This is a genomic window from Streptomyces sp. NPDC050548 (assembly GCF_044457385.1).
Lineage (GTDB): Bacteria > Actinomycetota > Actinomycetes > Streptomycetales > Streptomycetaceae > Streptomyces.
Genome location: NZ_JBITGV010000031.1, coordinates 1 through 56321, shown reverse-complemented (window position 1 = coordinate 56321; position 56321 = coordinate 1). Strand labels below are relative to the sequence as shown.

At 71.4% G+C, this 56321-nt stretch carries 54 protein-coding genes and 1 rRNA gene; 18 read left to right on the top strand and 37 right to left on the bottom strand.

Annotated elements, in window-relative coordinates:
* Positions 1–27 precede the first annotated feature (27 nt).
* Positions 28–1629, bottom strand: a complete 1602-nt coding sequence (locus ACIBJH_RS46530) for an MFS transporter (RefSeq protein ID WP_399123090.1) — start codon at positions 1627–1629, stop codon at positions 28–30.
* A gap of 259 nt (positions 1630–1888) precedes the next feature.
* Here ACIBJH_RS46530 and ACIBJH_RS46525 point away from each other — a divergent pair, with 259 nt between their 5' ends.
* Entirely contained in the window at positions 1889–3055 is a 1167-nt protein-coding gene (locus tag ACIBJH_RS46525; protein ID WP_399123089.1) for a hypothetical protein, read from the top strand.
* Between the two features lie 237 nt (positions 3056–3292).
* Entirely contained in the window at positions 3293–4330 is a 1038-nt protein-coding gene (locus ACIBJH_RS46520; protein WP_399123088.1) for a phosphatase PAP2 family protein, read from the top strand.
* A gap of 95 nt (positions 4331–4425) precedes the next feature.
* Here the strand turns inward: ACIBJH_RS46520 and ACIBJH_RS46515 are convergent, their stop codons facing one another.
* The 4 genes from ACIBJH_RS46515 to ACIBJH_RS46500 form a co-directional block, all read right to left on the bottom strand.
* Positions 4426–4641 carry an I78 family peptidase inhibitor gene (locus tag ACIBJH_RS46515; protein ID WP_399123087.1) on the bottom strand — a complete coding sequence of 72 codons (216 nt, stop codon included), beginning with the start codon at positions 4639–4641 and terminating at the stop codon, positions 4426–4428.
* Between the two features lie 262 nt (positions 4642–4903).
* Positions 4904–5905: a helix-turn-helix transcriptional regulator gene (locus ACIBJH_RS46510; RefSeq protein WP_399123086.1), complete on the bottom strand. Its 1002-nt coding sequence runs from the start codon at positions 5903–5905 to the stop codon at positions 4904–4906.
* Between the two features lie 35 nt (positions 5906–5940).
* Positions 5941–7254 carry an ABC transporter substrate-binding protein gene (locus ACIBJH_RS46505; RefSeq protein ID WP_399123085.1) on the bottom strand — a complete coding sequence of 438 codons (1314 nt, stop codon included), beginning with the start codon at positions 7252–7254 and terminating at the stop codon, positions 5941–5943.
* Positions 7223–7795, bottom strand: coding sequence for a hypothetical protein (locus ACIBJH_RS46500; RefSeq protein ID WP_399123084.1), 573 nt, complete (start codon positions 7793–7795; stop codon positions 7223–7225). Before ACIBJH_RS46500 ends, ACIBJH_RS46505 begins: the two co-directional genes overlap by 32 nt.
* Positions 7796–7917: 122 nt before the next feature.
* On the opposite strand from ACIBJH_RS46500, the gene ACIBJH_RS46495 reads away from it, so the two are divergent.
* From ACIBJH_RS46495 to ACIBJH_RS46485, 3 genes are read left to right on the top strand one after another with little or no spacing between them, the layout of a single operon-like run.
* Entirely contained in the window at positions 7918–8394 is a 477-nt protein-coding gene (locus ACIBJH_RS46495) for a hypothetical protein (RefSeq protein WP_399123083.1), read from the top strand.
* The gene (locus ACIBJH_RS46490) at positions 8394–11705 is read left to right on the top strand and encodes an ATP-binding cassette domain-containing protein (RefSeq protein WP_399123082.1); all 3312 of its coding nucleotides are present in this window, start codon (positions 8394–8396) and stop codon (positions 11703–11705) included. The genes ACIBJH_RS46495 and ACIBJH_RS46490 overlap by 1 nt, the downstream gene beginning before the upstream one ends.
* Positions 11702–12337, top strand: coding sequence for an ATP-binding cassette domain-containing protein (locus tag ACIBJH_RS46485; RefSeq protein WP_399123081.1), 636 nt, complete (start codon positions 11702–11704; stop codon positions 12335–12337). The genes ACIBJH_RS46490 and ACIBJH_RS46485 overlap by 4 nt, the downstream gene beginning before the upstream one ends.
* Before the next feature lie 67 nt (positions 12338–12404).
* Here ACIBJH_RS46485 and ACIBJH_RS46480 read toward each other — a convergent pair whose 3' ends face one another.
* Positions 12405–13127: a transglycosylase family protein gene (locus tag ACIBJH_RS46480; protein ID WP_399123080.1), complete on the bottom strand. Its 723-nt coding sequence runs from the start codon at positions 13125–13127 to the stop codon at positions 12405–12407.
* 504 nt (positions 13128–13631) lie between these two features.
* Here ACIBJH_RS46480 and ACIBJH_RS46475 point away from each other — a divergent pair.
* Together ACIBJH_RS46475 and ACIBJH_RS46470 are read left to right on the top strand one after the other, a co-directional pair.
* Positions 13632–14420, top strand: coding sequence for a hypothetical protein (locus ACIBJH_RS46475; RefSeq protein WP_399123079.1), 789 nt, complete (start codon positions 13632–13634; stop codon positions 14418–14420).
* 37 nt (positions 14421–14457) lie between these two features.
* Positions 14458–14865 carry a hypothetical protein gene (locus ACIBJH_RS46470; RefSeq protein ID WP_399123078.1) on the top strand — a complete coding sequence of 136 codons (408 nt, stop codon included), beginning with the start codon at positions 14458–14460 and terminating at the stop codon, positions 14863–14865.
* An 81-nt stretch (positions 14866–14946) separates the two neighbouring features.
* Here the strand turns inward: ACIBJH_RS46470 and der are convergent, their stop codons facing one another.
* The 5 genes from der to aroH form a co-directional block, all read right to left on the bottom strand.
* Positions 14947–16422 (bottom strand): ribosome biogenesis GTPase Der, encoded by a 1476-nt coding sequence (der, locus tag ACIBJH_RS46465; RefSeq protein ID WP_399123118.1) that lies wholly within the window; start codon positions 16420–16422, stop codon positions 14947–14949.
* Between the two features lie 83 nt (positions 16423–16505).
* The gene (locus tag ACIBJH_RS46460) at positions 16506–17207 is read right to left on the bottom strand and encodes a lysophospholipid acyltransferase family protein (RefSeq protein WP_399123077.1); all 702 of its coding nucleotides are present in this window, start codon (positions 17205–17207) and stop codon (positions 16506–16508) included.
* A complete protein-coding gene (gene cmk / locus ACIBJH_RS46455; RefSeq protein WP_399123076.1) occupies positions 17165–17860 on the bottom strand; it encodes a (d)CMP kinase in 696 nt (231 codons plus the stop codon). Before cmk ends, ACIBJH_RS46460 begins: the two co-directional genes overlap by 43 nt.
* A 269-nt stretch (positions 17861–18129) precedes the next feature.
* Positions 18130–19215, bottom strand: a complete 1086-nt coding sequence (locus tag ACIBJH_RS46450; RefSeq protein WP_399123075.1) for a prephenate dehydrogenase — start codon at positions 19213–19215, stop codon at positions 18130–18132.
* Entirely contained in the window at positions 19212–19580 is a 369-nt protein-coding gene (aroH, locus tag ACIBJH_RS46445; RefSeq protein WP_399123074.1) for a chorismate mutase, read from the bottom strand. The genes ACIBJH_RS46450 and aroH overlap by 4 nt, the downstream gene beginning before the upstream one ends.
* Before the next feature lie 251 nt (positions 19581–19831).
* Between aroH and ACIBJH_RS46440 the strand changes: the two genes are divergently transcribed.
* The 4 genes from ACIBJH_RS46440 to ACIBJH_RS46425 are packed head-to-tail and all read left to right on the top strand — an operon-like array spanning position 19832 to position 22230.
* On the top strand, positions 19832–20512 hold the full coding sequence (locus ACIBJH_RS46440) for a hypothetical protein (RefSeq protein ID WP_399123073.1): 681 nt from the start codon (positions 19832–19834) through the stop codon (positions 20510–20512).
* A 27-nt stretch (positions 20513–20539) separates the two neighbouring features.
* Positions 20540–21118 (top strand): DUF6529 family protein, encoded by a 579-nt coding sequence (locus tag ACIBJH_RS46435; RefSeq protein ID WP_093625072.1) that lies wholly within the window; start codon positions 20540–20542, stop codon positions 21116–21118.
* Positions 21115–21528 carry a Rieske (2Fe-2S) protein gene (locus ACIBJH_RS46430; protein WP_399123072.1) on the top strand — a complete coding sequence of 138 codons (414 nt, stop codon included), beginning with the start codon at positions 21115–21117 and terminating at the stop codon, positions 21526–21528. Before ACIBJH_RS46435 ends, ACIBJH_RS46430 begins: the two co-directional genes overlap by 4 nt.
* A 21-nt stretch (positions 21529–21549) precedes the next feature.
* Entirely contained in the window at positions 21550–22230 is a 681-nt protein-coding gene (locus ACIBJH_RS46425; RefSeq protein ID WP_399123071.1) for a DNA polymerase beta superfamily protein, read from the top strand.
* Here ACIBJH_RS46425 and ACIBJH_RS46420 read toward each other — a convergent pair.
* The 13 genes from ACIBJH_RS46420 to ACIBJH_RS46360 all read right to left on the bottom strand — a co-directional run bounded on the left by ACIBJH_RS46420 (position 22219) and on the right by ACIBJH_RS46360 (position 35682).
* Positions 22219–22629 carry a type II toxin-antitoxin system VapC family toxin gene (locus tag ACIBJH_RS46420; RefSeq protein ID WP_399123070.1) on the bottom strand — a complete coding sequence of 137 codons (411 nt, stop codon included), beginning with the start codon at positions 22627–22629 and terminating at the stop codon, positions 22219–22221. The two genes, ACIBJH_RS46425 and ACIBJH_RS46420, sit on opposite strands and share 12 nt — an antisense overlap.
* Entirely contained in the window at positions 22626–22949 is a 324-nt protein-coding gene (locus tag ACIBJH_RS46415) for a type II toxin-antitoxin system Phd/YefM family antitoxin (protein WP_399123069.1), read from the bottom strand. Before ACIBJH_RS46415 ends, ACIBJH_RS46420 begins: the two co-directional genes overlap by 4 nt.
* 62 nt (positions 22950–23011) lie before the next feature.
* Positions 23012–24034, bottom strand: coding sequence for an ADP-ribosylglycohydrolase family protein (locus ACIBJH_RS46410; protein WP_399123068.1), 1023 nt, complete (start codon positions 24032–24034; stop codon positions 23012–23014).
* Complete coding sequence (locus tag ACIBJH_RS46405) at positions 24031–24759, bottom strand: NUDIX hydrolase (protein WP_399123067.1); 729 nt, start codon at positions 24757–24759, stop codon at positions 24031–24033. Before ACIBJH_RS46405 ends, ACIBJH_RS46410 begins: the two co-directional genes overlap by 4 nt.
* Before the next feature lie 145 nt (positions 24760–24904).
* Complete coding sequence (locus ACIBJH_RS46400) at positions 24905–26086, bottom strand: pseudouridine synthase (protein ID WP_399123066.1); 1182 nt, start codon at positions 26084–26086, stop codon at positions 24905–24907.
* On the bottom strand, positions 26086–26742 hold the full coding sequence (gene scpB / locus ACIBJH_RS46395; RefSeq protein ID WP_399123065.1) for an SMC-Scp complex subunit ScpB: 657 nt from the start codon (positions 26740–26742) through the stop codon (positions 26086–26088). Before scpB ends, ACIBJH_RS46400 begins: the two co-directional genes overlap by 1 nt.
* On the bottom strand, positions 26739–27722 hold the full coding sequence (locus tag ACIBJH_RS46390; RefSeq protein WP_399123064.1) for a segregation and condensation protein A: 984 nt from the start codon (positions 27720–27722) through the stop codon (positions 26739–26741). Before ACIBJH_RS46390 ends, scpB begins: the two co-directional genes overlap by 4 nt.
* An 18-nt stretch (positions 27723–27740) precedes the next feature.
* Positions 27741–28295 (bottom strand): hypothetical protein, encoded by a 555-nt coding sequence (locus tag ACIBJH_RS46385; protein ID WP_201048570.1) that lies wholly within the window; start codon positions 28293–28295, stop codon positions 27741–27743.
* Positions 28280–29416 carry a ParA family protein gene (locus ACIBJH_RS46380; RefSeq protein ID WP_200712102.1) on the bottom strand — a complete coding sequence of 379 codons (1137 nt, stop codon included), beginning with the start codon at positions 29414–29416 and terminating at the stop codon, positions 28280–28282. Before ACIBJH_RS46380 ends, ACIBJH_RS46385 begins: the two co-directional genes overlap by 16 nt.
* A gap of 402 nt (positions 29417–29818) precedes the next feature.
* Entirely contained in the window at positions 29819–30934 is a 1116-nt protein-coding gene (ald, locus tag ACIBJH_RS46375; protein ID WP_399123116.1) for an alanine dehydrogenase, read from the bottom strand.
* A gap of 142 nt (positions 30935–31076) precedes the next feature.
* Positions 31077–33143, bottom strand: a complete 2067-nt coding sequence (locus tag ACIBJH_RS46370; RefSeq protein ID WP_399123063.1) for a tetratricopeptide repeat protein — start codon at positions 33141–33143, stop codon at positions 31077–31079.
* Positions 33144–33290: 147 nt separating this feature from the next.
* On the bottom strand, positions 33291–33917 hold the full coding sequence (locus tag ACIBJH_RS46365; protein WP_399123062.1) for an NUDIX domain-containing protein: 627 nt from the start codon (positions 33915–33917) through the stop codon (positions 33291–33293).
* 97 nt (positions 33918–34014) lie between these two features.
* A complete protein-coding gene (locus ACIBJH_RS46360) occupies positions 34015–35682 on the bottom strand; it encodes a CTP synthase (protein ID WP_399123115.1) in 1668 nt (555 codons plus the stop codon).
* Between the two features lie 461 nt (positions 35683–36143).
* On the opposite strand from ACIBJH_RS46360, the gene ACIBJH_RS46355 reads away from it, so the two are divergent.
* The 4 genes from ACIBJH_RS46355 to ACIBJH_RS46340 all read left to right on the top strand — a co-directional run bounded on the left by ACIBJH_RS46355 (position 36144) and on the right by ACIBJH_RS46340 (position 41398).
* A complete protein-coding gene (locus ACIBJH_RS46355) occupies positions 36144–37946 on the top strand; it encodes a glycoside hydrolase family 15 protein (protein ID WP_399123061.1) in 1803 nt (600 codons plus the stop codon).
* 56 nt (positions 37947–38002) lie between these two features.
* Positions 38003–38212, top strand: coding sequence for a DUF6243 family protein (locus ACIBJH_RS46350; protein ID WP_399123060.1), 210 nt, complete (start codon positions 38003–38005; stop codon positions 38210–38212).
* 113 nt (positions 38213–38325) lie between these two features.
* Positions 38326–39708, top strand: a complete 1383-nt coding sequence (locus ACIBJH_RS46345; RefSeq protein ID WP_399123059.1) for an FAD-binding protein — start codon at positions 38326–38328, stop codon at positions 39706–39708.
* Between the two features lie 43 nt (positions 39709–39751).
* Positions 39752–41398, top strand: coding sequence for a PucR family transcriptional regulator (locus ACIBJH_RS46340; protein WP_399123058.1), 1647 nt, complete (start codon positions 39752–39754; stop codon positions 41396–41398).
* A gap of 12 nt (positions 41399–41410) precedes the next feature.
* Here the strand turns inward: ACIBJH_RS46340 and ACIBJH_RS46335 are convergent, their stop codons facing one another.
* Positions 41411–41896 (bottom strand): CGNR zinc finger domain-containing protein, encoded by a 486-nt coding sequence (locus tag ACIBJH_RS46335; RefSeq protein WP_399123057.1) that lies wholly within the window; start codon positions 41894–41896, stop codon positions 41411–41413.
* A 64-nt stretch (positions 41897–41960) separates the two neighbouring features.
* Between ACIBJH_RS46335 and ACIBJH_RS46330 the strand changes: the two genes are divergently transcribed.
* On the top strand, positions 41961–42641 hold the full coding sequence (locus tag ACIBJH_RS46330; RefSeq protein ID WP_399123056.1) for a hypothetical protein: 681 nt from the start codon (positions 41961–41963) through the stop codon (positions 42639–42641).
* 14 nt (positions 42642–42655) lie between these two features.
* On the opposite strand, the gene ACIBJH_RS46325 is transcribed toward ACIBJH_RS46330, so the two are convergent.
* The 5 genes from ACIBJH_RS46325 to ACIBJH_RS46305 form a co-directional block, all read right to left on the bottom strand.
* Positions 42656–43792 (bottom strand): glycosyltransferase family 4 protein, encoded by a 1137-nt coding sequence (locus tag ACIBJH_RS46325; RefSeq protein WP_399123055.1) that lies wholly within the window; start codon positions 43790–43792, stop codon positions 42656–42658.
* Between the two features lie 228 nt (positions 43793–44020).
* Positions 44021–45739 (bottom strand): DNA repair protein RecN, encoded by a 1719-nt coding sequence (gene recN / locus ACIBJH_RS46320; protein ID WP_399123114.1) that lies wholly within the window; start codon positions 45737–45739, stop codon positions 44021–44023.
* A 128-nt stretch (positions 45740–45867) separates the two neighbouring features.
* Positions 45868–46773, bottom strand: coding sequence for an NAD kinase (locus ACIBJH_RS46315; protein ID WP_026179466.1), 906 nt, complete (start codon positions 46771–46773; stop codon positions 45868–45870).
* Complete coding sequence (locus ACIBJH_RS46310) at positions 46770–47585, bottom strand: TlyA family RNA methyltransferase (protein WP_399123054.1); 816 nt, start codon at positions 47583–47585, stop codon at positions 46770–46772. Before ACIBJH_RS46310 ends, ACIBJH_RS46315 begins: the two co-directional genes overlap by 4 nt.
* A 7-nt stretch (positions 47586–47592) precedes the next feature.
* Positions 47593–47874, bottom strand: a complete 282-nt coding sequence (locus tag ACIBJH_RS46305) for a hypothetical protein (RefSeq protein ID WP_399123053.1) — start codon at positions 47872–47874, stop codon at positions 47593–47595.
* Positions 47875–47916: 42 nt separating this feature from the next.
* Between ACIBJH_RS46305 and ACIBJH_RS46300 the strand changes: the two genes are divergently transcribed.
* The gene (locus ACIBJH_RS46300) at positions 47917–48264 is read left to right on the top strand and encodes an SCP2 sterol-binding domain-containing protein (protein ID WP_399123052.1); all 348 of its coding nucleotides are present in this window, start codon (positions 47917–47919) and stop codon (positions 48262–48264) included.
* A 4-nt stretch (positions 48265–48268) separates the two neighbouring features.
* Here the strand turns inward: ACIBJH_RS46300 and ACIBJH_RS46295 are convergent, their stop codons facing one another.
* From ACIBJH_RS46295 to ACIBJH_RS46280, 4 genes are read right to left on the bottom strand one after another with little or no spacing between them, the layout of a single operon-like run.
* Positions 48269–49144 (bottom strand): ABC transporter ATP-binding protein, encoded by an 876-nt coding sequence (locus ACIBJH_RS46295; RefSeq protein WP_399123051.1) that lies wholly within the window; start codon positions 49142–49144, stop codon positions 48269–48271.
* Positions 49141–50196, bottom strand: coding sequence for a FecCD family ABC transporter permease (locus tag ACIBJH_RS46290; protein ID WP_399123050.1), 1056 nt, complete (start codon positions 50194–50196; stop codon positions 49141–49143). Before ACIBJH_RS46290 ends, ACIBJH_RS46295 begins: the two co-directional genes overlap by 4 nt.
* Entirely contained in the window at positions 50193–51236 is a 1044-nt protein-coding gene (locus tag ACIBJH_RS46285; protein WP_399123049.1) for a FecCD family ABC transporter permease, read from the bottom strand. Before ACIBJH_RS46285 ends, ACIBJH_RS46290 begins: the two co-directional genes overlap by 4 nt.
* A gap of 49 nt (positions 51237–51285) precedes the next feature.
* Positions 51286–52314 (bottom strand): HAD hydrolase-like protein, encoded by a 1029-nt coding sequence (locus ACIBJH_RS46280; RefSeq protein ID WP_399123048.1) that lies wholly within the window; start codon positions 52312–52314, stop codon positions 51286–51288.
* Between the two features lie 72 nt (positions 52315–52386).
* Here ACIBJH_RS46280 and ACIBJH_RS46275 point away from each other — a divergent pair, with 72 nt between their 5' ends.
* Entirely contained in the window at positions 52387–53679 is a 1293-nt protein-coding gene (locus ACIBJH_RS46275) for a DUF1015 domain-containing protein (RefSeq protein ID WP_399123047.1), read from the top strand.
* A 77-nt stretch (positions 53680–53756) separates the two neighbouring features.
* Here the strand turns inward: ACIBJH_RS46275 and ACIBJH_RS46270 are convergent, their stop codons facing one another.
* The 3 genes from ACIBJH_RS46270 to rrf all read right to left on the bottom strand — a co-directional run.
* Complete coding sequence (locus tag ACIBJH_RS46270) at positions 53757–54653, bottom strand: hypothetical protein (protein ID WP_399123113.1); 897 nt, start codon at positions 54651–54653, stop codon at positions 53757–53759.
* Positions 54590–56023, bottom strand: coding sequence for a hypothetical protein (locus ACIBJH_RS46265; protein WP_399123122.1), 1434 nt, complete (start codon positions 56021–56023; stop codon positions 54590–54592). The genes ACIBJH_RS46270 and ACIBJH_RS46265 overlap by 64 nt, the downstream gene beginning before the upstream one ends.
* Positions 56024–56228: 205 nt before the next feature.
* A 5S ribosomal RNA gene (gene rrf / locus ACIBJH_RS46260) occupies positions 56229–56321 on the bottom strand; the annotation flags it as partial.

The following is a 56321-nucleotide window of genomic DNA, read 5'->3' as shown; positions in this document are numbered from 1 at the left end:
GGGCGGTGCGTGGGTGGGAGAGGTTGTTCAGGCGGAGACGCGGGACTCTGCAACTTCCCTGGGGGCAGGCACCGTAGCCAGTGGCAGCTCGCAGTGCATGACTCGCGGCAACCGCAACGCCATCACCGCGCCCAGCAACAGCAGGCCCGCGCTGACAAGGAGCGTGACGTGCAGCCCGTGCACGAAGGCGTGCCGTGCCGCGTCGCGCAGGGCGGCACCACGGACCCCACCGAGACGCGACGCGACGTCGTACGCCTCGCCCAGTGAATGGCCCGCCGAGGCCGACGCGGAGGTCGGCACGCCGGGCACGGACCGCAGACCTGGCGCGTACGCCGCGTTCATCACGCTGCCGAGGAGCGCGATGCCGATCCCGGCGCCGAGTTGGTAGGAGGTCTCGCCGATCGCCGCCGCGCCGCCCGCCTGGGCCGGCGGAGCCTCGCTCAGCATCGACTCGTACGCCCCGAAGAGCGTCATCTCCAGGCCGAACCCGAGCAGCAGGAACCCGAAGAGCAGCAGCCCGGTGTTGTCCCGGCCGCCCATCGCGGTGAGCGTCAGCACCGAGAACGCGGTCAGGCAGAAGCCGAAGCACACCATCCGGCGCGGGCCGAAACGCCGGAGCATCCGCGCCCCGAACAACCCCGCCGCCATCGCCGCGAACGTCAGCGGCAGGAGTCGTAGACCCGTCTGGAGGGGCGACAGCCCCAGCACCAGTTGCAGGTACTGGGCCGCGATCAGTTCCAGGCCCACCAGGGCCAGCATCGCCAGCACGATGCAGCCGACGGAGGTGCTGAAGGCCGGCCTGCGGAACATGCTCAGGTCCACCAGCGGATGCGTACGGCGCCGTTGCCGTCGTACGAAAAGGACCATCAGCACAGCGCCCACGAGCAGCGGGGCCACGGTCCACGCGCTGTCCACGGGCTCTCCGCCGCCGAGCCGTTTCACGCCCAGGACGACTCCGAAGAGGCCGCCGGCGGCCATCAGGGCGCCGACGACGTCCCACGGGCCGTTGCGGTCGCCGCGGGACTCGGGGAGCAGGAGGCGGCCGATCGGCAGGCTGATCAGCATCAAGGGGATGTTGACCAGGAAGACCGAGCCCCACCAGAAGTGCTCCAGCAGGAACCCGCCGAGCAGGGGCCCGACCGCCGCACCGACCGCCGCCACCGCGCTCCACACGCCGATCGCGACCGCGCGCTCGCGCCGGTCGGGGAAGACCTGGCGGAGGATCGACAGCGTGGCGGGCATGATCATCGCGCCGCCGACGCCGAGCAGCGCCCGCGCGAGGATCAGGACCTGGGCGTCATGGGCGCAGGCGGCCAGGCCGGAGGCGATGCCGAAGAGGCCGTAGCCGAGGAGCAGGATGCGTCTGCGGCCGACGCGGTCGCCGAGCGTGCCGAAGAGGATGAGCAGCGAGGCGCAGACCAGCGGATAGACGTCGACGATCCAGAGCAGCTCTATCGCGCCGGGTTTGAGGTCCTCGGTGACGGCGGGCACCGCGACATGGAGCACGGTGGCGTCGAGCGCGACGAGGAGCAGGCTCACGCAGAGGACGACGAGGACGACCCAGCGGTTGGCACCGGCCCCGGCCGCCCGACGGCGCAGCGCTGCGGCGGCCGTGGTCGTCCCGGACATGTACTACCTCCCAGATGTTCCCTCGCGTTCGGCGGGTTCACGGGGTGGGGACTCCCCGTGACTGCGGCCGGAGAGGAGCGGTGTCTCCGGCCCGCGCAACGAAGGCGAGTGAGCCGTCAGAGTACGCGAGTTCACGCCAATGCCACGTGGCGGACCTCTCACACTCCCCGGACAACACGTGTGGCGTACACCACTCCCCCTCCTGTGGACCACGCCCCGGCGGGTCGGTCGGTTCCGCACCCCGTCGATAATCGAGCCCGTGACCGATCTTGAAGCACCCCTGCGCCGGGCGGCCCCGGCCCTCCTCGGGTACGCCGCCGTCCGCGCCCTGGGCCTGGTGGTGCTCGCGGTGTGGAGCGCGGCGCGCGGCAAGAGCGCCCACACCTTGCTGACCGCGCGGTGGGACGCCCTCTGGTACACCCGGGTCGCCGACCTCGGTTACGGCTACGAGGTGCGGCTCCCGAACGGCGATGTCCACTCGAACCTCGCCTTCTTCCCGCTGCTGCCCTGGCTGGAAAGGTTCATGCACGCGGTCTCCCCGCTGTCGTACGCCGACGGCGGTCTCGTGGTGAGCCTGCTCGCGTCGCTCGCGGCGGCCTGGGGGATCTTCGCGGTCGCCGAGCATGTGTACGGCCGTAGGGCCGCCGTGTGTGCCGTGCTGCTGTGGGCCGTGCTGCCGGTGGGGATCGTGCAGTCGATGGCGTACAGCGAGTCGCTGTTCACGGCGCTCGCGGCCTGGTCGCTGTACGCCGCGTTGACCGGTCGCTGGCTCACGGCGGGCACTCTGGCGCTGCTGGCGGGGCTGACCCGGCCCGTGGGGCTCGCCGTGGTGGCCGCGGTGTGGGTCGCCGGCATCACGTCTTTCGTGATCCCTTCGGTGACTTCTTTCGTGCGGGACCGCAGCACGGCGCTCGCGCCCGGCGCGCGGAACTGGCGGTGCGCCCTCGGTCTGGCGCTCGCGCCCCTGGGCGCCGCCGGGTACGTCCTGTGGGTCGGCCATCGCACCGGCAAGGGTCCGCTGGGCTATCTCGACGTGCAGGCGGGCTGGCGCAACGGTTTCGACGGCGGCGCCGCCTTCGCCCGTTTCGTCGGCGAGAAGTTCACCTCGTTCCCGTCCGCCCTGGCCGGGGTCGGGCTGATCGTCGGGGTCGGGCTGGTCGTCTGGCTGTACGTGGTCGGGGTCCGGCAGGGGCAGCCGTTGCCCCTCCTGGTGTACACGGGGGTCGTCACCGCGCTCGCGCTGTGCGCGTCGAGCTACTTCGGCTCGAAACCGCGCCTGCTGATGCCCGCATTCCCCTTGTTGTTCCCCCTCGCGCTCGCCCTGGCGCGACTGCGTACCTCCAGGTCAACGTGGGTGGTGGGCGGTGTCGCGGTGGCGTCGGCCGTGTACGGGGCGTTCTGGCTGAACGGCTCCGGCCCGCCATGATCCACGCCGGGGACCGGTGAGCGTCCGGCTAATTTCACCCCAGCGTTTGGTGAACTAATTCATAAGTGCCATAAAACTCGGGCCCGGCATGATCAAAGGAATTGAAGGACGGAGGCATCGGGGATTGCGGAATCCTCGGAAATAAACCTGTCTCTGAGAGCTTTCCCACATCACATCGTCATCACAAAGCCGCTGTTTCGACGGGCATCCACACTCACTCGCTGTAACGTCGATTGGGTGCGTACCGAACGAAACCTCACCCGTCTGGACCGGGTGTTCGCGAGGCTGGACCGGGAACCGGAACGGCCGACCAACATCGATGTGCCGAAGATGAGCCGGCACAGGGTCGTGCTGTTCGCGGCGACCCTGGCCTTCTATCTGGCCATCGTGTGGCTTGTCGTGACCACTTCCTGGCTGGTCCGGTTCGACTGGCAGGTCATGTTCTTCCGGCCGTACCAGCAGTGGGCCGGCATCCACTGGTTCGTCGACTACTACGTGGTGCTGGGCCAGCGCGGCCCCACCGCGGTGATGGTCGCGGCCTGGCTGGGCTGGCGCTCGTGGCGGCAGCACACGCTGCGTCCGCTGCTGACCCTGGGCACCCTGCTGCTGTTGCTGAACATCACGGTCGGCGCCGCCAAGCTCGGCATGGGCCGCCTCGGCCCGCACTACGCGACCGTCATCGGCTCGAACGAGATGGGCCTGGGCGGCGATATATTCCCCAGCGGCCACACCGCCAACGCGGTCGTGACCTGGGGGATTCTGGCGTATCTGGCCTCCACTCCGAGAGCCCGCCGCTGGTTGTCCGCCGCGTCCGCCGTGACCTCGCTCGGCGTCGGTCTCGCCACGGTCTACCTCGGTACGCACTGGCTGAGCGACGTCCTGCTCGGCTGGGCCGCCGGTCTGCTGGTGCTGCTCGCCCTCCCGTGGTGCGAGCCGCTGATCGCACTGGCCGAGACCCGCATCTTCGACTACCGCGACCGCTGGCGTGCCCGCCGCGGCGGTACGGCGCCGGCGCCGGTGCCGACGTCCCCGGTCACCGCGCCCGTGCTGCTCAAGCCGCGCACCACCGCCTCGGGCGACGAGGTCCCGGCGGCCCGCGAGACGGTCACCGCGAGCCGTGCGGCGCGGCCCCCCGCCCATCTCGCGCCGAGCCCGCACACGACCCGCTCGGAGCGCACCCCGGTCACCCCGATCGGCAGCCGCCGCCCGCCCCATCCGGAGCGGGTGGCACGTGGCACCGCCTCGGCGACGGCCCGTCCGGCGGCGGGCGGCTGACCCACCAGGCCGCGGGGCCGGTACGCACAACCCATCCCCGCACGACGAAGGCCCCGGTTCCTCCTGCGGAACCGGGGCCTTCGTGACGTGCGCGTTCAGCCCTTCCAGGCGCGCGCCACCGTGCCGTCCTCGACCTCGAAGTTGAGCCGGCCCTCGCGGTACTCCATGGTGATGATCGCCCCCGGCGGCAGCGACCGCACGGTCGACCACCCCCGTTCCCGCGCGAGCCGCTCGGCCTCGGGCGCGTCGAGGCCGACGTAGGTGTCGGGGTTGTCCTGGGGCTCAGCCGGTGGAGTCGGAATGGGTGCCATGCCCGCCACGCTAGCCCTTCTCCCGCTCTCCATGACCCGCTCCGGTCACACTTCTGTCACAGGATCAGGACGTGTGTTTTGTTCTGTCTACCTCACACGTATGAGCGGTTCCGTGCGCCTTACGCGGCCATTCGAACGTAATTCCCGCGTGTCGGTCCGGTCCGTCGAATAGCCCGGCGGAAAGTTCCGCGAGAACCGGCCGGGCGCCCCATTCCATTCGGATTCCGTGCCGTACGGCGGGAGCTGACGCCGCATAAGAGTTTCACCGTTCCGGCACAGAATCGTCGTGCGGGCCCCGGCCGTCCCGGTCGAGCGCGCGGGACAGCCGGTCCCGCGCCGCCCTGATCGCCCCGGTCAGCTCCGGAGGTTCCAGGACCTCGAACTCGAAGCCCATCATCACCACATGGATCACCATCACATCGAGATTCGGCGCCCCGGTCCGCAGCAGGCAGGCGTCCGGCCCGTCCGCCTCCAGCGTCCCGGCGGACGGTGAGATGCGCTCGGCGGCCCGCTCCAGGGGCACGAGCAGCCGGACGACGGCCTGCGAGGCGTACGCGCGCGTGGAGACCCCTTTCGAGACGTACGCGGCGAGGTCCTCGGCCGGTGGTTCGCGCGGGGTGAAGCGCGGGCCGTGCGGCGGTCTGGGCGTGACCCGGTCGACGCGGAAGGTGCGCCAGTCCTCGCGGTCCAGGTCCCAGGCGACCAGGTACCAGCGGCGCTCGGTGCACACCAGGCGGTGCGGTTCGACGGTACGGCGGGTGGGGGCGCCGTCGTGGCTCTCGTACTCGAAGCGCAACCGCTCGGCGTCCCGGCACAGCGCCGCCAGTTCGGTCAGTACCGCCGGGTCCACGGCGGACGGCAGCGTGTTGCGCAGCATCGGCACGGTGAACGCGTTGAGGGCGCCCACCCGGCGGCGCAGTCGGTTCGGCAGGACCTGCTCCAGCTTGGTGAGGGCACGTACGGACGTCTCGCCGATGCCCTCGATGCCCTGCCCGGCGGCGGTGCGCAGACCGACCGCCACGGCGACCGCCTCGTCGTCGTCCAGCAGCAGCGGCGGCAACTCGGCGCCCGCGCCCAGCTGGTAGCCGCCGCCCGTACCGGGGCTGGCGTTGACGGGGTAGCCCAGCTCGCGCAGCCGGTCGACGTCCCGGCGCACGGTGCGCGCGGTGACCCCGAGCCGGTCGGCCAGGTCGGCGCCGGACCACTCGCGGTGGGCCTGGAGCAGCGAGAGCAGCCGCAGGAGTCGTGCCGAGGTCTCCAACATGGTCGAAGTCTGTATCAAGGGCCGTAGGGCAGTTATCAGGGGCTGTACGAGAGTTGGGGCACCTCGAAGCAAGTGCTGTTCATGTCTCCTTGCGGAACCCATCCCCTGCCGTCCTGCCACCGCGCGACCGACAGACACGTCCTGCGCGTCCTCGGCGGTTCGGCGAGCCGCTCGAAGGAGACGGGAACCAACAGGCCGTCGGCGGTGTAGTGCTCGCTCCGGTTCATGAAGGCGTCGACGCACGCGCGCGTGACGCCCGTTTTCGTCTTCGTGCACGCCTTCGCCGCGTCCGTGAACCACATCGCCGCCGTCCAGCCCTCCAACTGCCACTGGGAATGCGTCTTCAGCCCCTTGGTCGCCTCCCGGAACTCCTTTACGGCCGGCTGCGACACATCGTCGAAGTCCCGGCTTGCCCCGGTCGCCCACAGGGCGTTGCGGCAGCGCGGGGAGTTTTTGTAGTCCTCCGGGACGGTGGATGTCCAATTCTGTACGTTCGTCACCTTGGCGACGACGCTCGCGCCGACCTGGTCCATCGCCGCGCACAACTGGGCGTTCCCGTGCGTGTCGAGGGCGTCGAAGACGAGGTCGGCGCCCTGCTGCTTCAGATCGGCCGCGGCGGCGCGGAAGTTGGGCAGCGCGAAGTCGACCTGCTCGGGGACGACCTTGTATCCCTCGGCCTTCAGCCCCTGCTCGACGAGCCGGGCGTAGGCGGCGGACGCGGCCTGGTTGTACGACACGACGGCTGCGGTACGGGCGCCCTGCTCGCGCTTGAAGTAGCGGTAGACCTCCGTGCCGCCGTACAGCTTCCCGCCCCAGCCCGGGGTGCCCGCGCGGGGCGCGAGACTGCCGTAGATGCCGTACAGGTGCGGCCAGGTGTCGTAGGCGGCGCCGATGGGCTGGCCGCCGATGTCGGGCACGCGCGCGTGGGAGACGCGGGAGGCGCCCGCGTAGTCGAGGGCGGTGGTGGCGACCAGGGCGACGACGGCGTCCCCATCGGCCCCGTCGATCAGCTGGTGCACGCACTCGTTGTTGCCGACCCCGCTGCCGCCGTCGTCGCACAGCCGCACCTCGACCCGGCGCCCGGCGATGCCCCCGCGCGCGTCGACGCGGTCGAAGTACGCCTCGGCGCCGTCGCGGGGGCCGGTGAAGGTGTCGCCGCCGACCGGGCTGGTGGCGCTGGTGATGATGCCGACCCGGATCGGCGCGCCGGTGCTCGGCGCGGGCGTACGGGTGCCGCCGTGGTCGAAGTCGCTCTCCGGGAGACGGCTGCCGCAGGCCGTGCCCCCGAGGAGGAGCAACAGCACCGCGGCAGCGGCCTCAGCAGCCCGACCCGGGCGACGACGAGGCATCGCCGCTCAACGCCACCAGCGCGCACAGGGTGTTGACGGACACCTTCCAGGTGCCGCCCTGTTCGACGGAGGTCCCGGAGGCGTCCGGCAGGGCGGTGGCGCCGTTGAGGGTCAGCGTGTAGGTCACGGTCGCCTTGTCCGCCTTGGTGAACACGACCTTGGTGACCTCCGCCTGCACCTGCCCGCCGCGTTTGTCGCCGTTGAACGCCTTCAGGACCGGGCCCATCTTGTCGCCGTTCTCCAGGACGGCCTGTTTGTCCGTGGTGGAGCTGGCCGGGTCGAAGAACTTCTTCCAGTTGGCCTTGATCTGGGCCGTGGCGGCGGCCGGGTCGGCGGGCGCGGTCGCCGACGGGGTCGCCGGTGCGCTCGTCGTCCGCTCGACGGACGGGGTGGGCGGTGGCGCGCCGCTGCCGCCCCCGCTGTCGTCGCTGCAGGCCGCCAGCGCGGGGCCGAGCACGAGCACGGACGCCAGGGCGGCCGCAACTACCGTGCCCCGCCCACGCGTTGTGTTCCTTCGCCTGAGATCGCTCCCGAGAACCATCTGGCTCACCGCCGGGTGTCGGTCCGGGCCGTGCGCGCCCGGTGTTTTCAGGTCGGGTGTCAGAAGGCATAGTGCAAGCCATTGGCCGGCATGGACAGACACATGACATGTGGGAGCCGTAAATGCGGACAGCCCGACTGCGGACCGTGCGCCCCGTCCTGTGGGCCGGCTGGGCCGCGCTCGCCGCGGGTGCGGTGCTGTGCGTGCTCGGCTGGTACGGCGTCTCCGGCGAGCGCTACGCCGAACGCCAACTCCCCTACCTGGCCTCCTGCACGATCCCCGGCGCCGCGCTGATCGTCGCCGGCGCGGTCCTGCTCGCCCAGGGCCGCGGCGCCCTCGCCACCGCGCGCGTGGAGGAGCTGTACGCCCTTCTCGTGACCTCCGAACCCGACGACGCCGAGGAGTCGGCGGAGGCCGCCGCCGCGCCCCTGGCGGTCAGCGGAGACCTCTTGATGGTGCCGGGCGGCACGCTGTGGCACCGCGCGGACTGCCCGTTGGTCGCCGGGAAGGCGGAGGCGGTGCCGGTGGACTCCAAGCTCGTGGCGAACGGCGAGTTGAGCCCCTGCCCGATCTGCGAGCCCGCCGAAGCCGACGACTGATGTCCTCGCTGACCTACGACCTCACCCTTGCCGGCCTGTCCGTCGGCAGTGCCGCCGCGCTCACCGGGATCGGCCTGATCGTGACGTACCGGGCGACCGGCGTCCTCAACTTCGCGCACGGCGCGGTCGCGATGGTCTGTGCGTATGCGCTGCGGCAGTGCGTGGTGGGGTGGGGCTGGCCGTTGTGGCTGGGCGCGGTGGTGACGCTGTTGTTCCTCGCGCCGGGTATCGGGGTCGCGCTGGAACGGTTCGCCTTCCGGCCGCTGTCGGTCCTCGGCGGCGATCCGGCGCAGACCCTGGTCGCGTCGATCGGGGTGTTCGTGCTGCTGGTCGGCGGGGCGGCGCTGGTGTGGGGGCAGGGGGCGCGGGACGACGCGCCGGAGCTCGTGTCGGCCGATCCCTGGGGGCAGTTGGCGGTGGTGCTCGTGCTCGCGGCGGGCGTCGGGGCGGTGATCCGCTGGACGCGGTTCGGGCGGGAGCTGCGGGCCGTGGTGGACGACCGGCAGCTCGCGGTGCTGGGCGGGGTGGACGCGGACCGGGTCGCGGCGGCGGGCTGGGCGTTCGGGTCCTTCACGGCAGGGCTGACGGGCGTGCTCCTCGCCCCCTCCGTGCGCCTGGACCCGTACGGCCTGCCCCTGCTCGTCATGGAGGTGGTGGCCGTCGCGGTCGCCGCGCGGATGCGGAGTCTGCCGGTCGGCGTGGTGGTGGCGTTGGGGATCGGGGTCGGGCAGAGCCAGTTGACGCGGGTCCATCTGTCCGGCTGGGGCGGTCAGTTGGTGCAGGCGGTGGGCGCGAACCTGTTCGTGGTCGCGCTGTTGGTCGCGGCGCTGGTCCTGCCGGGTGTCGGTGCGAGGGACGCCCTCCCCCGTACGGCTTCCGCGCGCGTGGCGACGCCTCCCGGGGCCTGGATCGTGGCGGCGGTGCTGTTCCTGCTCCCCCTCGGCTTCGCGGGCTCGGATCTGCACACCTCGGTCCAAGTCCCGGCGCTGGGCGTGGTGTTGCTGTCCCTGGTGGTGGTCACCGGTCGCGGCGGCCAGCTCTCGCTGGGGCAGGCGGCGTACGCGGGCCTGGGTGCCCTGCTGACGGCACTGCTGGCGGCGGGCCGTTTCCCGGGCCTGCCCCGCCTGCCCGAACTGGCCGCGCTCGCGGTGACAGTCCTCCTGGTGGCCCCCCTGGGCCTACTCACCGGCTGGCCCGCGATCGGCCGCCACGGCCTGTCCCTCGCCCTCGCGACCTTCGCGGTCGGCGTCGGGGTCAGCCGCTTCGTCTTCGCCCAGCCGTACGCCGCGTCGGGCCTGTCGCTGGACCGCCCGTCCGGCTTCGACGGCGACCGCGCCTACTACACCCTCGAACTCGCCCTCCTGACGGGCGCGTTGCTGGCCACCCACGCCCTGCGCCGGGGCCGCACGGGCCGCGCCCTAGCCGCGATGCGCGACCACGAGGCGGGCGCGTCGGCGGCGGGCGTCCCCGTCCCCGCCCTGAAACTCCTGGCCTTCGTCGCGGGCGCCGCGCTGGCCGCCCTCGGCGGCGGCATGCTCGGCATGGGCCTGCGCGCCTTCGACCCCTCGGCCTACGACCCCGTCCGGGGCCTGCTCTGGTTCGCCGCGGTGGTCGTCCTGGGCGCCGACAGCACACTGGGCGCACTGACGGCCGCGGCCCTGCTGGTGGGCCTGGACGCCGGCGCGCGCGGCGGAGTGGCGGCGGCACTGATCGGGGTGCTGGCGGTGTGCGTGGGGCGGTTTCCCGGGGGCCCGTACGAGGCGCTGCGGGCGGGAGTCGAGCGGCTGCGGCTCCAACGGCGGGCGCGGCTCACGCCGTTGGGGGTACGGGTGCGGCGGAGGTTGCGGGTGACGGGCGGGTCGGTGCGGATGGGGTCGACGGCGGCTGTGCACCCGGGTGTTGCGCGCCGCGTGGGGCTCGGTGGCGGTCGGGTGTCTGAGGGCTCGCGGGACCCACGAGGGCACACCGCCGGGCCCGGGCACCGGGGCGAGACGGTCTCTCCGGCGGCCACTCACGGAAGCGGGGCCGCTCCAACGGCGGCCACCCGCAGGAACGTTGCACGCTCAACGCAGGCCGTCCCCGGACGGACCCTCGGAGCCCGGGACCCACGAGACGGACAGCAGGACGAGACCGACTCAACGGCAGGCACCCGCAGGGACGTTGCCCGCTCAACGCAGGCCGACCCCGGACGGACCCTCGGAGCCCGGGACCCACGAGAGCGCACCGCCGGGCCCGGACAGCAGGACGAGGCGGACACTCGCAGAAGCGAGGCCACTCCAACGGCGGCCACCCGCAGGAACGTTGCCCGCTCAACGCAGGCCGACCCCGGACGGACCTCCGGCGCCCAGGACCCACGAGAGCGCACCGCCGGGCCCGGACAGCAGGACGAGGCGGACACTCGCGGCAGCGGGGCCGGCTCACCGACAACACCCATCCGCAAGCGCGGAGCCAGCCCACCAGCACCCACCCGCGGGAGCGACACCGCCCCACCGGCATCCGCCCGCAGGGGCGTTGCGCGCCCAGTGGAGGCCTACGCCGGGTGGACTCGCGCCCTTGGGTCCACGCGCCCGCCCGGATGGGCACGCCGCGCCGAACGGGACCCGGCACGGGTCCTGACCGTCCTCACCGCCCATACCCTGCACGCCAGTTACGGCGGCTTCACCGCCCTCAACGGCGTCGATCTCGTCGTACGGGCGGGGCAGGTGACCGCTGTGGTCGGGCCCAACGGGGCCGGGAAAAGCACCCTGTTCCACTGTCTGGCCGGGACCCTGCGGCCGGCGCGCGGGCGGGTTCGGCTCAGCGGACGGGACATCACTCGGCTGCCCGCGCACGCCCGGACCCGGCTCGGGATCGCCCGGACCTTTCAACAGCTGGCCGTATTCCCTTCGTTGACCGTCTCCGAGAACGTGCGGGTGGGGGCCGAGCAGGGGCGCGTCGAAGAACCGGGGGCCGTGGAGCGGGCGTTGCGGCTCTTCGGGCTCGGCGGGGAGCTTCGGTCGCTGCCCGCCGCCGGGCTGTCCACCGGGGCACTGCGCCGGGTCGAGCTTGCGAGGGCGTTCGCGGGCAGCCCGCGCGTGCTGCTGCTCGACGAGCCCGCCGCCGGTCTCGACACCGCCGAAGTGGCCGTACTGACCCTGGTGTTGAGAGCGCTGGCCGCCGAGGGCACCGCGCTGCTCGTCGTCGAGCACGACCTCGATCTGGTCGCCGACCTCGCCGACGTGGTCCATGTGATGGCGGCGGGCCGCATCGTCGCCTCCGGGCCGCCGGACCGCGTCCTCGACACGCCCAGCACCTGGGAGAGCCCCGCATGACCATCTCCCTGCGCCACGCGCGCGTGCGCTACGGCCCCCTCGAAGCCCTGCACGGCATCACCCTCGCCGCCCCGGCCCACGGGCTCACCGTTCTGCTCGGCCGCAACGGTTCCGGCCGTACGACCGCGCTGCGCGCCCTCGCCGGTACGGTCGCGCTGTCGGGCGGCGCGGTGGTGTGGGACGGCGCCGATGTGACCCGTATGCCCGCCTACGAACGGGCCCGCCGGGGACTGTGTCTGGTGCCGGAGCGGCGGGCCGTGTTCGGGTCCCTCACCGTCCGCGAGAACCTCGAACTCGCGGCGCGGGACCACTCCGTGGCCCTCGACGCGTACCCGCAACTGGGCCCCCTGCTCCCCCGCCGGGCCGGCACCCTCTCCGGGGGCGAGCAGCGCGTGCTGGCCCTGTCCCGTGCCCTGCTGGCACGCGCGCGCGTGGTGCTCGTCGACGAGCCGGCGCAGGGCATGTCACCGGCGGTCGCGGACCGCACGTACGAACTTCTGGCCGGGCTGGACGCGTGCGTGGTCATCGCCGAGCAGCGGCTGCCGCCCGTGCTGCGCGGCCGGGTCGCCCTCGTGTACGAACTGCGGCGCGGGGCGGTCGTGTTCGGCGGCGAGGCGGCCGAACCGCGTTGAGACCCGCAACGGCGGACCCCCGCCCGGTCGGAGGACCTGGCGGGGGGTGGGGCGGGAGCGGTTCGGCTCAGAGGTCGAGCTGCTGGCCCGGCATGATCAGATCGGGGTCGCCGCCGATGACGGCCTTGTTGGCGGCGTAGATCTTCCGCCAGGTGGTCCCGTGTTCGGCCGCGATGCCGCTGAGGGTGTCGCCCTGGCGGACGGTGTAGTCGCCGCGGGACGTGCCGCGCGAGACGTCGTTCGTGCCGCGGTCCGGCGTCTTCGCGGCCGGCTTCGAAGGGGCCGCCTTCTTGGTCGCCTTGACCGTCGACTCGGTGGACGACTTCTTCGTCGTCTTCTGGGACTTCGTCTTCGTGGACTTCTCGGTGACCGTGCCGGAGGAGGCCGCGGGTGCGCTGCCGCTCGCTCCGGCCCGTACCGAACAGACCGGCCAGGCGCCCCAGCCCTGGGCGTGCTGGACCTTGGTGGCCACGGCGATCTGCGCGGACCGCGAGGCCTGGTCGGCGGTGGCCGCGTAGGCCGAGCCGCCGTAGGCGCGCCAGGTGCCGGCGGAGAACTGGAGTCCTCCGTAGTAGCCGTTGCCGGTGTTGATGTGCCAGTTGCCGCCGCTCTCGCACTGGGCGATGCGGTCCCACACTCCGCTGTCGGCCGCCGCGGCGTTGCCGGTCGCCGCCAGCACGCCCAGCGGGGCGAGCAGGGCGGCTCCGGCGAGGACCGCCGCCGTCCGTGCCTGACCCTTGCGGTGGGTCTCAGGCGTGTTGTCGCGAGTGGTATCGGCACATTCGGACATGTAGTTCCCTCTCCAACAACTCGGGGTCCCCCAAGGCGGTTCGCGGCTCCCACGCATCGACGTGGTCCTCGCGCTCCTCCCCGTCCGCCGGCGGCTGTGCTGTTGAACTGGCTTGATCGGCCGGCGGACGTTCCCGAGCGGTGCTCGTTGCACACGGCGGAGGAATGTACGGACGTGGACGAGCCGATGTCGACCAACGGCCCGTTGCGCCAGGCCAGTTGACCGTTACCTCGGGTAGCGGCATTTTCCGGCCACCCACTACATTCCCTCATTTACTGATTTTTCGACCAACCGCCCCTTCACGCTGTGACTCGGTTCACGCAACCAACTCCCTTGCATTTCCATGCAGTTGACAGGGAGTGCCCGATTCCGCACCCGGTGTGACGCTGTGCTGCGGTTGGTTGGATTCGGTTCGCTCTGGAGCGTGACTCCCGCCACAGATCGTCCGTTGTCTTCTTCATGAGCCCGGGACCCACCGGGCACCGCATTCCGAGGGAGCCACCCGTGCCGCGCATGCTCGACGTCAGCGACGACGTACGCGCCGAGATCGGCGACGAAGAAGCCGACCGGCTGCTCGCCGGAGACAACGCCCCGGGCAGTTACGACTGCACGTCGTGCCGCACCCAGGGCGACTCCGATCAGGAGCGCACCAGCACCGTCCTGTTCATCGGCGACGAGACCGCCGTCCTCGCCTTCGCCCACGCCACCTGCCTGCCCTCCCAGATCGTCCAGGTCACCGAGGAGCAGCTGCAGGGCGCCGTCCGCTCCATCAGCGGCAACGCGCACGCCCCGGCCGGCGAACCGGAGAAGGCCGTACCCGAACAGGCCGTGCTCGGCGTGACCAGCGGACTCGTCCTGATCTCAGGGGAGTTGCACCCCGCCCTGGTGGTCGAACCGACCGCGGCCATCGTGCGGCCCGGCTCCACCGGTGCCGGCGACGACTTCCTGCCGCTGCTGATCGAGCAGGGCTTCATGCCGCTCAGCGAGATCACCACCGTGCCGCCCGTACTGCACGGCTGGTCGGTGCTGCTCGCCGCGGGCCAGCTGCACGCGGTGCTCCAGCCGAGCAGCAACGGCGGTTCCCCGGTGGCCTGGTGGCAGGCGCACCAGCCGCTCCAGGTCACCGACAGCTGGCGGGCCGCCGCCAACAAGCACCAGCAGGTGCTGATGTTCGCGGCGCCGGTGGGCTCGATCGGCCGCCAGCCCCGCGAGGACCTGCTGCGCGGCGCGCTCGACAAGGCGGCGGCGAACGGCAAGTTGGTCGGCTCCGCGCTCCCGCTCGCGGGCACCTGAGCCGCATCCCTTCAGGTCACGCGTCGTTTGGACATACGTGCACGCATACGATGTTCCCCGCAGCCGGCCGTACCAGCCGATCCCGTCCTCGCGATCGGACCGGGACAGCTCCGGCGGCCCGTCGGCCACGCCGATCTACGACCGGCTCTACTCGGAGTGGGTCAAGACCTTCCGCTCGCTGCCGGGTGACCGCAGCGGCGAGGAGGAGCTGGGCTTCACCGCCTTCGGGCACAGCCCGCACAGCACGGGCTCGTTCGGCGGCTCCTTCGGTGGCGGCTCGCTGGGCGGGGGTTCGTACAGCGCGTACAGCGCGGGGGCCTACAGCGCTCGGCAGCAGTCGCAGTGGCAGCGCGTGGGGCAGCTCGGCCATGTCGGCCAGCAGCAGGGCCACACCGGGATGCACCACATCCCGGCCCTGCCGCCCGGCCCACGCCGAGGCATCTGACGCGGCACGCACACGAGGAGGGCGGCCCCTGTTTCCACAGGGGCCGCCCTCCTCGTCGTAGCAACTGCCGTACGGCTACGGCTACTTCTTCTTGCCGCGCTTCTCGCGCACCCGGACCGAGATGTGGATCGGGGTGCCGTCGAAGCTGAACTCCTCGCGCAGACGGCGTTCGATGAAGCGGCGGTAGCCCGCCTCGATGAAGCCGGAGGCGAAGAGGACGAAGCGCGGGGGCTTGGTGCCGGCCTGGGTGCCGAAGAGGATGCGGGGCTGCTTGCCGCCGCGGACCGGGTGCGGGTGGGCGGCGACCAGCTCGCCGAGGAAGGCGTTCAGGCGGCCCGTGGGGACGCGGGTCTCCCAGCCGGCCAGCGCGGTCTCGATGCCCGGGACCAGCTTCTCCATGTGGCGGCCGGTGCGCGCCGAGATGTTCACCCGGGGCGCCCACGCGACCTGGGCCAGCTCGGTCTCGATCTCGCGCTCCAGGTAGTAGCGGCGCTCCTCGTCGAGGGTGTCCCACTTGTTGAACGCGAGGACGATCGCGCGGCCCGCCTCGACGGCCATGGTGACGATGCGCTGGTCCTGCACCGAGATGCTCTCGGAGGCGTCGATCAGGATGACCGCGACCTCCGCCTTCTCGACGGCGGCGGCGGTGCGCAGCGAGGCGTAGTAGTCGGCGCCCTGCTGGAGGTGGACGCGCTTGCGGATGCCCGCCGTGTCGACGAACTTCCAGGTGACACCGCCGAGTTCGATCAGCTCGTCGACCGGGTCACGGGTGGTGCCCGCGATCTCGTTGACGACGACGCGCTCCTCGCCCGCCACCTTGTTCAGCAGCGAGGACTTGCCCACGTTCGGGCGGCCGATCAGCGCGATCCGGCGCGGACCGCCGACGGCGACGCCGAAGGTCTGCTCGGGCGCCTCCGGCAGCGCCTCCAGGACGGCGTCCAGCATGTCGCCGGTGCCGCGGCCGTGCAGCGCGGAGACCGGGTGCGGCTCGCCGAGGCCCAGGGACCACAGGTAGGCCGCGTCGGACTCGCCGCTGAGGCCGTCGACCTTGTTCGCGGCCAGCACGACGGGCTTGCCGGCCTTGCGCAGCAGCCGTACGACCGCCTCGTCGGTGTCGGTGGCGCCGACCTTGGCGTCGACGACGAAGACGACCGCGTCGGCGGCCTCGATCGCGTACTCGGCCTGGGCGGCCACGGAGGCGTCGATGCCGAGGACGTCCTGCTCCCAGCCGCCGGTGTCGACGACCTTGAAGCGGCGCCCGGCCCACTCGGCCTCATACGTCACACGGTCGCGGGTGACACCGGGCTTGTCCTCGACGACGGCTTCCCGCCGCCCGATGATGCGGTTGACGAGAGTCGACTTGCCGACGTTCGGCCGGCCGACGACGGCGAGCACGGGCAGCGGCCCGTGACCGGCCTCCTCGATGGCGCCCTCTACGTCCTCGATGTCGAAGCCCTCTACGGCGGCGAGCTCCATGAACTCCGCGTACTCGGCGTCGCCGAGCGCCCCGTGCTCGTACTCCTCGCCGGAGCCGTCGGGCTGGATCTGGTCGTTCATGAAGATCGGTACCTCGTTCATCGTGGTGATCGGTGGAACCCCCGGATTTCGGTTGATCCACTACTCAAGTACTCAAGTGTCTCTTAGCGCCCGGTGAGGCGCCTGGCATCGTCCAGGTGGGCGGCCAGCTGCTTCTGGATCCGCTCGGTCGCCTCGTCCAGAGCCTTGCGCGTACGGCGGCCGGAGCCGTCGCCCGCGTCGAACGGGTCGCCGAAGACGACGTCGACGCGGGAGCGCAGCGGAGGCAGCGCCTTTATCAGTCGTCCGCTCTTCTCGGCGGTGCCCAGTACGGCTACCGGCACGATCGGGGCGCCGCTGCGGACCGCGAAGTAGGCGAGCCCGGCGCGCAGCGAGGCGAAGTCGCCCTCGCCCCGGGTGCCCTCGGGGAAGATCCCCAGCACACCGCCGGCCGCCAGGACGTCCAGCGCCCCGGTGATCGCCGTACGGTCGGCGACCGAACGGTCCACCTTCAGCTGGCCGATGCGGAGCAGGAAGGGGTCCAGCGGGCCGGCGAACGCCTCCTTCTTGATCAGGAAGTGCGTCGGCCGGGGTGCCACGCCCATGACCATGGGCCCGTCCACGCCGTGGGAGTGGTTGACGGCGAGGATCACCGGACCGGCGGCGGGCACCTTCCAGGAGCCCAGCACGCGCGGCTTCCACAGCCCGTACATCAGGCCGACGCCGATGCGCCGCCCGACCTCGGCGCCCCGCTCGGATGCGGCGGTTGGAGTTGTTGGAGCTGTCACTTGGCGGCCCGCTTCTCCCCCACCAGGGTGACCACGCACTCGATGACCTGCTGGAGCGTGAGGTCGGAGGTGTCCACCTCGACCGCGTCGTCCGCCTTCGCGAGCGGCGAGGTCTTGCGCGAGGAGTCGGCCGCGTCCCGCTTCAGCAGCGCCTCGCGGGTGGCCTGGACGTCGGCGCCCTTCAGCTCACCGCTGCGCCGGGCGGCACGTGCCTCCGGAGAGGCGGTGAGGAAGATCTTCAGATCGGCGTCGGGCAGCACGGTCGTCCCGATGTCCCGCCCCTCCACCACGATCCCGTGCTCCGCCTCGGCGGCCAGCGAGCGCTGCAGCTCGGTGATCCGGGCCCGCACCTCGGGCACCGCGCTGACCGCGCTGACCTTGGAGGTGACCTCCTGGGTGCGGATCGGGCCGGCCACGTCCACACCGTCGACGCTGATCGTCGGGTGCGCCGGGTCGGTGCCCGAGACGATCTCCGCCTTGCCCGCCGCGTCGGCGATCGCGGTGGGGTCGGTGAGGTCGATCCCGTTGTTCACCATCCACCAGGTGATCGCCCGGTACTGGGCGCCGGTGTCCAGATAGCTCAGCCCGAGCTGCGCGGCCACGGCCTTCGACGTGCTGGACTTGCCCGTGCCGGAGGGGCCGTCGATGGCGACAATCACTGCCGGGGCGGTCCGGGCGGCGCCGTTTTCCACGGGAGGACACCTTCCTGGTGAAGGGTGGTGAGCGGGGTGGGGACGCGAGTGCGCCCCGCACAAGGTTACTGGGTGCGCGTCACTCGTCCGGCCGCGCCTTCACGGCGCCCTGTCAACACAGGCCGCCAGTCCTCAGCCCGTCCGGCGCCTTTCCACGCAGGCCCGCACAATCAGCCCGTCCGGCGTTTGAGGACGAGGCCCCTTCAGGGCCGAAGCGGGGGTCTGGGGGCGCAGCCCCCGGAAGACGCCCGCACCAACACACCGCACCCCTACTGCCGGATCGCCCAGCCCCGCTCCCGCAGCGCGGCGCTCAGCACCGGCACCGACTTCGGCTCCACCATCAGCTGCACATAACCCGCCTGCTGCCCGGTCGCGTGCTCGATGCGGACGTCCTCGATGTTGACCCCCGCCATCCCCGCGTCCGCGAAGATCCGGGCCAGCTGCCCCGGCTGGTCGTCGATCAGCACGGCCACGACCTCGTACTCCCGCGGAGCGGACCCGTGCTTGCCGGGGACGCGGACCTGCCCCGCGTTGCCGCGCCGCAGCACGTCCTCGATGCCGCCCACACCCTCGCGGCGCTTGTCCTCGTCGGCGGACTGCAGGGAGCGCAGTGCCCGCACCGTCTCCTCCAGGTCCCCGGCGACATCGGTGAGCAGGTCGGCGACCGGCCCCGGGTTCGCGGAGAGGATGTCGATCCACATCCGGGGGTCGGACGCGGCGATCCGGGTCACATCGCGAATCCCCTGCCCGCACAGCCGTACGGCGGCCTCCTCGGCGTTCTCCAGCCGCGCGGCGACCATGCTGGACACGAGATGCGGCATGTGGGAGACGAGCGCGACCGCCCGGTCGTGGGCGTCCGCGTCCATGACGACCGGCACCGCGCGACAGTGCGAGACCAGCTCCAGCGCGAGGTTCAGCACCTCGGTGTCGGTGTCGCGGGTGGGCGTCAGCACCCAGGGCCTGCCCTCGAAGAGGTCGGCGGTCGCGGCCAGCGGGCCCGACTTCTCGCGGCCGGACATGGGGTGCGAGCCGATGTACGACGACAGGTCGAGGCCGAGCGCCTCCAGTTCGCGGCGCGGGCCGCCCTTGACGCTGGCCACGTCGAGGTAGCCGCGGGCCACGCCCCGGCGCATCGCGTCGGCGAGCACCCCGGCGACCAGCGCGGGCGGGGCGGCGACGATCGCGAGGTCGACGGGTCCGTCCGGCGTCTCCTCCGTACCGGCGCCGAGCGCCGCGGCCGTACGGGCCTGCTCGGGGTCGTGGTCGGCGAGGTGGACGACGACGCCCCGGGAGGCGAGGGCGAGCGCGGCGGAGGTGCCGATGAGGCCGGTGCCGATGACGAGCGCGGTTCTCACTGGGCGATGTCCTTGCGGAGGGCGGCGGCGGCACCGAGGTAGACGTGCGCGATGTCGGCGCGGGGCTTGTCGGACTCGATGTGCGCGAGGACGCGGACCACCCGGGGCATGGCACCCGCGATGTCGAGTTCCTGCGCGCAGATCAGCGGTACGTCGGCGAAGCCGCTGCCGAGCTTGCGGGCCGCGGCGGCCGGGAAGTCGCTGTGCAGGTCGGGCGTGGCCGTGAACCAGACGCTGATCAGGTCGTCGGCGGTGAGGCCGTTGCGCTCCAGGACGGCGGTCAGCAGCTCGCCGACCCGCTCGTCCATGTGGCCGGCCTCGTCCCTGTCCAGTTGGACGGCGCCCCGGACCGCTCGTACCGCCACTGCTCTGCTCCTCGCTGATGTACAACCCGGCTCTGCACATCCAGCCTAGTCAGCCCGTCCGGTACGGGTGCCCGGCGCCCGCCCCCTGAGACGGGCCGGAGCGGGCCTCGCTAGCCCTGCCAATGTCACCTGGATCACTCTGTTCCGCTACTGGTCCGCTACAGGTGGTGAGATCATCCCGGTATGCCTCTTTACCCACGGCCCCGAGTCCGCTCTCATGGGCTGGTAGCTCGCCTCGGGGGAGGACAGTAATGAAGCGTCCGGGACCACTGCTCACACTTCTGGCGGGCCTGGTGCTGGGCCTGTTCATGCTGACGCTCAATGTGACGTCGGGGACGAAGACCGCGTCGTCCTCGTACAGCGAGGCCTCGCCGTCGGCGTCGGCTTCACCGAAGAAGTCGGCGCCCGCGTCACCGACGCAGAAGCCGACCGTCACGCCCAGCCCGACACCTTCGAAGTCGGCGGTCCCGAACGCCAGTTACGCCGGCCGCACCGACGACGACACCGCCTCGGTCGCCGTGACGATCCGCGACGGCAAGGCGGTCGCGTACTTCTGCGACGGCCGCTACAAGGAGGCCTGGCTGCGCGGCCCGGTCGCGGACGACGGCACGATGAAACTCACCGCACCGAACGGCGCCGTACTCGACGGAAAGCTCCAGCAGGGCACGAAGATCCGCGGCACCGTCAAGGACGAGGGCCGGAAGTACGCCTTCACCGCCGACAAGGCCGTCAAGCCCTCCGGGCTGTGGCGGGCCACGGCCAAGGTGCGTGGCGCCAAGATCGACGGCGGCTGGATCGTGCTGCCGAACGGCCGCCAGACCGGCATCGTCACCCGCGACGGCAAGGTTTCCGCCGCACCCCGTATCGACCCGGAGACCGGCGCGGTCACGGTCGACGGACAGCAGCTCACGGCACAGCCCGTCACCCCCTGACCCACCATCCGCCTCAGGGAGCCGATCATGACCGCCGACCCGAATGCCGCCACCCAGGCCTTCCCACCGCCCCCACGCCGCCGCGACAGCCCCGCCCGCTATCTGGTCCCCGCCCTGGTGGCCGCCGCCGTGGCCGTCGGACTCGGCGTCTACGGCAAGGTCCACGACCCGGCCGGCACCGCCTTCAACCTCGCCGGCTTCAGCAGCACGGGCGCGGTGAAGTCGTGGCTCGCGACGACCGCGTTCTTCTTCGCCCTCGTCCAGGTCGTCTCGGCCTTCATGGTCTACGGCAAGCTGCCGGGACCGAGCTGGTCGGCGACCCTGCACCGCTGGTCGGGGCGGATCGCGTTCCTGGTGGCGGTGCCGGTCGCGGTGCACTGCCTCTACGCGTTCGGGTACCAGACGTACTCGACACGCGTGATGTGGCATTCCCTCCTGGGGTGCCTGTTCTTCGGTGCCTTCAGTGCCAAGATGCTGCTGCTCCGCTCGGAGCGCCTCCCCGGCTGGCTGCTGCCGCTCGTCGGCGGGCTGGTCTTCACCGGCCTCACCCTGCTCTGGCTGACTTCCGCCCTCTGGTTCTTCCGCACCTTCGGAGTGAGTACATGACCGACAGCTCGACGCGCCGCACGGTTCTCGTCACGGGTGCGGCCGCCGCGCTCACCGCCGGATGCAGCAAGTACGGCGACAGCAACAACTCCTCGGGCTCGTCGTCCGTGAAGGCCTCCGGCGGCCAGGAGTTGGCGAAGACCGCCGACATCCCGGTCGGCGGCGGCAAGATCCTCAAGGCCCAGAAGGTCGTGGTGACCCAGCCGAAGAAGGACGAGTTCAAGGCCTTCTCGGCGATCTGCACCCACCAGGGCTGCACGGTGAGCGCCGTCGCGAACGGCACGATCAACTGCCCTTGCCACGGCAGCAAGTTCAACATCGCGGACGGTTCGGTCGCGGGCGGCCCGGCACCGAAACCGCTCCCGGCGGAGCAGATCACGGTGGAGGGAAATTCGATCCGCCTGGCGTGATCTGCCGCGTACGCTCCCGGAATGCACCCCGAGTCCCTGGTCCGCGACCACACGATCTACGCCTGCGTGATGGGTTCGCGCGCCTTCGGCCTGGCGACGGAGGGCAGCGACACGGACCGCCGAGGTGTGTTCCTCGCGCCCACTCCCCTGTTCTGGCGTTTCGAGAAGCCTCCGACGCATGTGGAGGGCCCGGCGGAGGAGCAGTTCAGCTGGGAGCTGGAGCGCTTCTGCGAACTGGCCCTGCGGGCCAACCCCAACATCCTGGAGTGCCTGCACTCCCCCGTCGTCGAGCACATCGACGACACGGGCCGTGAACTCCTCGCCCTGCGCGGCGCGTTCCTCTCCCGCCAGGTCCACGAGACGTTCACCCGCTACGCGTTGGGCCAGCGCAAGAAGCTGGAGGCGGACATCCGCCTGCACGGAGCGCCCCGCTGGAAGCACGCGATGCATCTGCTCCGCCTGCTGATGAGCGCCCGCGACCTGCTCCGCACGGGCACCCTGACAATCGACGTGGGCGACCGGCGCGACCCCCTGCTGTCCGTCAAACGCGGCGAAGTCCCGTGGCCGGAGGTCGAGTCGTGGATGACTCGCCTGGCCACGGAGACGGACGAGGCGGCGGCCCGCACCCCGCTCCCGGCGGAGCCGGACCGCGCTCGCGTGGAGGACTTCCTGATCGGGGTGCGGCGCGCTTCAGCGGGGTGACGCCACCGGCAACCCGGCATCGGCAGCGGCCTCGCCCTGCCTCTTGTCGTACGTCACGAACCAGCTGACGCCGTGGCCTAGCTTGAGGGCCGCCACCGTGTGGATCGCGTCGAGGCTGCGCAGTGCGGTGCCCGGCGCCAACTCCCCTGCTTCCAGCATCAGTTCAGGCGTGAGCCGAACCCGGGCGACGGCGTTCAGCAGGGCGTCCGCGGCCGATCGCTCGACCTCGTCCGCGCCGAGCCGGTGCAGTAGCCGCCGCACTTCGGTCTGCGCCAGGTCGCAGGTGACCACGCGACGCATCCCGCCGTGCTGTCCGATCCAGTGCTCCAGCTCGGGGGTCTCCGCCTCGGTCCGCAGCAGCTTGGCGATCGCCGACGCGTCGAGGTAGAGCAGTGTCACCGTGTCTCCTCCTCGCGCTGAGCGAGCAGTTCCGCGGTGGGTCCACGTCCCTCCGCGTCCCGCCTGACCGCGCGCATCCGCTCCAGCGCGTCCGCGGCCTCGGCACCGTGGCTCTCGTCCATGACCGAGGCGTCGAGCAGGCCGATGGCGATCGCGGCACGGATGTCCCGTTCGGCCGGCTCCAGCGGAGACAGTATGGCGACCGGTACGCCGTCCCGAGTGACCTCGATCGACTCACCGGCCGCCACCGCGTCCAGCAGAGCCGCCGTGTGCCGAGCCAGTTCCCGGGCCGGCACTCGCCTGCGCCTCGTTTTACTCATGCCTGCCACCATACGCCTGGCGCATGACACCGTCCATCGATGTCATGCGCCACCGCGAATCGTCAGGCGTCCCAGAGCGCCCCCAACGCCAGCAGCTCCCCCCGGTACTCGATCCGCTCCGCCCACTCCCCGGGCCAGGCGTCCGCGCCCAAGTGCGCACCAGCGAAGGCGCCGGTGAGGCACGCGATCGAGTCCGAGTCGCCGGAGGTGCAGGCAGCGCGCCGCAACGCGGTCACCGGTTCCTCCACGAACAGCAGGAAGCACAACAGGCCGGTCGCCAGGGCCTCTTCGGCGATCCAGCCGGCGCCGGTGGCCAAACAGGGGTCGGTCTCCGGGGAGTTGGCGCGTACGGCGTCCTGGAGGCGGTCCAGGATCTCCAGGCAGTCGTCCCAGCCGCGCGCGATGAAGTGCTCGGGCGTGGGGTCCTGGCTCCGGGTCCACAGGTCGCCCAGCCAGCGGTGGTGGTAGCGGGTGCGGTTCTCCACGGCGTACGACCGCAGCAGCCCGACCAGTCCGGTCGGTTCGGCGCCGTGCGCGAGCAGCCGTACGGCGTGTGCGGTGAGGTCGGACGCGGCGAGCGCGGTCGGGTGGCCGTGAGTGAGCGCGGACTGCAACTGGGCGGCGCCGGACCGCTGTTCGTCGTTCAGCCCCGGGACGAGCCCGATCGGCGCGACCCGCATGTTGGCCCCGCAGCCCTTCGAACCGATCTGGCTGGCGTCCTGCCAGAGCCGGTCCTCGGCCTTCAGCAGGTTGCAGGCGACGAGGCAAGTCCGGCCGGGGGCACGGTTGTTGTCCGGTGACTGGTACCAGTCCACGAACTCCTCGCGCACCGGCCGCTCCATCCGCTTGGGCCCAAGCAGCCCTCGGTCCATGGCGGTTCGCAGCCCCCGCCCCAACGCCAGCGTCATCTGCGTGTCGTCGGTGACGATCGCCGGCTTCGGCAGCTCCATCTCGCGCCAGGGACCGCACTTGGCGAGGATCGCGGGCACGTCGTCGAACTCGGTCGGGAAGCCCAGCGCGTCCCCGAGGGCGAGGCCCGTCAGGGCTCCGGTGGCGGCACGCTTGCGGACACTGGTCGTGGTCATGCGGGGCTTCCTTCCCGGGTCGGGCGGAGCAGCGGCGGGTACAGGGTGGTGGCGGTGCCGGCGCGGTACAGCGCGGCCGGTTTGCCGCGGCCGCCGGTCAACTTGGCGCCGCCCGGCACCGGTTCGACGAAACCCGGTGTGGCGAGCACCTTGCGGCGGAAGTTGGGGCGGTCCAACTCGGCGCCCCACACGGTCTCGTAGACCTGTTGCAGCTCCCCGAGCGTGAACTCGGCCGGGCAGAAGGCGGTGGCGAGGGAGCTGTACTCCAGCTTGGCGCCCACCCGTTCGTGCGCGTCGGCCAGGATCCGTTCGTGGTCGAAGGCGAGCGGCCCGAGCGCGTCGTACGGCAGCCAGCGGGCCTGCGCCGCGTCGCTGCCCGCACGCGGTTCGGGCGGGTCGGGCAGCAGTGCGGCGAAGGCGACGGTGACGACCCGCATGCGGGGGTCGCGGTCGGGCTCGCTGTAGGTGCGCAGTTGCTCCAGGTGGAGCCCGGAGACGTCCGACAGGCCGGTCTCCTCGGCGAGTTCACGCCGGGCGGCGCTCTCGGCGGACTCGTCGGGCGCCACGAAGCCGCCGGGCAGCGCCCAGTGTCCCGCGTACGGCTCCTGGCCGCGCTCGACGAGCAGGACGTGCAGGGCGCCGGCCCGGATCGTGAGGACGGCCAGGTCGGCGGTGACGGCGAAGGGTTCGAAGGCGTACTTGTCGTAGGCCGGTGTTGCGGTCATGGTGATCAACCCCGTTAATAGTCACTTCGACTATAAAGAGCGATCGCGGTACCGCGCAACCCCCACGACGGACGGAAAAGAAGCAGACGAAAACGAAACGGCCGGCCCCGGAGAACCCGGAACCGGCCGCACCCAACTGACGCTTCTAGAGATCGACTTCCTGCATCAGCATGCCGACCTCGGTGTTGGACAGCCGTCGCAGCCACCCCGACTTCTGGTCGCCCAGGGTGATCGGGCCGAAGGAGACGCGGACCAGCTTGTCGACCGGGAAGCCGGCCTCCGCGAGCATGCGGCGGACGATGTGCTTGCGGCCCTCGTGGAGGGTCACCTCGACCAGGTAGTTCTTGCCGGTCTGTTCGACGACCCGGAAGTGGTCCGCACGCGCGTACCCGTCCTCCAGCTGGATGCCGTCCTTCAGCTGCTTGCCCAGATCGCGCGGGATCGGGCCCACGATGTGCGCGAGGTAGGTCTTCTTCACGCCGTACTTGGGGTGGGTCAGCCGGTGCGCCAGCTCGCCGTGGTTGGTGAGCAGGATCACACCCTCGGTCTCGGTGTCGAGCCGCCCGACGTGGAAAAGACGCGTCTCGCGGTTGGTGACGTAGTCGCCGAGGCACTGTCGGCCCTCGGGGTCCTCCATCGTCGCGACGACACCGGCGGGCTTGTTCAGCGAGAAGAACTGGTACGACTGCGTCGCCACCGTCAGCCCGTCGACCTTGATCTCGTCGTGCTCGGGGTCGACGCGCAGCCCCTGCTCGACCACGATCTCGCCGTTGACCTCGACGCGGGACTGCTCGATCAGCTCCTCGCAGGAGCGCCGGGAGCCGTAGCCCGCACGCGCGAGGACCTTCTGGAGCCGCTCGCCCTCCTGCTCGGCGCCCGGGAAGGTCTTGGGCGGCTTGATGTCCTTCTTGCCGGCGTACCGCTCCCGGTTGCGCTCCTCGGCCCGCGCGTCGTACTCACGCGAGGTCGCCGGCGCCCAGCGCCCGCGTCCGGTGCTCTGGCCCTGCTTGGGGCCGCCCTTGGCACCACCGCGCGCGGAGGCGCCGCGCCCGGTCTTGGGGCCTTCGTGGGACCCCGTGGGGCCTACGTCGTAGCGCCGCTCCTCGGGACGCGGCTTTCCGGCGCGCTTCGGCTTGTCGTCGCGGCCTCCCGCGCCCCTCGGCTGGGAGCCGCCCCCGCCGGCACCCCGGGAGTTGCCCGCGCCGGAACCACGACCGCCGCCGCCCCCACCGGAACCCCGGGGATTGCCGCCCCCGCCGGTCCCGCGGGGGTTGCCGCGCCCGCCGCTCCTACCGCCACCACTGCTGCCACTGCCACTGCTTCGCATCAAAGTTCCGTCGTCGTCGTGTCGTCTGCATCTGCATCCGGTGCATCCGGATCGAACGACGGGACCCCTTCCAGCGTCTCCGCCTCGATCGCCTCGGCCTCAGGGAGGAAGGGCGCGAGCTCCGGGAGCTCGTCCAGGCCTCGCAGGCCCATCCGCTCCAGAAAGTAGTTCGTCGTCACGTACAGGATCGCACCTGTTTCGGGTTCCGTGCCCGCCTCCTCGACCAGACCCCGCTGCAGGAGGGTGCGCATCACACCGTCGCAGTTGACTCCGCGGACCATCGAGACCCTGCTGCGGCTGACCGGCTGGCGGTACGCGACGACCGCCAGGGTCTCCAGCGCCGCCTGCGTGAGCCGGGCCTGCTGGCCGTCCAGGACGAAGCCCTCGACGGCCGGCGCGTACTCCGGGCGGGAGTAGAAACGCCAGCCCCCGGCGATCAGCCGCAGCTCGAAACCGCGCCCCTGGACGGTGTACTCGTCAGCCAGCTCGCGCAACGCGTCCGCGATCCGCCGTTTCGGCCGCTGGAGTATTTTCGCGAGATGCTCCACGGTCGCGGGCTCGTCCACGACCATGAGGACGGCCTCCAGGGCGGGCTTGAGGTCGAGTTCCGCGACGGCGGACGGGCTCGCCGGTACTCCCGTGGACTCCTCGCTCACGCCGACTCCTCCTTGGTCTCCTTGGGCACCTCGGGCGGCCGGTCGAACTCGTCCGTGACCACCGGCTCGGCCTCCCCGTCCCCACCGGTCCAGCGCACGATCAGATCGCCGAGCGCGGTCTCCTGGTCGAGGGCGACGGCCTTCTCCCGGTACAGCTCCAGCAGCGCCAGGAACCTCGCCACGACGGTCAGGGTGTCGTCGACGTCCTCGACCAGCGTGCGGAAGCTGGCCTCGCCCAGCTCCCGCAGCCGCGCCACCACGATCCCGGCCTGCTCCTGCACACTGACCAGCGGCGCGTGGATGTGGTCGATGTAGACCTGCGGCCGGGGCTTGGGCTGCATCGCCTTGACGGCGAGCCTGGCGAAGCCCTCCGGACCGATCCTGATGACCACCTCGGGCAGCAGCTCGGCGTGGTGCGGTTCGAGTCCGACGGTACGGGGGTAGCGCCGGGCCTCCTCGTCGAGGCGCCGGTTGAAGATCTCGGCGATCTGCTTGTACGCCCGGTACTGCAGCAGCCGCGCGAACAGCAGGTCCCGGGCCTCCAGCAGCGCGAGGTCGGCCTCGTCCTCGACCTCGGCGGCGGGCAGCAGCCGGGCCGCCTTCAGATCCAGCAGGGTCGCCGCGACGACGAGGAACTCGGTCGTCTGATCGAGATCCCAATCAGGCCCCATCGCCCTGATGTGCGCCATGAACTCGTCGGTGACCTTGGACAGCGACACCTCGGTGACATCGAGCTTGTGCTTCGAGATCAGCTGGAGGAGAAGGTCGAAGGGCCCCTCGAAGTTGGCGAGCCGCACCGTGAAGACCCCGTCGTCGGACTCTTCGGCGACTTCGTCCGCGACCGCTTCGGCAACTTCTTCTACGACCACTTCTTCTACGACGACCTCGGGCTCCGGTTCCGGAGCCGCGCCCGGTCCCTTCCCGAGCGCACGCCGACGTCCGGCGGGTGCGCCGGCGGCGGGAGCGTCGTTCGAGGTCATGGCCCCCGCAGGCTACCGCTACCGCCCGCGAAGCCGGCGGACGAGAATGCTCGCGTCCCCCCGGGACTCCAGATCGGCCAGCACCACGGCGACCGCCTCGCGCACGATCCGCCCGCGGTCGATCGCGAGGCCGTGCTCGCCCCGGAGCACCAGCCGGGCGTGCTCCAGGTCCATCAGTTCCTCGGCGGAGACGTACACGGTGATTTTCTCGTCGTGCCGCTCCCGCCCGCTGGGACGCCGCTGAGCGGGCTGTCGGCCGCGCTTGCGGGGCTGTCCGGCGGCAGAACCTTCCTGCGCCTCCTGACGTCGTACGGAGCCCTCCGCGGCCCGGCTGCGGGACTCGCCCGCGTCCGCGTCGGCCGCGACATGCTCCGCGCCCTCGCCGTCACCGCCCTGTGCGGGTACGGAGTGCGGGGCGTCCTCCCCGGCGGCGGCACCGTCGCTCTCCCCCGCCGGAGCCGGTACCCGCGCCTCGCCGTTGGACTGGCGCCTGGGGGTGGACGCCTGGAGCGCCATCCCCCCTGTCGTACGGAACAGTTCGTCGGCCCCCGGCAGACTCACTCGGCGTGACACCGGGCGAGCACCTCCCTGGCGAGCTGGCGATAGGCGGCGGCACCGACGGAGTTGGAGGCGTACGTGGTGATCGGCTCGCCGGCGACCGTGGTCTCCGGGAAGCGCACCGTGCGTCCGATGACCGTGTGGTAGACGTGATCGTCGAACGCCTCGACGACGCGGGCGAGCACCTCACGGCTGTGCACGGTCCGGGAGTCGTACATCGTGGCGAGGATGCCGTCGAGCTCCAGCTCGGGGTTGAGCCGCTCCTGGACCTTCTCGATCGTCTCGGTCAGCAGCGCGACACCACGCAGCGCGAAGAACTCGCACTCCAGCGGCACGATCACCTTGTGGGCCGCCGTCAGGGCGTTCACGGTGAGCAGGCCGAGGGAGGGCTGACAGTCGATCACGATGTAGTCGTAGTCGGCCATCAGCGGCTTCAACGCCCGCTGCAGGGTGGACTCGCGCGCGACCTCGCTCACCAACTGCACTTCCGCAGCGGACAAGTCGATGTTGCTGGGCAGCAAGTCCATGTTCGGGACAGCTGTCTTGAGGAGCACCTCGTCGGCCGACATGCCCCGCTCCATGAGCAGGTTGTAGACGGTGAGGTCCAACTCCATGGGATTGACGCCCAGTCCGACCGACAGCGCGCCCTGCGGGTCGAAGTCGACGAGCAGTACGCGTCGTCCGTACTCCGCGAGCGCGGCACCCAGGTTGATGGTCGACGTGGTCTTGCCGACGCCGCCCTTCTGGTTGCACATCGCGATGATCGTCGCGGGGCCGTGGCTGGTCAGCGGGCCCGGGATCGGGAAGTAGGGCAGCGGGCGTCCGGTCGGGCCCACGCGCTCACGACGCTGGCGGGCCGCGTCGGGCGCGAGTGTGGCCGCGTACTCGGGATCGGGCTCGTACTCGGCGTCGGGGTCGTAGAAGTGCCCGTCGGGCAGTTCGTCGTAGTCGGCGAAATGGTTGTGGGGCGCGCCCCTTCCGTCGCCGGCCATGGCGTTCACGTGATGGCCATCCATGCTCTGGTGTGCTGGCTGGGTCACCCCTGGCTTGTGGTGACCCCGGTGGGCTGCGAAGGTGCGCACAGCGACGGAGCCGACAGCCTCGAACCCCGCGGGCTCCTGGCCCCTTGCCGGCATTCCTGGTTGACCACCCCCGGGAGAAAATGTCGACTCATTCACAAGTCGTCTTACCTCCTTGGTGACCAGGGAACTTCTCGATAGGTCAGCGTGGCACCATGCCGACGGTTGGCGACTCTATGGCGTGTCGGGTGTTCGCAGCAACACAATCCGCCGGACCCGGCCCGATGTGTCGGCAATGAAACATCCCTCTGTCAAGGGCGTACGGCAGTCGCACGGCAGGTTTCACCGGTGCACGAATCGGTTCAAGGGTTATGTTCGGCGCGAGTTGACCGATCGCCGCAAAGTGACCATACACACACTTCCGGCCGGGCCTGTCGAGCAAGGCCCGGCCGGGTGCGCGGTGTTGACGACCTGTGTTGACGTATCGCCTTTTGCTGAACGGTGACTTAGTCGACAGAGTCAGCCGAGCAGGCTCTCCAGCTCGACATGCTCCAGTCCGTGCGCCTCGGCGACCTCGCGGTAAATCACCTTGCCGTCATGGGTGTTGAGGCCCTTGGCGAGAGCAGGATCACGTCGCAGCGCCTCGGCCCAGCCGCGGTTGGCCAGCTCCACGATGTACGGGAGCGTGGCGTTGGTGAGCGCGTAGGTGGACGTGTTGGGCACCGCGCCGGGCATGTTGGCGACGCAGTAGAAGACCGAGTTGTGGACCGGGAAGGTCGGCTCGGCGTGGGTGGTCGGACGCGAGTCCTCGAAGCAGCCGCCCTGGTCGATCGCGATGTCGACAAGCACACTTCCGGGCTTCATCCGCGACACGAGTTCGTTGGTGACCAGCTTCGGGGCCTTGGCGCCCGGGATGAGCACCGCGCCGATGACGAGATCGGCGTCCAGGACGGCCTTCTCCAGCTCGAAGGAGTTGGACATGATCGCCCGGACCTTGGTGCCGAAGACCTTGTCGGCCTCGCGGAGCTTGTTGATGTCGCGGTCGAGCAGCGTGACGTGGAAGCCCATGCCGACGGCGATCTGCGTGGCGTTCCAGCCGGAGACACCGCCGCCGATGACGACGGCCCGCGCGGGCTGGGTGCCGGGGACGCCGCCGGGGAGCACACCGCGGCCGCCGACCGAGCGCATCAGGTGGTAGGCGCCGACCTGCGGGGCGAGGCGGCCCGCGACCTCGGACATCGGGGCGAGCAGCGGGAGGGCGCGGCCGGGCAGCTCGACGGTCTCGTAGGCGATCGCGGTGGTGCCGGACTCGATGAGCGCGTCGGTGCACTCCTTGGAGGCGGCCAGGTGCAGGTAGGTGAAGAGCGTCTGGTCCTTGCGGAGGCGGTGGTACTCCTCGGCGATGGGCTCCTTGACCTTGAGCAGCAGGTCGGCGGTGGCCCAGACCTCGTCGGCGGTGGCGAGGATCTTGGCGCCGGCCGCCACGTACTCGTCGTCCGGGATCGAGGAGCCGACGCCGGCGTTCTGCTCGATGACGACCTGGTGGCCGTGGCGCACCAGCTCGTGCACGCCGGCGGGTGTGATGGCCACCCGGAACTCGTTGTTCTTGACCTCGCGGGGGATGCCGACCTTCACGTGGATCACGGTCCTTGGCTCAGAGGGTGTGGGGCAATACATCTCATACCCGGACATGCGTGAGCGCACCGGGAGACCGCAGGAGAAGGTGCGGCAGAGCCAGTTTAATGAAGGTGTTCTCGGTGTCTAGCCTTTCAATGCATCAATCTTCCGCGGATGTACTACGGATTTCGCAGGCGTTAGCGTCATGTTCCAGGGATTCGGGGGCGGGATCACCCTCCTGGAGCTCCTCGCCGAGCATGCGTTCGGCCGTGCCGCGGTGCAGCGCGGCGGACGCCGGGTCGCCCAGCCGGTCGAGGGTGTCGGCCAGCCGCAGCTGCAGCGCCGCCTGCAGTCGTACGTCCTCCGCGCGGCGCGCCCACTCGACGGCCTCGTGACAGGTGAGCAGCGACTCCTCGGGGCGGCCGGCGTACTCCTGGACCCGCGCCAGCTCGCTCAACGCCCGTGCCTGGGCGGCCACATCGCCGTTCTTGCGGTACCCGGCGACGGCCGCCCGCCAGTTCCGCAGGGCCTCGCCGTAGCGGCCCGCGTAGGTGTGCGAGGCGGCGATCCGGCCGTAGAGCCGGGCGGCCTCCGCGCGCTCGTCCCGGGCCAGCCGCTGGGCCAGCGCGCGGCCGAACCAGTCGGCGGCCCGGTCGTAGTCGCCGAGCTCCTGGTGCGCGCCGCCTACGGATTCCATCGCGCGCCCGGTCGCATACGGGTCATTCGCTTCGCGTCCGGCGTCCAGCGCGGCCCGGTAGCGGGCCAGCGCCTCGGTCGTACGGCCGGTCTGCGCGTCCAGATCGGCGAGGTTCAGCAGCGCGGCGGCCTGCTCGCGGGGCAGGTTCCGGCGCTCGGCCACGTCGAGGACGAGGCGGTGGATGCCGTAGAGCTCGGGGGCGGCGGCCTGGGTGCCGAAGTGGGCGACCATCGCGCGCACCAGCTGGGACATCAACCGGCGGGCCAGCGTGTCCAGTTCGCCGTCGGCGACCGCGAGGCGGGCGGAGGCCAGCAGGGCGGGCTGGCGGACGCGCAGCCAGTCGGCGGCGGCCCGGGGGCTCGGGAAGCGCAGCGAGCTGGGCATGCCGAGGAGTTTTTCCCGGGCCTGGGGGCTGTCGGTCTCGGTGATGGCACGGCAGGACTGGAGCAGCCGTACGGTCCGCTCCAGCATGCGGGCGCGGGCGAGCTGGAGTTCGGCCGGGCGGTCCTGGGTCTCGGCCAGGGAGCGCAGCAGGGGCTGAAGGCAGCCGGGGACCTCGTACTGCGGCAGCGGGGAGTCCAGGGCGCGCACCAGGCCCGCGGTGACGAAGTCGTCGAGGGTGGCGCGGGCGCCGTTGACGGAGCAGCCGGCGAGCGCGGAGGCGGTCTGGGGGTCGACCAGGCCGGCCGGGGCGAGGGAGAGCAGTCGCAGTATCCGGGCGGCGGGGCTGGGCAGCGAGCCGTGGACGAGCCGGAAGACGCGGCTCAGCGGGGTGCCCTCGTCGCTCTCGGCGTGCAGGTGCTTGGCGAGGTCGGCGACGGCGGTCTGCGGGCGGGCGGCGAGCCAGCCGCCGGCCAGGGTCAGCGCGGCGGGCTGGGACTGGCACACCTCGACGAGGCCCTCGGCGGCGACCGGGTCGACGGTGATGCGGACCGCGCCGGTGTAGCGGGTGAGGAGTTCCAGTGCGGACTTGGTGTCGAGGCCGCCCAGGGTGCAGGGGCGGACGTCCGCGATGCCGGTGAGCGGGCCGCCGGAGACGGCGACGACCAGGCACTCCGGGGTGTCCGGAAGCAGTGCGTCGACCTGCTCGGCGTCGGCCGCGTCGTCGAGCAGGAGCAGGGCCCGCCGGTCGGCGAGGGCGGCGCGCAGGATGTCCGAGAGGTCGTCCTCGGAGGCGCCGGCCGGGGTGGGCAGTTCCAGGGCGGTGAGCAGTTCGCGGGCGGTGCGCTCGGTGGGGACGGGGGTGCCGTCGGGCTCGCTGAGCCGGGCCCGGAGCACTCCGTGGTCGTAACGGTCAGCGACCTGCCGGACGAGTTCCTCGGCGAGGGCGGTGCGTCCCGAGCCGGGCTTGCCCGCGATGAGGAGGACGCGTGCGCGGGGGGCCTTCCGGCCGGCGATGGTGTCCAGCCCCGCGCGCTCGATGTCGGCCCGCAGCTCTTTCAACTCTCTTGCGCGGCCCAGGAATTGACCCTCGGCAGAAGTGTCCTCGGACAGCTTCACGCCATCTGTGTCCACCGCCTGATCCGTCACGGGCCACACTCCCGTCCCACTGCACGCGCAAAGCCCGCCGGGACTCCGGTTCGGGTATTTCCAGAGCCTAGTTCACGCTCTGCGACGAACCGTGCGGAGCGCGGCGGGCACATCCCCCGATCGGATCAGCCGATCGTCACACCGGGTTCAGGACTCGAAGGGACGCGCGGGCCACGGCGCCTCGGCGGGGCGCAGCGCTTCGATGCCGTCGCCGTGCCGGGCGGCGACCAGGGAGAGGACGCCGACGACGAGGCAGTTGTTGTGCAGCTCGCCCGCGAGGACCCCGCGGACCAGGTCGCCGAGGGGCACGCGCGCGTGCTCCATGTCGGCCTCCTCGTCCTCGACCTCGAAGCGCTGTCCGTCGGCCTCGGACAGGTCGCGGGCGAGGAAGATGCGGATGGCCTCGTCGCAGCCGCCGGGCGTGGTGTAGACGTCGGTCAGCACCCGCCAGTCCTCGGCCTTGACGTGCGCCTCCTCGTACAGCTCGCGCTGGGCTGCGTGCAGCGGGTTCTCGCCGGGGACGTCGAGCAGTCCGGCCGGGATCTCCCACAACTTCTGGCGTACGGGGTGGCGGTACTGCCTGATGAGCAGCACCCGGTCCTGCTCGTCGAGGGCGAGGACGCCCACGGAGCCGGGGTGGACCTGGTAGTCGCGGTGCACGACCGTGCCGCCGGGCATCACCACGTCGTCGGTGCGCACAGAGGTCTTGTTGCCGACGAAGGGGGTCGCGGTCGCCCGGATCTCCCACTCCTCCGGGGTGTCCTTGATCGTCATGCGCTGTCCCTCCACACGTACACGAACCTCACGTACAAAACGGCCGGGGTGCACACCTCTTGAAGGCGCGCACCCCGGTCACCGTACAACCCTCGTACTACTTGCCCGTCTTGCGTGCCACGGCCGCCTTGACCAGGCCCGCGAAGAGCGGGTGCGGCCGGGTCGGGCGGGAGCGCAGCTCGGGGTGGGCCTGCGTGGCGACGAGGTAGGGGTGCGCCTCGCGCGGGTACTCCACGTACTCCACGAGCTTGCCGTCCGGAGACGTGCCGGAGAACTGCAGACCGGCCTTCTTCTCCAGCTCGGCGCGGTAGGCGTTGTTGACCTCGTAGCGGTGGCGGTGGCGCTCCTCGACGTACTCCTTGCCGTCGTAGACCTCGCGCACGATGGAGCCCTCGGCGAGCTTGGCCGGGTACATGCCCAGGCGCATGGTGCCGCCCATGTCTCCGTCGCCGGCGACGATGTCGAGCTGCTCGGCCATGGTGGAGATGACGGGGTGGCCGGTGGCCGCGTCGAACTCGGTGGAGTTGGCGTCCTCGATGCCGGCGAGGTTGCGGGCGGCCTCGATCACGATGCATTGCAGGCCCAGGCAGAGGCCCAGCAGCGGGATCTTGTGCTCGCGGGCGTACTGGATGGCGCCGACCTTGCCGGAGACACCGCGGTCGCCGAAGCCGCCGGGGATGCAGATCGCGTCGACGTCACCGAGCTGCTTGGCGGCGCCCGCCGGGGTCTTGCAGTCGTCCGAGGTCACCCACTTGATCTTCACGCGCGCCTTGTTGGCGAAGCCGCCGGCGCGCAGGGCCTCGGTGACCGAGAGGTAGGCGTCGGGCAGGTCGATGTACTTGCCGACCAGCGCGAGGTTGATCTCGTGCAGCGGGTTGTGGACGCGGTCGAGCAGGTCGTCCCAGGTCCGCCAGTCCACGTCGCGGAAGGGCAGGTCCAGCTTGCGGACGACATAGGCGTCCAGGCCCTCGCTGTGCACGGTCTTGGGGATGTCGTAGATCGAGCGGGCGTCGGGGCAGGCCACCACGGCGGCCTCGTCGACGTCGCACATCAGCGAGATCTTGCGCTTGATCGCGGTCGGCACCTCGCGGTCGGAGCGCAGCACGATCGCGTCCGGCTGGATACCGATGTTGCGCAGCGCCGCAACCGAGTGCTGGGTCGGCTTCGTCTTCAGCTCTCCCGACGGGCCGATGTACGGCAGGAGCGAGATGTGGACCACGAACACGTTGTCCCGGCCGACCTCGTGGCGGACCTGGCGGACCGTCTCCAGGAAGGGCAGCGACTCGATGTCGCCGACCGTGCCGCCGACCTCGGTGATGACCACGTCGACCTCGTCGGTCGCCATCCGCCGGATGCGGTGCTTGATCTCGTTGGTGATGTGCGGGATGACCTGCACGGTGTCGCCGAGGTACTCGCCGCGCCGCTCCTTGGCGATGACCGTCGAGTAGACCTGGCCGGTGGTGACGTTGGCGCTGCCGTCCAGGTCGCGGTCGAGGAAGCGCTCGTAGTGGCCGATGTCCAGGTCGGTCTCGGCGCCGTCGTTGGTGACGAACACCTCACCGTGCTGGAAGGGGTTCATCGTGCCGGGGTCGACGTTCAGATACGGGTCGAGCTTCTGCATCACGACGCGCAGGCCCCGCGCCTTGAGGAGCATGCCGAGGCTGGAGGCGGTGAGGCCCTTGCCGAGCGAGGAGGCGACACCCCCGGTGACGAAGATGTGCTTGGTCGTCGTGGCTGTGCTGTTTCGGAAAGCAGCGGGCGGCATGGCCAAGAGGGGGCTCCCGTGGTCGCGGTTCGAGGTGCGGTCGTCGGGGGTTTTGTGCCCACCGGTCCACGGGCTACCAGGGTATCAGCGCCCGGACGAGATGGCTTCCGGCCACGCTCCGCACTCACGCCGACACACAGGTCACTCCCGTCGACACAGACGCGCCCTGGTTACCTGCTTCTCACGTGCTGCTCACCCGTTCGGCCCAGGTCCGTTGGCGAGAGCGGCACACAGATCATCTACGTGCGTCGTATCCTGCTCGGACACTCGCTGCCGAGCCGGTCCGGAACACGGCACCACCCCCGCCCGTACATCCCGGAACAACGAGAGCTCGTCAGCCCGTTGGGCGACGACCCCCATTTGCTTCATGGCTCAACGACGCACTACAAACGATCCCTTGACCGCACACAGCGACCGCCCCTTTTTCGTGGGGCGACGTGGCCGTTCGACTGGAGTTGCACGTGGCCGGGCGCATCGAAGATTACGCACTCATCGGAGACATGCAGACCGCTGCCCTGGTCTGCCGGGACGGCACGGTGGACTGGCTGTGCCTGCCCCGATTCGATTCCCATGCCATCTTCGCCGGTCTGCTGGGCACCGAGGAACACGGCTTCTGGCGGCTGGGCCCGGCCCACGCCGCCGACGCGCCGCCGCCCACCGCGGCCCGGCGCGGCTACCGAGGTGACTCGCTGATCCTGGAGTCCGAGTGGGACACCCCGCGAGGCACGGTCCGCGTGACCGATTTCATGCCCCCTCGCGACGGCGCCCCCCAGCTGATCCGCATCGTCGAGGGCATCTCCGGCCGCGTCCCGATGCGCTCGACCCTCCGGATGCGTTTCTCCTACGGCCGGGTGACCCCGTGGGTGCACAAGCACGAGGGCCGCACGGTCGCCGTCGCGGGCCCCGACTCCGTGTGGTTCGACACATCCGCGGAGACCTACGGCAAGCAGCTCACGACGTACGCCGACTTCACCGTCGCACCGGGTGACCGCATCGCGTTCACCATCTCCTGGGAGCCCTCGCACAAGCAGCCGCCGCCGCTCCCCGAGCCGGAGCAGTCGCTGGAGGCCACGGAGGACTTCTGGCGCGACTGGGTCGACCAGTGCACGTACCACGGCCCCTACCGCGAGGCCGTCGTCCGCTCCCTGATCACGCTCAAGGCCCTCACGTACGCCCCGACCGGCGGGATCGTCGCCGCGCCGACCACCTCCCTCCCGGAGGAGATCGGCGGCGTCCGCAACTGGGACTACCGCTACACCTGGCTCCGCGACGCGGCCATCACCCTCTCCTCCCTCCTGCGCACCGGCTACCGCGAGGAGGCCCGCGCCTGGCGCGAGTGGCTGCTGCGCGCGGTGGCAGGCGACCCGGAGAACCTGCAGATCATGTACGGCATCGCCGGCGAGCGCGAACTCGGCGAGGCGGAGCTGGACTGGCTGCCCGGCTACGAGAACTCGGGCCCGGTCCGGGTCGGCAACGGCGCCGCCCACCAGCTCCAGCTCGACGTCTACGGCGAGGTCACCGAGGCCCTGCACCTGGCCCACATGACCGGCCTGGCCCGCAACGACTACGCCTCCCTCCTCCAACTCAAGCTGATCCGCTACCTGGAGAAGCACTGGGACGAGCCCGACGAGGGCATCTGGGAGGTCCGCGGCCCGCGCCGCCACTTCGTGCACTCGAAGGTGATGGCCTGGGTCGCGGTCGACCGCACGATCAAGCTGATCGAGTCGGGCGACGCGGACGGCCCGCTGGAGCAGTGGCGCGAACTGCGCGACGACATCCACCGGGACGTGTGCGAGCGCGGCTACGACAAGGAGCGCAACACCTTCACGCAGTCGTACGGCTCGAAGGAACTGGACGCCTCGCTGCTCCTCATCCCGCAGATGGGCTTCCTGCCCCCGGACGACAAGCGTGTGATCGGCACGATCGAGGCGATCCAGCGCGAACTGTCCACCCCGGACGGCTTCATCCTGCGCTACCCGACCTCGGGGACCGACGAGGGCGTCGACGGCCTCCCCGGTGACGAGGGCGCGTTCCTGGCCTGCTCGTTCTGGATGGCGGACGACCTCGCGATGATCGGTCGCGTGGACGAGGCCCGTAAGCTGTTCGAGAAGCTGCTCTCACTCCGCAACGATCTGGGTCTGCTGGCCGAGGAGTGGGACCCGCGCCTGCAACGCCAGGTCGGCAACTTCCCGCAGGCCTTCAGCCACGTCCCGCTGATCGACACGGCCCTGCGCCTGACGGCTTCGGGGGCCTACGGCGGCTGACACCGGCGCCGGGGTGATGAATCCGCGGACCACTTGACATCACTACCGGGAGAACCATGACCGTCAGCAAGAACATCAACAACCCCGTGGGCCAGGGCGGCGGCAAGCGCAAGAAGCAGTCCCGCGCCGAACGGCAGAACCACGGCCCGCACCGCAACCTCGACCGCCAGGGCGCGGCCGACCAGAAGGCGGAACTCGTGCGCAAGATGCGCGAGAAGGCGGCCGAGGCCGCCGGTCAGGCGGGCGACGACACCGCCAAGAGCTGACGCCCGGCCGATCCTTACGGCTTGGTGACGTACGGCGGCCCAGCGCGACCGCCGTACGTCACCCACCTAGGCTGGAAGCCGACAAAAGCCCCTTTTCTGAAAGGGGGGCGGCCATGGCTTCCCTCTCGACGGCGAGCGCGGCTCTCACCGCGTTGCGCGAGGATCTGGTCGGCGACGTGTTCGCCCCGGGGGATCAGGGTTACGACGACGCCCGTGTCGTCTTCAACGCGATGATCGACCGGCGTCCCGCCGTGATCGCCCAGTGCGTGGAAGAGGCCGACGTCGTACGGGCCGTGCGCTTCGGGCGCGAACTGGATCTGCCGATCGCGGTGCGCGGCGGCGGCCACAGCGTCGCGGGCATGGCACTGGGCGAGGGGGCGCTCGTCGTGGACCTGCGCCACATGCGCGAGGTGACGGTCCATCCCGCGGCCCAAGCGGTACGGATCGCCGGCGGGGCCACCATGAGCGAACTGGACGGCGCGACCCAGGAGCACGGTCTCGCCACCACCGGCGGCCGGGTCTCCACGACCGGTGTCGGCGGCTTCGTCCTGGGCGGCGGCACCGGCTGGCTGGACCGCGCCTTCGGTCTCGCCGTCGACAACCTGCTCGGCGTCGACCTGGTGACCGCCGACGCGACCGTGGTGCACGCGAGCGCCGACGAGAACCCGGAACTCTTCTGGGCCCTGCACGGCGGCGGCGGGAACTTCGGCATCGCCACCGCGCTCACTCTGAGACTGCACGAATTGCCCGAGTTCTCCGTCGCCATGGTGATGTACGAGCCCGAACACGGCCCCGACGTCGTCCGCACCTACCGCGAGATCATCGAGAGCGGCCCGCAGGAGGCGAGCGGCGGAGTCATCTATCTGACCGCCCCGCCCGAGGAGTTCGTCCCCGAGCACCTGGTCGGCAAGCGGCTGTGCGGCGCGCTGATCACCTACGCCGGTGCCGAGGAGGACATGCGCAAACTCGCCCAGCCGCTGCTGGCCCTGCCGCACGAGATAGAGATCGTCACCGCGCTGCCCTACGCCATGTTCCAGACGATGTTCGACGATCCGCCGGGGATGCGGAACTACTGGTCGGCCGAGTATCTGACGGGCGCGCCCGACGAGTTCACGGACGTCTTCTGCGCCCTCGGCGAGAGCATGCCGGTCCCCACGGGCACCCAGCACGTGCTGTTCCCGCAGGGCGGCGCGATCGCGTCCGGGCCCACCGAGTTCCCGCTGCCGTTCCGGAACGCGCCCTGGGCCGTGCACCCCTTCGGCATGTGGGAGGACCCGGCCGACGACGAACGCGGTATCGCGTGGGTCAGGGACGTCCAGGCCCGGGTCCGGCCCTGGAGCACCGGCGCGGCCTACCTCAACTTCATGGGCGACGAGGGCACCGACCGCGTGACGGCGGGCCTGGGCGCCGAGAACACCCGGCGGCTGGCGGCGGTGAAGCGGGAGTACGACCCCGACAACGTCTTCCGCTTCAACCACAACATCGCGCCCGCGTAGCCCGAGATGTGCGGAAGGCATCCGCGCAGGTAGCGTCCGCTGCATGGACAGCCGTACCGACAGCACATTCGACAGCCAGGGCGCCGGGATCACCGTGCAGCGGGCGCTGGAGCTGCCCGGGCTGCGCAGCGGGCTGCCGGAGATCCTGGCGGGCGCCGACCGGCTGCAGCGGACCGTGCGCTGGGTGCACGCGGGCGAGGTCCCGAACATCGCCTCCCTCCTCAAGGGCGGCGAACTGCTCCTGACCACGGGCTACGGCCTCGGCACCCGCCCGGCGGAACAGCGCGCGTTCGTCCGCACGCTGGCCGAGCGGGGCATCGCGGCCCTGGTCGTCGAGCTGGGCCCGCGCTTCACCCGGCTGCCCGCCACCCTCGTCGAGACGGCCCGGGCGACCGGTCTCCCGCTGGTCCAGCTGCACCGCGAGGTGCCGTTCGTCGCGGTCACCGAGGAGATCCACACCGAGATCGTCAACGGCCACTACGCGCTGCTCCAGCAGGCCGAGGAGGTCCACCGCCGCTGCACGCAGGCTCTGCTGGGCGGCGGCGGAATCCCCCAAGTCCTGGGCATCCTGGCCGACTTCAGCGGCAACCCGGTCTTCCTGGAGACCCCGGACGGCCAACTCCTGTACGCCGCAGGGTCCGGGCCCGAGGGCGCCGATCCGCTCCAGGTGTGGGAGGGGCTGCGCGGCCAGCACAAGGACGCCTCGCCGTCCGCCGGTTCGGTGCTGGTGGACGTGCCCGGGGGCGGCCCCGGCACGGGTTCGGTCCGCGCGCGGATCGTCCTCCTCCCGGTACGGGCGCCGCTCGCCCCCGTGCACCGCATCGCCGCCGAACGGGCCGCCGGCATCCTCGCCGTGGTCCTGATGCAGGCCCGCCAGGAGGAGGAGCTGGCGGCGCGCGGACGCGGCGACTTCCTGACCGACCTCGCCGAGGGCCGTATCGCCGCCGAGGACGCCCCGGCCCAGGCCCGCGTGCTCGGCTTCAAGCCCGGCACCAGCCCGCTGCTGCCCGTGGTGATGCGGCTGGGCGACGCGCTGACCGCACCCGGCGGCGGCTGGGCGGTCCTGGCCCGCGCGGTCGCGGAGGAGCTGGCCTCGGTGGGGGTCCCGGTCCTGCTGGGCGTACGACCGGTCGAGGGCCGGGTCCCGCTGCTGCTCGGCCTGCGCTCGGAGTCGGAGCGGTCGGCGGTCGCGGACCGGGTCGCGGTGGCGCTGCGGGCGGGGGTGGAGCGGGCCGGGATGCAACGCCCGGGCGCGCAGCCGCCGATCGTGGTGGTCGGCGTGGCCGGCGGCTGGGCGGCGGCGTCGGCGGGGCTGCGGCACGCGGCCGAGACGGCGACGGCGGCCCAGGGCCTGTCCGACCGCCCCTGGTACGACGCCCGGCGCCTGGACATCGAGCTGCTGCTGTGGCGACTGCGCGACCACCCGGACCTGGCGGCCTTCGTGGACCGGGCGATCGGCCCGCTCCGCGACCACGACAACCGCTCGAAGCCGCCCCTACTGCCCACGCTGGAAACGTACTTGGCGCACGCGGGCCGCAAGGCGGAGACGGCCCGCGAACTGCATCTCAACCGGCAGACCCTCTACAACAGGCTCGCCCGCATCGGGGAGTTGCTGGGCACGGACCTCGAAGACCCGCAGACGGTACTGGCGTTGAGCCTCGCGCTGCGGGCGCGCAGGCTGGTGCCCTGAGTCCCCGGGCCGCTACGAGTTCTTCGCCGCCCGGGCCCGATGGGCCGCGACCGTCGTCCGGCTCGCGCACGCGTTGGAGCAGAACCGGCGGGTCCGGTTCCGTGACTGGTCCACGAAGTAGTTGCCGCATCCGGCCGCGGCACAGCGCCCCAGCGTCACCGCCGGGTCCCCGGCCGCGACCAGGGCGAGCTGGGCGGCGATCAGCTGACCGGCCCAGCGCTCGGCCGGAGTGCCGTTGCGGCTGAAGTGGATGTGCCAGCCGCCGTCGTGGTCGGACAGGTGCATTTCGGGCGGATAGTCGCGCAGCAGGCGCTGCACGGCCCCGGGCGGAGCACCGTCGACCGACTGCGCCAGGGCCGTGCGCACGAGGTCCGACAGCTCGCCGTAGTCGCCGCCCGGCGGCGAAGTGACCTCGTGCTCCGCGAAGAACGCGGCGACCAGCTCGCCGTGCTTGTCGAGGGTCCCGGTATTGGCCAGCTCTACGGCCAGCCGCGTCACGTTCCCAATGTAGTCACCGTAAAGCACTTGACCGCCTACATCGCCGCTTCTTAATGTAGGTGCCATGTTACCTGATGACACCTACATGGCCCGCCGCCTGTTTCTGCTCGGGGAGTGGGACGCCGCGCTCGCCGTCCTGGGCCCGGACGCCGAACCCGAACTGCGCGCGGAGATCGCCGTAGACCGCTGGTTCTTCCGGATCGAGGGGCACGAGGAGGCCGAGAAGGCGGTCGAGGCGCTCGATCCCGCGTCGCCGACCCGGCACCTGCTCACAGGTCGACTGGCCTACAGCCGCCTGCTGTTCCGGCGCGCCCCCCGCGCGGACGACCGGGCCACGGCCGAGGCCGGCTACCGCGCGGCGGCCGGGAGCGGCGACGAGAAGCAGCGCGCCTGGGCCGAGTACCACTGGGCCGTCCTGCTGGACAACATCGACGAGGACCCGGCCGGGGCCGTCCCGCTCTACGAGTCGGCGCTCACGATCGCGACGAAGACCGGTGACGGCCTCTTCGAGTCCTACATCATCCGCCACCTCGCACCGCACAAGGAGCCCGCCGAGCGGATCGCGATGCTGCGCCGCTCACTCCATCTGCGCGCCGCGCTCGGCGCCCGGCCCCAGACGGTCGCCTCGCAGGCCCTCCTCGCCGACAACCTCTCCGAGAACGACCCGGAGCGCGCCGAGTTGATGCGCACCTTCCGTCCCGGCGCGGAAGAACTCCGCATCGGCTGGCTGCTGTCGGAGCACTGATCCGCGGGCCCGTCTCAGGTCAGCGGCAGGGGCTGGGTCAACTCGTCGTAGACGCTGAGCACTTGGGCGACGGTCTCGTCCTCGGTGGGCCAGGTGGACGCCTGTCGGACGCCCTTCTCCCGGAGCAGTTCCCGGCGTTCGGGGTCGCGCAGCAGCCGGGTGACCGCGTCGGAGAGGGCCTTGGCGTCGCCGTAGGGCACGAGTTCGGCGGCGTCGCCGACGAGTTCGGGGATGCCACCGACGGCGGTGGCGACGAGCGGCACGCGGGCGTGGAGGGCCTCCTGTGCGATCACCGAGCGGGACTCCCAACTGCTGGGCAGGAGCGCGAGGTCGGCGGCGGCGAGCAGTTCGCCCACGTCGTCGCGGCGCCCGACGAGCCGGACCGGCAGTTCCTCGTCCTCGATCCGGCGCTGCAACTCGGCCCGCAGCGGCCCCTCCCCCGCGATCACGAGCAGCGGTGCCGGATCGAGGCGGCACCAGCCGCGCGAGGCGTCCAGGAGGGTGTCGTAGCCGCGCTGCCGGTCGAGCGAGCCGACGGCGACGAGCAACGGGCGGTCGGTGGTGCCGAGTTCGGCGCGGAGCTTGGGGCGCAGCCGGTCGGGGTCCTCGTACTCGACGGCCTTGCGCGGTCCCGGCAGCGCGACGGCGGCGAGCCGCGCGTCACGGGCGCCGGTCCTGCGTGCCCGGTCGACGAGGTCGGACGTGGCGCCGAGCACCACGACGGCGGCCTTGACGACCCGTCGCTCCAGCAGCCGCAGCAGATGGGCGCGGGCTCCTTCGGCGTGCGCGCGGTCGTGCCAGGTGACCACGAGGGGTGTACGACGGCCGCTGAGCGCGAGGACGGCGCGGAAGGAGGCGTGCAGTCCGTGCGCGTGCACCAGGTCGGCGTCCGCGCAGGCCGCTCGCAGCGCGGCCACGGAGGACGGGTCGCTGCTGCGCGGGACGTGCACGTGTTCGGCGCCGGCGCCCGTGAAGTCGTAGGTGTGATCGGCCTCGACGGGGGCGCACACCGTGACCCGCACGCCCCGCGCGACGAGCCCGGAGGCCAGGGAGCGCACATGCGCGCTGCTGGCGGCGTTGCCCCCGCCGAGCACCTGCACGGTGCGCAGCGGCGACTGGCCGTGCGGTGAGTGGCTGCTCACGGGGGTCACGTGGCCGGGGCTCCTGGTTCGGCGACGGGCGGTCACGAAGAAAGTACAGAAGGATCGTGCGGTGGGGGTGTACCGCACGCTTCTTACGCGTTCCAACTCAAGGATGCCAGTACGTACGGGTGTTCCGACAACGCGGAAAAGCCCGGAGGCCGAACGAAAGGGCAACACGGGCGGGGCATGTCACCCGTACGAGTGAGTCGCGCGCTCCTCCTGAACGACGAGCCCGCCCTAGCCGTCCGCCCTCGCCGTCGCCAGCAACTCCTCCGCGTGCGCCCGGGCCGTCTCCGAGTCCTCCTGGCCGGCCAGCATCCGGGACAACTCCCGTACCCGGTCCTCGCCTTCGAGGACCTTCACGCCGGAGCGGGTCACGGACCCGTCGTTGGTCTTCTCGACCAGCAACTGCCGGTCGGCGAAGGCCGCCACCTGGGGCAGATGCGTGACGACCACGACCTGCGCGGTCTTCGCGAGCTTCGCGAGCCGCCGCCCGATCTCGACCGCCGCCTTGCCGCCGACACCGGCGTCGACCTCGTCGAAGAGATACGTCGGCACGGGATCCGTCCCCGCGAACACGACCTCCACCGCCAGCATCACGCGCGACAGCTCACCGCCGGACGCGCCCTTGGCGATGGGCCGCGGCGGAGCACCGGGATGCGGGGCGAGCAGCAGCTCGACCTCGTCGACGCCCGAAGGGCCGTAGGCGACCGCGCGCCCGCCGACCTCGACGCCCTCCGGGTCCTCGGTCTGCCGGATCTCGAACGACACGCGCGCGTGCGGCATCGCGAGGGACGCCAGCTCGGCGGTGACGGCCGCGGCGAACCGCTCGGCGGCCTCCGTCCGGGCGTCGGTCAACGCCTGTGCCAGGCCGCCCAGTTCAACCCGCAGCGCGTCCCGCTCGGCGGTCAGCTCGTCGATCCGCTCGTCGTCGCCGTCGAGTTCGGTCAGCCGCGCGGCCCCCTGCTCGGCGTACGCGAGCACGGCCGCGATGTCCTGGCCGTACTTCCGCGTGAGCGCGTTGAGAGCGGCCCGCCGCTCCTCCACCGCGGCCAGCCGCAGCGGATCGGCGTCCAGGTCGTCGGCGTAGCCCGCCAACTCCCCCGCCACATCGCCCAGCAGGATGCCGATCTCACCGATCCGGTCGGTGAGCGAGGCCAGCGCCGAGTCGTGCGACCGTACGGCCTCCAGGGCCCGCTGCGCACCCGCGACGAGCGTCGCCGCGTCGATGCCCTCGGGGTCCTCGGGGTTGCCGGCCAGCGCGGCGTGCGCGACCGTCGCGGCGGACGCCAGCGCCTCCGCGTGCCCGAGCCGCTCGGCCTCGGCGGCGAGCTCCACGTCCTCCCCGGCCCGCGGCTCGACGCCGGCGATCTCGTCGAGGCCGTAGCGCAGCATGTCGGCTTCCTGGGCCCGCTCCCGCGCGCGCGTGGTGATCTCGTCCAGCTCTACGGCGACGGCGCGCAGCCGCCGGTACGCCTCCGCGTACTTGGCCAGCGGCCCGGTGACGGCGTCCCCGGCGTACCGGTCGAGCGCCTGCCGCTGCCGGGACTGCTTCAGCAGCCCCTGCTGATCGGTCTGCCCGTGCACGGCGACCAGTTCGTCGGCCAGCTCCGCGAGCACCCCCACCGGCACGGAACGCCCGCCCAGGTGCGCCCGGGACCGCCCTTCGGCGGAAACGGTACGGCTGATGAGCAGCGTCCCGTCCTCCAGCTCGGCCCCGGCCTCCTCGGCGCGCAGCACCGCGGAGCCGCCCGGAGGGACGGAGATCCGCCCCTCCACGACCGCGTTCTTCGCCCCGATCCGCACCAGCGCCGGGTCCGCCCGCCCACCGAGCAACAACCCGAGACTGGTGACGACCATGGTCTTGCCCGCGCCCGTCTCACCCGTGACAGCGGTGAACCCCGGCGACAGCTCGACGACAGCGTCGTCGATGACTCCGAGCGACCGTATCCGCATCTCTTCCAGCACGGTGAAGACCTTACGAGGTAGGGCGGGAGAAGCGCGAGGCACCCTGTCACCCGGGGGAGGGAAGCGCCCCAAAGGGGCACGGGGAACCGCGCGCTCAACCCCCCACCGGCCCGCAGCTAGTGAGGAGCCCCCCGCCACCCCGAAACAGGCAACGCGAACTTCGCAACAAGCCGATCGGTGAACGAAGCGTGATGCAGCCGAGCAAGCCGCACAGGCACAGCCCCTCGCCGCACCTCAACCCTCGCTCCGGCAGGCAGCTCAACAGTCCGCCGCCCGTCACACCACAAAACCCCCGGAGGGATGTGCGGCAACACCTCAACTGCCAGCACAGAATCCGGCGAGGTGACCAACGGCTTCGCGAACAGCGCATGCGCGCTGATCGGCACCATCAACAAGGCCTCCACCTCGGGCCACACAACCGGCCCGCCGGCAGAGAAAGCGTAGGCAGTAGACCCGGTGGGCGTCGCACAAACGATCCCATCGCAGCCGAACCCCGTCACCGGACGCCCATCAATCTCCAGCACAACCTCAAGCAGCTTCTCGGCGCCCGCCTTCTGCACCGCCGCCTCGTTCAGCGCCCAGTCCGTGTGCACGATGTTGCCGTTCTTGTGCACGACGACATCGACGGTCATCCGCTCCTCGACCTCGTAGGCCCGGGTGACCACCCGGTCCACGACCTTGTCGAGATCGTCCCGCTCGGCCTCCGCGAGGAAGCCCACGCTGCCGAGGTTGACGCCGAGCATCGGCACCCCGGACGCGCGGGCGAACTCCGCGCCGCGCAGCAGCGTGCCGTCGCCGCCGAGGACGATGAGCAGTTCGCAGCCCTCAAGGCACTGCGGGGTGGCCTCGGTGACCGTCTCCACCTCGTCGGGCAACGGCAGGTCGCGTGCCTCGTACTCCAGGACGCGCACTCCGATGCCGGACTGCAACAGCCCCTTGACGACCAGTTCGGCACTCCGGATCGCCGCGGGGCGACCCGTGTGCGCGAGGAGGAAAACAGTACGAGCTCGGTTCTGTGTCAACGCGGCCCCTCCGCCACTGCACGGTCAACATCGGCCGGGTCCAGTTCGGGTGCGCCGGCCCGCAGCCACAGAAAGTACTCGACATTCCCGGACGGCCCGGGCAGCGGGCTGGCGGTCACGCCCTGCACCCCGAGCCCCAGTTCGGCGGCCCGCCGGGCGACTCCGCGCACGGCCTCGGCCCGTAGTTCCGGGCTGCGGACGACACCGCCGCTCCCCAGCCGTTCCTTCCCCACCTCGAACTGCGGCTTGACCATCATCACCAGGTCCGCGTCCGGCTTCGTGCACCGCGCCAGGGCGGGCAGCACCAGTCCGAGCGGGATGAAGGACAGATCCCCCACGACAAGATCCACAGGCTCCCCATCGATCGCTTCAAGCGTCAACTCGCGTACGTTCGTACGGTCCTTGACGGTGACGCGTTCATCGCTCTGCAGAGACCACGCGAGTTGGCCGTACCCGACGTCGACCGCCACGACCTGCGCGGCACCGGCCCGCAGCAGCACATCGGTGAAGCCTCCGGTGGACGCGCCGGCGTCCAGCGCCCGCCGCCCCTCGACCACGAGCCCCTGCGGTACGAAGACCTCCAGGGCGCCCGCGAGCTTGTGGCCGCCCCGCGACACGTAGTCGGGGTCGTCGTCGTCCGCCACGACGACGATGGCCGCCGCCGTCTCCACCTGAGTGGCGGGCTTGGTCGCGACGGTCTTGCCGACGGTGACCCGCCCTGCGGCGATCAACTGGCTCGCGTGCTCCCGCGAGCGCGCGAGCTTCCGCCGCACCAGCTCGGCGTCGAGACGGCGGCGTGCCACTCCAGCCACGTTCGGTTCAGCTCCTATTGCCATACGTCGAAGGGGGCACCGGAGGTCCCGGGCGGGCGTCGAGCGCGGTGAGCGCGTCGCGCAGCCCCCGGTGTACATCCTCGTACACCTCGACATGGCCGTCCGTGGCGAGGTGGTCGGTGTCGGCGAGGCGTCCGAGCTGGGCGTCGACGTCGGGGTTGCCGCTCGGGGTGCGGTCCACGTTCAGCGGGGCGGGGGCGGCGGGGTCGTACGTGGGCTCCGCCTCCAGCACTGCCTCTGTCTCGGCCTCGGGAACTGAGTCGCTCATGCCCAGACGCTACCCCGAAGGCCTGGGGTACCGTCGATCACGATGGCAACGATCGAGGAGTGCCGCGCCGCACTCGAAAAGCTCTCGGACAACATGCAGAAGGCCGACGGGAATGTCCGCGCCGCCGCGGCCATGGACCGTTCGGTCAGCTGCCGGATCACCGATCTCGACGTCACCTTCGTCGGCCGGCTGTCCGGCGGCCGGATCGTGGTGGACGAGACCGTGGAGGGCCTTCCGCCGGAGAAGGCCCAGATCAGGCTGACCATGGCCGGCGACGACCTGGTCGCCATGGTCGACGGCGGCCTGAACTTCGCCAAGGCCTGGGGCTCGGGCCGGGTGAAGCTGGAGGCCAACGTGTTCGATCTGTTCCGGCTCAGGAAGCTTCTGTAGTCGCTTAGGAAGCTTCTGTAGCGACCGCAGTGACCGCACGCGCGCGTGCCTTGCGCGCCGCCGGCACCACCAGTGGCGTCCCCGTCTCCGGGTCGTCGATGACCTGGCAGCGCAGCCCGAAGACCTCCTCGACCAGTTCCGCCGTGACGATGTCGCTCGGCGCCCCCTCCGCGATGACCGCGCCCTCCCGCAGCGCGATGAGGTGGGTGGCGTACCGGGCCGCGTGGTTGAGGTCGTGCAGCACCGCGACCAGCGTGCGGCCCTGCTCCTCGTGCAGTTCGGCGCAGAGGTCGAGGACGTCGATCTGGTGCTGGATGTCCAGGTAGGTGGTCGGCTCGTCGAGCAGCAGCAGGGGCGTCTGCTGGGCGAGCGCCATCGCGATCCACACGCGCTGCCGCTGGCCGCCGGAGAGTTCGTCGACATAGCGGTCGGCCAGCTCGGCGACTCCGGTCTGCGCCATCGACTCCTGTACGACCCGCTCGTCCTCCTGGGACCACTGGCGCAGGATGCCCTGGTGCGGGTACCGGCCGCGGCCCACGAGGTCGCCGACGGTGATCCCGTCGGGCGCGATGGACGACTGGGGCAGCAGGCCCAGGGTGCGTGCGACCTTCTTCGCGGGCATCGACTGGATGACCTGCCCGTCGAGCAGCACCCGGCCCTCGTTCGGCTTCAGCATCCGCGACAGGGCCCGCAGCAGCGTGGACTTGCCGCACGCGTTCGGGCCGACGATCACCGTGAAGGAGTTGTCGGGTATCTCCACCGACAGCTCGCGTGCGATGACGCGCTGGTCGTAGGCGAGGGTGACGTTCTCGGCGGACAGGCGGTTCACGGTGCTCCTTGGGTTGGCCTCGTTCGCCGAGGTGTTCGTATCCGCGGTCATATCCGGCCCGCCCTGCGCTCGGTGACCAGGAGCCACAGCAGGTAGACCCCGCCGAGCACTCCGGTGACCACGCCCACGGGCAACTGGTCGGCGCCGAACACCCGTTGGGAGGCCCAGTCGGCGGTGACCAGCAAGGTGGCGCCCATGCACAGCGAGGCCACCAGGTTCGGGCCCGGCGAGCGGGTCAGCCGCCGGGCGAGCTGCGGCGCGGTGAGGGCGACGAAGCCGACGGGTCCCGCGGCGGCGGTCGCGGCGGCGGTGAGCAGCACGGCGGCCACCATCAGCAGCAGCCGTACCCGCTCGACCCGCACCCCGAGGGCGTACGACACGTCGTCGCCCATCTCCATCATCCGCAGCCCGCGCGCGTTGGCGAGGACGAGCGGCAGCAGCACGGCACAGAGCGCCAGCAGTGGCCAAACCTGGGTCCAGTCACGGCCGTTGAGCGAACCGGTCATCCACACGACCGCGCGGGCCGCGTCGACGAGATCGGCCTTGGTGAGCAGATAGCCGTTGACCGCGGTGACGACGGCGGAGACACCGATGCCGACCAGGACGAGCCGGTACCCGTGCACCCCCTGCTTCCAGGCGAGCAGATAGATCGCGAGCCCGGTCACCAGACCGCCGACGAGCGCCCCGAGGGTGACGGCGGTCGCGCTGCCGGAGAACAGCACGATCATGACGAGCGCCCCGGCCGTCGCCCCCTGCGAGAGGCCGAGGACGTCCGGACTCCCCAGCGGATTGCGGGAGATGGACTGGAACAGCGCACCCCCGAGCCCGAGCGAGGCCCCGACCAGCAGCCCGACGAGGACGCGTGGCAGCCGCAGTTCGTTGACGATGAACTCCTGGCCCGCGTTCCCGCCCCCGAACAGCGTCCTGAGGACGTCACCGGCGGAGATGGGGAAGTCACCGGTCCCGATGAGCACGACACTCGCGGCGAGCGCGCAGACAAGGAGCAGGACGACGACCGTGACGGCACGGAGATCGAGGCGGAGGGAGAGACCGCCGGTACGCACGGCCTTCGTACGGAGCACTTGAGTGGGTGTGGCCTTCACAGCTGGGCCGTCCTCCGCCGTCGTACGAGAAAGATGAAGACCGGGCCGCCGATGACCGCGGTGACGATGCCGACCTGGAGTTCCGCGGGCCGCGCGATCAACCGACCCAGAACGTCCGCGCCGAGCAGCAGCACGGGCGACAGGATCGTGGCGTACGGCAGGATCCAGCGCAGGTCGGGGCCGGTGAACGAGCGCACCACGTGCGGCACCATCAGGCCGACGAACACGATCGGCCCGCAGGCGGCGGTCGCGGCCCCGCACAGTATGGTCGCGGAGAGCATGGCGAGCGCCCGGGTCCGGTTGAGATTGGCGCCGAGGGCGCGGGCGGTGTCGTCGCCCATCGCCACCGCGTTCAGTGGCCGGGCGAGGAGCAGCGAGACGACCGTGCCGACGGCGAGGAACGGCGCGACCTGGGTGATGGTCGACCCGGTGGCCGAGGACAGTGAACCGACCGTCCAGAAGCGCATCTTGGAGAGCGCCGCGTCGTCCATGATCATGACGGCCTGGAGATAGCCGTAGAGCGCGGCACTGATCGCGGTGCCGGCGAGGGCGAGGCGCACGGGCGTGGCGCCCCGGCTGCCGCCCAGGAACCAGACCAGCGCGCCGACCACCGCCGCGCCCGCGAAGGCGAACCAGACGTAGCCGCTCAGGCTCGTCACACCGAAGTAGGTGATCGCGGTGACGACCGCGGCCGAGGCGCCGGCGTTGATGCCGAGCAGCCCGGGGTCCGCGAGGGGGTTGCGGGTGAGCGCCTGGAGGACCGCTCCGGAGAGACCGAGCGCGGCACCGGCGAGCAGCCCGAGGACCGTACGGGAGATGCGGTCGCCGACCACGATGTCCGCGTACGTCCCCGAGTCATGGAACAGGCCGTGCCACACATCCCCCAACGGCAGCGATTTCGCGCCGATCGCGATGCTCGCCAGGGCGACGAGCAGCAGGAGCGCCACGGAGACGAAGAGCCCAAGGACCCGTACCACCCTGCGGCTTGGGGGCGCGGGGGCGGTCTCCGCGCACTGTTCTGGGGGACTGTCGACCAACACGAGGTTAGGTTAGCCTACCCTCGCACACCCCAATGCGGTCGAGTCGGGCTCACAGCCCCAGTCGCGCCAGCGCCTTCTCCGCGTCCAGCCCGCAGGAGCCGTCCCCGGCCGCCGTCCAGGCCGCCGCGCAGAGCGCCCGGAGCCCGTCCAGGGCCTCGCCCGCACCGTCGAGTTCCAGCCGCTCCCGGCCCGCCGTCGCAGTCCAACCCCCGCACCGGAAGCCGTCTCCCGCCTCGCTGACCTCGGGCTGCCCGGTGAGCATGCCCCGCAGATCGGCGTCGACGTACGTCGGCCGGTGCTGCGGCGGCGCGGCCAGCAACAGCGCGCCGTCGGTCACACCCGTCAGGACGAGCAGCGAATCCACCTCCCCGTTGAACGCCCCCTCGATGTCCGTGTCCAGCCGGTCACCCACCACCAACGGCCGCTCCGCGCCCGTCCGCAGGATCGTCTCCTTGTGCATCGGCGGCAACGGCTTCCCCGCCACCTGAGGCTCGGCCCCGGTCGCTATCCGTACGACCTCCACCGCCGCGCCGTTGCCCGGCGCGATGCCGCGCGCGCTCGGGATCGTCAGATCGGTGTTGGACACGAACCACGGCACCCCGCGCGCGATCGCGTAGCAGGCCTCGGCGAACCGGGACCACACCAGGTCCGGGCCGCCGTAGCCCTGAACGACGGCCACCGGATCGTCGTCGGCCGAGTCGACGGGCTCAAGTCCCCGCTCGCGCAGCGCGACCCGCAGCCCCTCCCCGCCGATCACCAGCACGCGGGAGCCGGCCGGCACCTGCTCGCTGATCAGCCGGGCGACGGCCTGCGCGGAGGTGATGACGTCATCGGCCCCCGTCGGTATCCCCAGCTCGGTGAGATGCTCGGCAACGGCATCGGGCGTCCGCAGCGCGTTGTTGGTGACATAGGCGAGCCGCATCCCGCCCGCGCGGGCGGTGGCGAGCGAATCGACGGCATGGGCGATCGCGTTGCCCCCCGCGTACACCACCCCGTCGAGGTCGAGCAGCGCCGTGTCGTACGCCTCGCTCAGGGCCCGGCCACTGCCCTCGGGACTCGTCCTGACGCTCTGGCTCATTCCACATCGCTCCTCGTTCGATCGCTTTCACCCGATCATCCCGCACGCCACTGACACACGTACGATGCCGGGATGAACACCGCAGGTCACTCGGAAGCAACGGAGCGCCGAGGCCTGGAACTCACCCCGTTCCGAGGCCTCCGCTACGACCCCGACCTGGTCGGCAGCCTGGCCGCCGTGACGTCCCCACCGTACGACGTCGTCGTACGCCCCGACGGTCTCCACCACCTCCAGGACTCCGACCCGCACAACATCGTCCGGCTGATCCTCCCGCAGGCCGTCACCCCCAGTGCCCGCAACGAACAGGCCGCCGACACCCTGCACCGCTGGCTCTCCGAGGGAGTCCTCACCACCGACCCCGAGCCCGGCCTGTACGTCTACGAACAGCACGACGGCAACGGCCTGTTGCAACGCGGCGTCATCGGCGCCCTGCGCCTGACGGACCCGTCGGAGGGCGTGGTCCTGCCGCACGAGGACGTCATGCCGCACGTGATCGCGGACCGCGCGGCCCTCATGCGGGCCACCTCCGCAAACCTCGAACCCCTGCTCCTCACCTACCGGGGCAACGGCTCACCGTCCGACACGGCCACGGTCGTCGAGCGCGTCGCCGAGCACCCCCCACTCCTCTCGACGACCACGGAGGACGGCTACAGCCACCGCCTCTGGGCGGTCACCGACCCCACCGAGCTGGCCCGCATCCAGACCGACCTGGCCCGCCACCAGGCTCTCATCGCCGACGGCCACCACCGCTGGGCGACCTATCGACGTCTACGCGCGGAGCACCCCTCCCCCAGCCCCTGGGACTACGGCCTCGTCCTCCTCGTCGACACGGCCCGCTACCCGCTCCGCGTCCGCGCGATCCACCGCCTCCTGCACGGCGTCCCGGTCGCCGACGCCCTGGCCGCCCTGGACGGCCTGTTCCGCGTCCAGCACCTCGAAGTGCCCCTCCCGGAAGCCCTGGAGGCCCTCGCCGACGCGGCCTGCGCGGGCAACGCCTTCCTCCTCGCCGGCGACGGCGCGTTCCACCTGGTCGACCACCCGGACCCGGACCTCCTGGCCCGTACGATCCCGGCCGACCGCCCCGCCGCCTGGCGCACCCTGGACGCCACGGTCCTGCACTCCACCCTCCTGGACCACGTCTGGCTCATCCCCGAGGATGACCCGACCCGCATCGCCTACATCCACGACACCGCCGCCACGGTCCGCAAGGCCGAACGCGACGGCGGCACGGCCGTGTTGATGCACCCCGTCCGCGAGGAGGTCGTACGCGACCTGGCCCGCCAGGGCGTCACGATGCCCCGCAAGTCGACGTCGTTCGGCCCGAAGCCGGCGTCGGGGCTGGTGCTGCGCGCGCTGGAGCCCTGAGGCACCGGGAACGCAAGAAGGGCGGGACCCCGGTGTCGGGGTCCCGCCCTTTTCGTCACTGCTGACGCGCGTTGCCGTCAGTCCTTGTCGTCGTCCTTGTCGTCGTCCTTGGCCTCGACGGCGGCAGTGGGCTCGGCCACGGGCTCGGCGACGGGCTCGTCCTCGTCGTCTTCATCGTCTTCGATGTCGTCGTCTTCGTCGTCGACGTCCACCTCGTCGGCTACGGAGGCCTCGTCGTCGATCTCGGAGTCGGCATCCGTGTCGGCATCGACGACGTCGCTGTCGTCCTCGTCCTCGACGAACGCGTCGACGAACTCGACACCGTCCATCTCGGCGAGCCGGTCCGACGCGTCCGTGCTGCCGTCCTTGTCGGACTCCACGGCCTTGGCGAACCACTCCCGCGCCTCGTCCTCGCGCCCGGCGGCGAGCAGGGCGTCGGCGTAGGCGTACCGCAGTCGCGCGGTCCACGGCTGCACGGTGTTCGAGGCCAGCTCGGGGCTCTGGAGTGTGACGATGGCCGCGTCGAGCTGGTCCATGTCACGCCGGGCACCGGCCGCGACGAGCCGCATCTCGACCTGACCGGCCTTGTCGAGCTTGTGCACCTCGGGAGCGCCGGCCATCTCCAGCGCCTTCTCGGGCCGCCCGAGCCCACGCTCGCAGTCGGCCATCACGGGCCACAGGTCCACACTGCCGGTCATCCGCCGCGCGGCCCGGAACTCGGCCAACGCCTCGCTGTACTTCTGGTTCGCGTACGCGGCGAACCCGGCCGCCTCACGTACGGCGGCGACACGCGACGCCAGCCGCAGCGCGATCTTGGAGTAGGCGTAGGCGCCCTCGGGGTCCTCGTCGATGAGCCGGGCGACCATCACCAGGTTCTTCGACACATCCTCCGCGAGCCCCTTCGGCAGGCTCAGCAGCTCCTGACGTACGTCCTTGTCGATCTCCTCGCCCGTGACGTCCTCGGGGATCGGCAGCCGCTTGATCGGCTCACGGTCGCGGTCACGTTCCCGCTCGTCCCGGAACCGACTGCCGCCACCACGGCGGTCGTCGCCCCGACGGTCGTCACGCCGGTCGTCGCGCCGGTCGTCGCGGCGGGGGTAGCTGCCACGCTCACCGCGGTCGTCGTCACGCCGGAACGCGGGACGCTCACCACGGCTGTCGTCACGGCGGAAACCACTGGGACGGCTTCCGCGATCGCCGCCGCGGTCATCACGGCGGGGACCGGACGGACGGTCGTCCCGACGCGGGCCGGCGGCGCGATCGTCGCGGCGCGGGCTGGACGGACGGTCGTCGCGACGGGGGTAACTGCCGCGCTCACCGCGGTCGTCGTCACGCCGGAAGGCAGGACGCTCGCCCCGGTTGTCACGGTCATCGCGACGGAACGGCGGACGCTCACCACGGTTGTCGTCCCGCCGGAAAGCAGGACGCTCACCACCACGGTCGTCGCGACGCGGGCCCGACGGACGGTCGTCGCGACGGGGGTAACTGCCACGGTCACCGCGGTCGTCGTCACGCCGGAACGCGGGACGGTCACCGTCACGGCGGTCGTCCCTACGGTCATCGCGGCGGAAGGGCGGACGCTCGCCGCCCCGGTTGTCACTTCGGTTGTCGCTGCGGTCGTCACGGCGGAACGCGGGACGCTCACCACGGCTGTCATCGCGCCGGAAACCACCGGGACGGCTTCCGCGATCGCCGCCGCGGTCATCGCGACGGGGACCGGTGGGTCGGTCATCGCGACGCGGACCGGCGGAACGGTCGTCACGGCCACGGTACCCACCGCCACTGCTGCCAGAACGGTCGTCGCGGCGGGGGTAGCTGCCACGGTCACCGCGGTCGTCGTCACGCCGGAAGGCAGGACGCTCGCCCCGGTTGTCACGGTCGTCGCGACGGAACGGCGGACGCTCACCGCGACTGTCGTCACGACGGAAACCGCCGCCGCCACCGCGGTTGTCGTCACGACGGAAGGGCGGACGCTCGCCCCGGTTGTCATCGCGCCGGAAGCCACCACGATCGCCACGGTTGTCGTCGCGACGCTCGCCGCCCCGGTTGTCGCCTCGGTTGTCGCTACGGTCGTCACGGCGGAACGCGGGACGCCCACCACGCTCACCACCACGGTCATCACGACGGGGACCGGCGGGCCGGTCATCCCGACGCGGAGCCGCAGAACGGTCATCGCGACGCGGGCCGGCGGAACGGTCGTCGCGCCCGCGGTACCCACCACGATCGCCACCGCCACCGCTGCCACCACGGTCGTCGCGGCGGGGCGCGCCGCCACGGTTGTCGTTGCCTCGATCGTTGCTACGACTCGGGCCTCCGCGGTACCCGCCACGGTCGCCGCGGTCACCACTGTCCCGTCGCCGCTCGTCGCGCTCCGGTCGGTCCTCGGGAGAGTTGGTGGACATCGGTGACTCCTGTCTTCGGTACCGCAAGTCATTCTCGCGCAGCCAGGTACTCGGCGCGCTCCGGGCTGTGCTTGTGCTCAAAACGAGAAAAAGAAAAGGACCCCTGGTCCCAGCGTGAACGCTGGGACCAGGGGTCCTCCAAAGATTGTTCGGCGGCGTCCTACTCTCCCACAGGGTCCCCCCTGCAGTACCATCGGCGCTGTAAGGCTTAGCTTCCGGGTTCGGAATGTAACCGGGCGT

Excerpts from the sequence above, each read along its gene's own strand:
- ACIBJH_RS46390 (WP_399123064.1), bottom strand. The coding sequence starts at position 27,722 with ATGACCTCGAACGACGCTCCCGCCGCCGGCGCACCCGCCGGACGTCGG.
- der (WP_399123118.1), bottom strand. The coding sequence starts at position 16,422 with ATGAACGACCAGATCCAGCCCGACGGCTCCGGCGAGGAGTACGAGCAC.
- ACIBJH_RS46440 (WP_399123073.1), top strand. The coding sequence starts at position 19,832 with ATGAAGCGTCCGGGACCACTGCTCACACTTCTGGCGGGCCTGGTGCTG.
- ACIBJH_RS46485 (WP_399123081.1), top strand. The coding sequence starts at position 11,702 with ATGACCATCTCCCTGCGCCACGCGCGCGTGCGCTACGGCCCCCTCGAA.
- ACIBJH_RS46480 (WP_399123080.1), bottom strand. The coding sequence starts at position 13,127 with ATGTCCGAATGTGCCGATACCACTCGCGACAACACGCCTGAGACCCAC.
- ACIBJH_RS46415 (WP_399123069.1), bottom strand. The coding sequence starts at position 22,949 with ATGAGTAAAACGAGGCGCAGGCGAGTGCCGGCCCGGGAACTGGCTCGG.
- ACIBJH_RS46500 (WP_399123084.1), bottom strand. The coding sequence starts at position 7,795 with ATGGTTCTCGGGAGCGATCTCAGGCGAAGGAACACAACGCGTGGGCGG.
- ACIBJH_RS46490 (WP_399123082.1), top strand. The coding sequence starts at position 8,394 with ATGTCCTCGCTGACCTACGACCTCACCCTTGCCGGCCTGTCCGTCGGC.
- ACIBJH_RS46400 (WP_399123066.1), bottom strand. The coding sequence starts at position 26,086 with ATGCGAAGCAGTGGCAGTGGCAGCAGTGGTGGCGGTAGGAGCGGCGGG.
- ACIBJH_RS46350 (WP_399123060.1), top strand. The coding sequence starts at position 38,003 with ATGACCGTCAGCAAGAACATCAACAACCCCGTGGGCCAGGGCGGCGGC.
- ACIBJH_RS46505 (WP_399123085.1), bottom strand. The coding sequence starts at position 7,254 with ATGCCTCGTCGTCGCCCGGGTCGGGCTGCTGAGGCCGCTGCCGCGGTG.
- ACIBJH_RS46405 (WP_399123067.1), bottom strand. The coding sequence starts at position 24,759 with ATGACCGCAACACCGGCCTACGACAAGTACGCCTTCGAACCCTTCGCC.
- ACIBJH_RS46510 (WP_399123086.1), bottom strand. The coding sequence starts at position 5,905 with ATGTTGGAGACCTCGGCACGACTCCTGCGGCTGCTCTCGCTGCTCCAG.
- ACIBJH_RS46430 (WP_399123072.1), top strand. The coding sequence starts at position 21,115 with ATGACCGACAGCTCGACGCGCCGCACGGTTCTCGTCACGGGTGCGGCC.
- ACIBJH_RS46280 (WP_399123048.1), bottom strand. The coding sequence starts at position 52,314 with ATGAGCCAGAGCGTCAGGACGAGTCCCGAGGGCAGTGGCCGGGCCCTG.
- ACIBJH_RS46495 (WP_399123083.1), top strand. The coding sequence starts at position 7,918 with ATGCGGACAGCCCGACTGCGGACCGTGCGCCCCGTCCTGTGGGCCGGC.
- ACIBJH_RS46340 (WP_399123058.1), top strand. The coding sequence starts at position 39,752 with ATGGACAGCCGTACCGACAGCACATTCGACAGCCAGGGCGCCGGGATC.
- ACIBJH_RS46345 (WP_399123059.1), top strand. The coding sequence starts at position 38,326 with ATGGCTTCCCTCTCGACGGCGAGCGCGGCTCTCACCGCGTTGCGCGAG.
- ACIBJH_RS46410 (WP_399123068.1), bottom strand. The coding sequence starts at position 24,034 with ATGACCACGACCAGTGTCCGCAAGCGTGCCGCCACCGGAGCCCTGACG.
- ACIBJH_RS46425 (WP_399123071.1), top strand. The coding sequence starts at position 21,550 with ATGCACCCCGAGTCCCTGGTCCGCGACCACACGATCTACGCCTGCGTG.
- ACIBJH_RS46380 (WP_200712102.1), bottom strand. The coding sequence starts at position 29,416 with ATGCCGGCAAGGGGCCAGGAGCCCGCGGGGTTCGAGGCTGTCGGCTCC.
- ACIBJH_RS46435 (WP_093625072.1), top strand. The coding sequence starts at position 20,540 with ATGACCGCCGACCCGAATGCCGCCACCCAGGCCTTCCCACCGCCCCCA.
- ACIBJH_RS46365 (WP_399123062.1), bottom strand. The coding sequence starts at position 33,917 with ATGACGATCAAGGACACCCCGGAGGAGTGGGAGATCCGGGCGACCGCG.
- ACIBJH_RS46515 (WP_399123087.1), bottom strand. The coding sequence starts at position 4,641 with ATGGCACCCATTCCGACTCCACCGGCTGAGCCCCAGGACAACCCCGAC.
- ACIBJH_RS46360 (WP_399123115.1), bottom strand. The coding sequence starts at position 35,682 with ATGCCGCCCGCTGCTTTCCGAAACAGCACAGCCACGACGACCAAGCAC.
- ACIBJH_RS46300 (WP_399123052.1), top strand. The coding sequence starts at position 47,917 with ATGGCAACGATCGAGGAGTGCCGCGCCGCACTCGAAAAGCTCTCGGAC.
- ACIBJH_RS46295 (WP_399123051.1), bottom strand. The coding sequence starts at position 49,144 with ATGACCGCGGATACGAACACCTCGGCGAACGAGGCCAACCCAAGGAGC.
- ACIBJH_RS46305 (WP_399123053.1), bottom strand. The coding sequence starts at position 47,874 with ATGAGCGACTCAGTTCCCGAGGCCGAGACAGAGGCAGTGCTGGAGGCG.
- recN (WP_399123114.1), bottom strand. The coding sequence starts at position 45,739 with ATGCGGATACGGTCGCTCGGAGTCATCGACGACGCTGTCGTCGAGCTG.
- ACIBJH_RS46275 (WP_399123047.1), top strand. The coding sequence starts at position 52,387 with ATGAACACCGCAGGTCACTCGGAAGCAACGGAGCGCCGAGGCCTGGAA.
- ACIBJH_RS46330 (WP_399123056.1), top strand. The coding sequence starts at position 41,961 with ATGTTACCTGATGACACCTACATGGCCCGCCGCCTGTTTCTGCTCGGG.
- ACIBJH_RS46530 (WP_399123090.1), bottom strand. The coding sequence starts at position 1,629 with ATGTCCGGGACGACCACGGCCGCCGCAGCGCTGCGCCGTCGGGCGGCC.